Origin of the sequence: Arthrobacter gandavensis (assembly GCF_015355785.1) — a bacterium.
Taxonomy (GTDB): Bacteria; Actinomycetota; Actinomycetes; order Actinomycetales; family Micrococcaceae; genus Arthrobacter_B; species Arthrobacter_B gandavensis_A.
In genome coordinates, this window is the sequence record NZ_JADKYW010000006.1 from 434,903 (window position 1) to 491,684 (window position 56,782).

The 56,782-nt window shown below is 65.2% G+C and carries 56 protein-coding genes and 1 pseudogene (1 of these 57 only partly in view); 38 read left to right on the top strand and 19 right to left on the bottom strand.

Going from position 1 to position 56,782, the window contains the following annotated elements:
• Positions 1-1,287, top strand: coding sequence for a cysteine--1-D-myo-inosityl 2-amino-2-deoxy-alpha-D-glucopyranoside ligase (gene mshC / locus ITX31_RS13785; RefSeq protein ID WP_194783973.1), 1,287 nt, complete (start codon positions 1-3; stop codon positions 1,285-1,287).
• Positions 1,288-1,335: 48 nt separating this feature from the next.
• Here mshC and ITX31_RS13790 read toward each other — a convergent pair whose 3' ends face one another.
• Complete coding sequence (locus ITX31_RS13790) at positions 1,336-2,217, bottom strand: PAC2 family protein (protein WP_323745690.1); 882 nt, start codon at positions 2,215-2,217, stop codon at positions 1,336-1,338.
• A gap of 101 nt (positions 2,218-2,318) precedes the next feature.
• Here ITX31_RS13790 and ITX31_RS13795 point away from each other — a divergent pair, with 101 nt between their 5' ends.
• From ITX31_RS13795 to ITX31_RS13880, 18 genes and pseudogenes are all read left to right on the top strand, one after another.
• Positions 2,319-3,041, top strand: coding sequence for an HAD family hydrolase (locus ITX31_RS13795; RefSeq protein WP_194783975.1), 723 nt, complete (start codon positions 2,319-2,321; stop codon positions 3,039-3,041).
• Complete coding sequence (locus tag ITX31_RS13800; protein ID WP_194783976.1) at positions 3,038-4,192, top strand: site-2 protease family protein; 1,155 nt, start codon at positions 3,038-3,040, stop codon at positions 4,190-4,192. The genes ITX31_RS13795 and ITX31_RS13800 overlap by 4 nt, the downstream gene beginning before the upstream one ends.
• Positions 4,193-4,246: 54 nt before the next feature.
• Positions 4,247-5,308 (top strand): tRNA (adenine-N1)-methyltransferase, encoded by a 1,062-nt coding sequence (locus ITX31_RS13805; RefSeq protein ID WP_194783977.1) that lies wholly within the window; start codon positions 4,247-4,249, stop codon positions 5,306-5,308.
• A gap of 196 nt (positions 5,309-5,504) precedes the next feature.
• Positions 5,505-7,190 (top strand): annotated as a pseudogene (gene arc, locus ITX31_RS13810) (proteasome ATPase); the annotation flags it as partial.
• 14 nt (positions 7,191-7,204) lie between these two features.
• A complete protein-coding gene (gene dop, locus ITX31_RS13815; RefSeq protein ID WP_194784316.1) occupies positions 7,205-8,797 on the top strand; it encodes a depupylase/deamidase Dop in 1,593 nt (530 codons plus the stop codon).
• A 50-nt stretch (positions 8,798-8,847) separates the two neighbouring features.
• The gene (locus tag ITX31_RS13820) at positions 8,848-9,054 is read left to right on the top strand and encodes a ubiquitin-like protein Pup (RefSeq protein WP_194783979.1); all 207 of its coding nucleotides are present in this window, start codon (positions 8,848-8,850) and stop codon (positions 9,052-9,054) included.
• Positions 9,055-9,057: 3 nt separating this feature from the next.
• The gene (prcB, locus tag ITX31_RS13825) at positions 9,058-9,882 is read left to right on the top strand and encodes a proteasome subunit beta (protein WP_194783980.1); all 825 of its coding nucleotides are present in this window, start codon (positions 9,058-9,060) and stop codon (positions 9,880-9,882) included.
• A 3-nt stretch (positions 9,883-9,885) separates the two neighbouring features.
• A complete protein-coding gene (gene prcA, locus ITX31_RS13830) occupies positions 9,886-10,647 on the top strand; it encodes a proteasome subunit alpha (RefSeq protein ID WP_194783981.1) in 762 nt (253 codons plus the stop codon).
• Positions 10,647-12,008: a Pup--protein ligase gene (pafA, locus tag ITX31_RS13835; protein ID WP_194783982.1), complete on the top strand. Its 1,362-nt coding sequence runs from the start codon at positions 10,647-10,649 to the stop codon at positions 12,006-12,008. The genes prcA and pafA overlap by 1 nt, the downstream gene beginning before the upstream one ends.
• 146 nt (positions 12,009-12,154) lie before the next feature.
• Positions 12,155-13,036 (top strand): FKBP-type peptidyl-prolyl cis-trans isomerase, encoded by an 882-nt coding sequence (locus ITX31_RS16110; protein ID WP_194783983.1) that lies wholly within the window; start codon positions 12,155-12,157, stop codon positions 13,034-13,036.
• A gap of 48 nt (positions 13,037-13,084) precedes the next feature.
• On the top strand, positions 13,085-13,480 hold the full coding sequence (locus tag ITX31_RS13845) for an FKBP-type peptidyl-prolyl cis-trans isomerase (protein WP_194783984.1): 396 nt from the start codon (positions 13,085-13,087) through the stop codon (positions 13,478-13,480).
• 102 nt (positions 13,481-13,582) lie between these two features.
• Positions 13,583-15,580, top strand: coding sequence for a helix-turn-helix transcriptional regulator (locus ITX31_RS13850; RefSeq protein WP_194783985.1), 1,998 nt, complete (start codon positions 13,583-13,585; stop codon positions 15,578-15,580).
• 74 nt (positions 15,581-15,654) lie between these two features.
• Entirely contained in the window at positions 15,655-15,987 is a 333-nt protein-coding gene (locus ITX31_RS13855) for a hypothetical protein (RefSeq protein ID WP_194783986.1), read from the top strand.
• 32 nt (positions 15,988-16,019) lie between these two features.
• Positions 16,020-16,313, top strand: coding sequence for a Sec-independent protein translocase subunit TatA (gene tatA / locus ITX31_RS13860; protein ID WP_194783987.1), 294 nt, complete (start codon positions 16,020-16,022; stop codon positions 16,311-16,313).
• 47 nt (positions 16,314-16,360) lie between these two features.
• A complete protein-coding gene (tatC, locus tag ITX31_RS13865; RefSeq protein WP_194783988.1) occupies positions 16,361-17,146 on the top strand; it encodes a twin-arginine translocase subunit TatC in 786 nt (261 codons plus the stop codon).
• A 107-nt stretch (positions 17,147-17,253) separates the two neighbouring features.
• The gene (locus ITX31_RS13870) at positions 17,254-20,109 is read left to right on the top strand and encodes a DEAD/DEAH box helicase (RefSeq protein WP_194783989.1); all 2,856 of its coding nucleotides are present in this window, start codon (positions 17,254-17,256) and stop codon (positions 20,107-20,109) included.
• Between the two features lie 64 nt (positions 20,110-20,173).
• Positions 20,174-21,814, top strand: a complete 1,641-nt coding sequence (locus ITX31_RS13875; RefSeq protein WP_228529351.1) for an amidohydrolase — start codon at positions 20,174-20,176, stop codon at positions 21,812-21,814.
• A gap of 467 nt (positions 21,815-22,281) precedes the next feature.
• On the top strand, positions 22,282-23,019 hold the full coding sequence (locus ITX31_RS13880) for a polyprenol monophosphomannose synthase (protein ID WP_194783990.1): 738 nt from the start codon (positions 22,282-22,284) through the stop codon (positions 23,017-23,019).
• Positions 23,020-23,101: 82 nt separating this feature from the next.
• Here the strand turns inward: ITX31_RS13880 and ITX31_RS13885 are convergent, their stop codons facing one another.
• The 4 genes from ITX31_RS13885 to ITX31_RS13900 all read right to left on the bottom strand — a co-directional run bounded on the left by ITX31_RS13885 (position 23,102) and on the right by ITX31_RS13900 (position 26,349).
• Complete coding sequence (locus ITX31_RS13885; protein WP_152227916.1) at positions 23,102-23,449, bottom strand: RNA polymerase-binding protein RbpA; 348 nt, start codon at positions 23,447-23,449, stop codon at positions 23,102-23,104.
• A gap of 207 nt (positions 23,450-23,656) precedes the next feature.
• Entirely contained in the window at positions 23,657-24,664 is a 1,008-nt protein-coding gene (locus ITX31_RS13890; RefSeq protein WP_228529352.1) for an SPFH domain-containing protein, read from the bottom strand.
• A gap of 108 nt (positions 24,665-24,772) precedes the next feature.
• Positions 24,773-25,294 carry an NfeD family protein gene (locus ITX31_RS13895; RefSeq protein ID WP_323745691.1) on the bottom strand — a complete coding sequence of 174 codons (522 nt, stop codon included), beginning with the start codon at positions 25,292-25,294 and terminating at the stop codon, positions 24,773-24,775.
• A gap of 182 nt (positions 25,295-25,476) precedes the next feature.
• Complete coding sequence (locus ITX31_RS13900; protein WP_194783991.1) at positions 25,477-26,349, bottom strand: methyltransferase domain-containing protein; 873 nt, start codon at positions 26,347-26,349, stop codon at positions 25,477-25,479.
• 95 nt (positions 26,350-26,444) lie between these two features.
• Here ITX31_RS13900 and ITX31_RS13905 point away from each other — a divergent pair, with 95 nt between their 5' ends.
• Complete coding sequence (locus ITX31_RS13905) at positions 26,445-28,517, top strand: alpha/beta hydrolase family protein (RefSeq protein ID WP_194783992.1); 2,073 nt, start codon at positions 26,445-26,447, stop codon at positions 28,515-28,517.
• Between the two features lie 9 nt (positions 28,518-28,526).
• Here the strand turns inward: ITX31_RS13905 and ITX31_RS13910 are convergent, their stop codons facing one another.
• Positions 28,527-29,168, bottom strand: a complete 642-nt coding sequence (locus tag ITX31_RS13910; protein ID WP_194783993.1) for a peptide deformylase — start codon at positions 29,166-29,168, stop codon at positions 28,527-28,529.
• A 60-nt stretch (positions 29,169-29,228) separates the two neighbouring features.
• Here ITX31_RS13910 and ITX31_RS13915 point away from each other — a divergent pair, with 60 nt between their 5' ends.
• Complete coding sequence (locus tag ITX31_RS13915) at positions 29,229-29,741, top strand: SOUL family heme-binding protein (protein WP_194783994.1); 513 nt, start codon at positions 29,229-29,231, stop codon at positions 29,739-29,741.
• A gap of 51 nt (positions 29,742-29,792) precedes the next feature.
• Here the strand turns inward: ITX31_RS13915 and ITX31_RS13920 are convergent, their stop codons facing one another.
• Positions 29,793-30,095 (bottom strand): DUF4193 domain-containing protein, encoded by a 303-nt coding sequence (locus ITX31_RS13920; RefSeq protein WP_194783995.1) that lies wholly within the window; start codon positions 30,093-30,095, stop codon positions 29,793-29,795.
• Between the two features lie 654 nt (positions 30,096-30,749).
• Here ITX31_RS13920 and ITX31_RS13925 point away from each other — a divergent pair.
• Both ITX31_RS13925 and ITX31_RS13930 read left to right on the top strand, forming a co-directional pair.
• On the top strand, positions 30,750-31,394 hold the full coding sequence (locus ITX31_RS13925; protein WP_323745692.1) for a DUF1349 domain-containing protein: 645 nt from the start codon (positions 30,750-30,752) through the stop codon (positions 31,392-31,394).
• 80 nt (positions 31,395-31,474) lie between these two features.
• On the top strand, positions 31,475-32,266 hold the full coding sequence (locus ITX31_RS13930; RefSeq protein ID WP_194783996.1) for an SDR family oxidoreductase: 792 nt from the start codon (positions 31,475-31,477) through the stop codon (positions 32,264-32,266).
• Between the two features lie 67 nt (positions 32,267-32,333).
• Here ITX31_RS13930 and ITX31_RS13935 read toward each other — a convergent pair whose 3' ends face one another.
• A complete protein-coding gene (locus ITX31_RS13935) occupies positions 32,334-33,389 on the bottom strand; it encodes an alpha/beta hydrolase (RefSeq protein WP_194783997.1) in 1,056 nt (351 codons plus the stop codon).
• Positions 33,390-33,658: 269 nt separating this feature from the next.
• Between ITX31_RS13935 and ITX31_RS13940 the strand changes: the two genes are divergently transcribed.
• The 4 genes from ITX31_RS13940 to ITX31_RS13955 all read left to right on the top strand — a co-directional run bounded on the left by ITX31_RS13940 (position 33,659) and on the right by ITX31_RS13955 (position 36,473).
• Positions 33,659-33,805: a hypothetical protein gene (locus tag ITX31_RS13940; RefSeq protein WP_194783998.1), complete on the top strand. Its 147-nt coding sequence runs from the start codon at positions 33,659-33,661 to the stop codon at positions 33,803-33,805.
• A 204-nt stretch (positions 33,806-34,009) separates the two neighbouring features.
• Positions 34,010-35,428: a glycosyltransferase family 2 protein gene (locus ITX31_RS13945; protein WP_194783999.1), complete on the top strand. Its 1,419-nt coding sequence runs from the start codon at positions 34,010-34,012 to the stop codon at positions 35,426-35,428.
• On the top strand, positions 35,425-36,033 hold the full coding sequence (locus ITX31_RS13950) for a hypothetical protein (protein WP_194784000.1): 609 nt from the start codon (positions 35,425-35,427) through the stop codon (positions 36,031-36,033). The genes ITX31_RS13945 and ITX31_RS13950 overlap by 4 nt, the downstream gene beginning before the upstream one ends.
• 92 nt (positions 36,034-36,125) lie before the next feature.
• Positions 36,126-36,473 (top strand): UBP-type zinc finger domain-containing protein, encoded by a 348-nt coding sequence (locus ITX31_RS13955; protein ID WP_194784001.1) that lies wholly within the window; start codon positions 36,126-36,128, stop codon positions 36,471-36,473.
• Here ITX31_RS13955 and ITX31_RS13960 read toward each other — a convergent pair.
• Complete coding sequence (locus ITX31_RS13960) at positions 36,470-37,507, bottom strand: lysylphosphatidylglycerol synthase transmembrane domain-containing protein (protein ID WP_194784002.1); 1,038 nt, start codon at positions 37,505-37,507, stop codon at positions 36,470-36,472. The genes ITX31_RS13955 and ITX31_RS13960 overlap by 4 nt on opposite strands.
• A 196-nt stretch (positions 37,508-37,703) precedes the next feature.
• Between ITX31_RS13960 and ITX31_RS13965 the strand changes: the two genes are divergently transcribed.
• From ITX31_RS13965 to ITX31_RS13985, 5 genes are read left to right on the top strand one after another with little or no spacing between them, the layout of a single operon-like run.
• Complete coding sequence (locus ITX31_RS13965; protein WP_194784003.1) at positions 37,704-38,849, top strand: ABC transporter permease; 1,146 nt, start codon at positions 37,704-37,706, stop codon at positions 38,847-38,849.
• Positions 38,846-39,547 carry an ABC transporter ATP-binding protein gene (locus ITX31_RS13970; protein ID WP_194784004.1) on the top strand — a complete coding sequence of 234 codons (702 nt, stop codon included), beginning with the start codon at positions 38,846-38,848 and terminating at the stop codon, positions 39,545-39,547. The genes ITX31_RS13965 and ITX31_RS13970 overlap by 4 nt, the downstream gene beginning before the upstream one ends.
• Before the next feature lie 24 nt (positions 39,548-39,571).
• A complete protein-coding gene (locus ITX31_RS13975; protein WP_194784005.1) occupies positions 39,572-40,174 on the top strand; it encodes a TetR/AcrR family transcriptional regulator in 603 nt (200 codons plus the stop codon).
• Positions 40,171-40,575 carry a DUF3054 domain-containing protein gene (locus ITX31_RS13980; RefSeq protein ID WP_194784006.1) on the top strand — a complete coding sequence of 135 codons (405 nt, stop codon included), beginning with the start codon at positions 40,171-40,173 and terminating at the stop codon, positions 40,573-40,575. The genes ITX31_RS13975 and ITX31_RS13980 overlap by 4 nt, the downstream gene beginning before the upstream one ends.
• A 34-nt stretch (positions 40,576-40,609) precedes the next feature.
• Positions 40,610-40,891, top strand: a complete 282-nt coding sequence (locus ITX31_RS13985) for an Lrp/AsnC family transcriptional regulator (protein WP_194784007.1) — start codon at positions 40,610-40,612, stop codon at positions 40,889-40,891.
• Positions 40,892-41,060: 169 nt separating this feature from the next.
• Here the strand turns inward: ITX31_RS13985 and trpD are convergent, their stop codons facing one another.
• Positions 41,061-42,101 (bottom strand): anthranilate phosphoribosyltransferase, encoded by a 1,041-nt coding sequence (trpD, locus tag ITX31_RS13990; RefSeq protein WP_194784320.1) that lies wholly within the window; start codon positions 42,099-42,101, stop codon positions 41,061-41,063.
• Between the two features lie 165 nt (positions 42,102-42,266).
• On the opposite strand from trpD, the gene ITX31_RS13995 reads away from it, so the two are divergent.
• The 4 genes from ITX31_RS13995 to ITX31_RS14010 all read left to right on the top strand — a co-directional run bounded on the left by ITX31_RS13995 (position 42,267) and on the right by ITX31_RS14010 (position 46,575).
• Entirely contained in the window at positions 42,267-42,905 is a 639-nt protein-coding gene (locus tag ITX31_RS13995) for a cytochrome c oxidase subunit 3 (RefSeq protein ID WP_091604736.1), read from the top strand.
• Between the two features lie 76 nt (positions 42,906-42,981).
• Positions 42,982-43,767: a c-type cytochrome gene (locus ITX31_RS14000; protein WP_194784008.1), complete on the top strand. Its 786-nt coding sequence runs from the start codon at positions 42,982-42,984 to the stop codon at positions 43,765-43,767.
• A gap of 85 nt (positions 43,768-43,852) precedes the next feature.
• On the top strand, positions 43,853-44,878 hold the full coding sequence (locus ITX31_RS14005; protein WP_194784009.1) for a ubiquinol-cytochrome c reductase iron-sulfur subunit: 1,026 nt from the start codon (positions 43,853-43,855) through the stop codon (positions 44,876-44,878).
• Positions 44,879-44,880: 2 nt separating this feature from the next.
• Positions 44,881-46,575 carry a cytochrome b gene (locus ITX31_RS14010; RefSeq protein WP_194784010.1) on the top strand — a complete coding sequence of 565 codons (1,695 nt, stop codon included), beginning with the start codon at positions 44,881-44,883 and terminating at the stop codon, positions 46,573-46,575.
• Between the two features lie 96 nt (positions 46,576-46,671).
• Here the strand turns inward: ITX31_RS14010 and ITX31_RS14015 are convergent, their stop codons facing one another.
• From ITX31_RS14015 to ITX31_RS14045, 7 genes are all read right to left on the bottom strand, one after another.
• Complete coding sequence (locus ITX31_RS14015; RefSeq protein ID WP_194784011.1) at positions 46,672-47,229, bottom strand: hypothetical protein; 558 nt, start codon at positions 47,227-47,229, stop codon at positions 46,672-46,674.
• Positions 47,230-47,252: 23 nt separating this feature from the next.
• A complete protein-coding gene (locus tag ITX31_RS14020; protein ID WP_194784321.1) occupies positions 47,253-48,035 on the bottom strand; it encodes a GntR family transcriptional regulator in 783 nt (260 codons plus the stop codon).
• A gap of 236 nt (positions 48,036-48,271) precedes the next feature.
• Positions 48,272-48,673 (bottom strand): cytochrome c oxidase subunit 4, encoded by a 402-nt coding sequence (locus tag ITX31_RS14025; RefSeq protein ID WP_194784012.1) that lies wholly within the window; start codon positions 48,671-48,673, stop codon positions 48,272-48,274.
• Positions 48,670-50,397: a cytochrome c oxidase subunit I gene (ctaD, locus tag ITX31_RS14030; RefSeq protein ID WP_194784013.1), complete on the bottom strand. Its 1,728-nt coding sequence runs from the start codon at positions 50,395-50,397 to the stop codon at positions 48,670-48,672. Before ctaD ends, ITX31_RS14025 begins: the two co-directional genes overlap by 4 nt.
• Positions 50,398-50,415: 18 nt before the next feature.
• Positions 50,416-51,261 carry a cytochrome c oxidase subunit II gene (coxB, locus tag ITX31_RS14035; protein WP_194784014.1) on the bottom strand — a complete coding sequence of 282 codons (846 nt, stop codon included), beginning with the start codon at positions 51,259-51,261 and terminating at the stop codon, positions 50,416-50,418.
• Positions 51,262-51,445: 184 nt separating this feature from the next.
• Positions 51,446-51,835: a HesB/IscA family protein gene (locus ITX31_RS14040; protein ID WP_055241041.1), complete on the bottom strand. Its 390-nt coding sequence runs from the start codon at positions 51,833-51,835 to the stop codon at positions 51,446-51,448.
• A gap of 110 nt (positions 51,836-51,945) precedes the next feature.
• Positions 51,946-53,352, bottom strand: a complete 1,407-nt coding sequence (locus ITX31_RS14045) for a dipeptidase (protein WP_194784015.1) — start codon at positions 53,350-53,352, stop codon at positions 51,946-51,948.
• A gap of 129 nt (positions 53,353-53,481) precedes the next feature.
• On the opposite strand from ITX31_RS14045, the gene ITX31_RS14050 reads away from it, so the two are divergent.
• Positions 53,482-54,084, top strand: a complete 603-nt coding sequence (locus ITX31_RS14050; protein WP_194784016.1) for a DUF3043 domain-containing protein — start codon at positions 53,482-53,484, stop codon at positions 54,082-54,084.
• A gap of 143 nt (positions 54,085-54,227) precedes the next feature.
• Here ITX31_RS14050 and ITX31_RS14055 read toward each other — a convergent pair whose 3' ends face one another.
• Positions 54,228-55,301, bottom strand: a complete 1,074-nt coding sequence (locus ITX31_RS14055) for a quinone-dependent dihydroorotate dehydrogenase (protein ID WP_194784017.1) — start codon at positions 55,299-55,301, stop codon at positions 54,228-54,230.
• Between the two features lie 79 nt (positions 55,302-55,380).
• Here ITX31_RS14055 and ITX31_RS14060 point away from each other — a divergent pair, with 79 nt between their 5' ends.
• Positions 55,381-56,433 (top strand): alpha/beta hydrolase, encoded by a 1,053-nt coding sequence (locus ITX31_RS14060; protein ID WP_194784018.1) that lies wholly within the window; start codon positions 55,381-55,383, stop codon positions 56,431-56,433.
• Here ITX31_RS14060 and ITX31_RS14065 read toward each other — a convergent pair.
• Positions 56,430-56,782: the 3' end of an isoprenyl transferase gene (locus ITX31_RS14065; RefSeq protein ID WP_228529354.1), read on the bottom strand. Its footprint extends 445 nt past the window's final position; the window shows 353 of its 798 coding nt (coding positions 446-798); its start codon lies off the right edge, out of view; the stop codon is at positions 56,430-56,432. The genes ITX31_RS14060 and ITX31_RS14065 overlap by 4 nt on opposite strands.

Below are 56,782 nucleotides of genomic sequence, written 5' to 3' on the forward strand. Positions count from 1 at the left end.
GTGATCGCCTGGAATTCCCGTCCCCTTCCCGAACTGCCCGGACAATCCCCGGAACTGGTCCTCTTCGACACGGCACTGCGCCGAACCGTTCCCGTGACTCCCGGACCCGAAGCCGGCCTCTATGTCTGCGGTATCACCCCGTATGACGCCACCCACATGGGCCATGCGGCAACTTATGTGGCCTTCGACCTGCTGTACCGCCAGTGGCGGGATGCCGGACACACCGTGAACTACGTTCAGAACGTCACGGACATTGACGATCCGCTGCTGGAGCGTGCCAACGCCACGGGTGTCGACTGGACTGTCCTTGCAAAGGAACAAACCCAGCTCTTCCGCGAAGACATGGAAGCCCTGAACGTCCTTGCACCGCGCAGCTACATTGGCGCCGTGGAGTCGATCGAATGGATCGTGCCGGTGGTCGAAGACCTCCTGGAGCGGGGAATCGCCTACCGCGTCCCCGGCAGCGGCCAGGATCCCGACGGCGACGTGTACTTCTCCGTCGACGCCGCCGGAGCCATGCCCGGGGAAGGTACCGATGCCTGGTGGCTGGGGCAGGTTTCAAACCTGACTCCCGAGCAGATGATGCCCGTTTTCGCCGAACGCGGCGGAGACCCCGGGCGGGCCGGAAAGCGTAATCCCCTGGATGCCCTGCTGTGGCGGGTGGCGCGTCCGGGCGAACCGCGCTGGCCCGGAGGTTCGCTCAGTGACGGCCGCCCGGGCTGGCACATCGAATGTTCAGTTATTGCGCGCCGGTTCCTGCCCGCGCCGTTTACGGTTCAGGCCGGCGGATCAGACCTGGTCTTCCCGCACCATGAGATGAGTGCCGGGCATGCCTGGGCCTGCTCGGGTGAACCGCTGGCCGAGCACTATGCGCACGCGGGCATGGTGGGGCTGGACGGGGAGAAGATGAGCAAGTCCCTGGGCAACCTGGTCCTGGTGTCGAAACTGCGTGCCGAGGGGGTGGACCCGGCAGCGATCCGGACCACGCTGGCCGGGCACCACTACCGCTCCGACTGGTTCTGGACAGCCGAGGACCTGGCTCGTTCCGAGGAGCGGCTGAGCCATTACCGGCAGGCACTGGCCCTGACGGACAGCGCAGCAGCGGAAGAACTGCTTACCCGGTTCCGGCTCTGTCTGGCTGATGACCTGAACGCCCCGGCAGCTCTGGCCGCAGCGGATGAATGGGCCGCACGCCTCCTAAGCTCCGAACCTGCGGCATCAGCCGGATCCGGAGCAGCCCTGGCCGCAGCCGCATTTGACGCCCTGCTCGGCATCACCCTGCGCTAGCCAGGCGCGGGGCCGGTGGGCCACCGGGCCCCGCACCGGATCCCGGGGCTAGTCCCGCCGGCGTCGCTTCAGGTACCGCTCGAACTCCCTGGCAATCGATTCGCCGGTCGCCTCGGGAAGCTCCGCGGTGTCCTTCGCTTCCTCGAGCTGGCGGACGTAGGCGGCAATCTCAGGATCTTCGGTGGCGAGTTCGTCCACTCCGCGTTCCCAGGCCTCGGCCTCTTCGGTAAGCACCGAAGTGTCCACGGGGACCTGCAGGAGCTCTTCAATGCGGTGCAGAAGTGCCAGCTGGGCCTTTGGCGAGGGCGGCTGGCCTACGTAATGGGGCACTGCGGCCCAGAGAGAGAGTGTTGGGATGTCCGCGAGCGCAGCCACTTCGGCCAGGACTCCCACTATGCCGATGGGTCCTTCGTACTCTGACGGTTCCACATCAAGATGGGCGCGCAGGTCCTCTTCTTCGCAGGTCGCGGTGACGGGAATCGGCCGGGTGTGGGGCACGTCTGCCAGCAGGGCACCGGCCAGCACCAGGCAGTCGACGTCGAGTTCCTTGGCCAGGCCGATCAGCTCTGCCGTGTACGCGCGCCACTTGTAGGACGGTTCGACGCCGGTCACCAGGATGAGGTCCAGGTTCGACCCCGGCACTTCGGCGCGGGAGATCCGGGTGGTGGGCCACTTGATCCGCCGCTTGCCGGAGGAGGTGCGCTCGATGGCAGGCCGCGTGAACTGGAAGTCGTAGTACTCGTCCGCATCGATCCCGGCGATCTTCTCGCTGTCCCAGTAGCGCGACAGGAAGTCCAGGGCGTCTGAAGCCGCTTCACCGGCGTCATTCCAGCCTTCGAAGGCGGCGAGCATCACGGTCACCCGTTCGCCGGTTCCGCCGGCGAAGAAATCCTGTAGGCCGGCTGCCGGATTGTTTTCGGTATAACTCACCATTTCACCTTATGCCCCCGGCTGCGCACTGTCAGTCCCGCGTGCCGCCGAACCCCGGACCCTGCGCGAGGATCAGGCGCCCCGCCACGTAGACTGGCGTTATGCCCCTGCCTGGAACTCCCGTCCTCCCCGACGGACCCGCACCTGCACTGCAGGCCGTGTTCTGGGACCTGGACGGAACAATCGTGGACACAGAGCCTTACTGGATCCAGGCAGAAAAGGACCTGGTACGTGAACACGGCGGTATCTGGACCGACGAGGACGCCGTCGAGCTTGTGGGCCAGGCGCTTCCGTATTCTGCCCGGCGCCTCCAGCAGGCAGGTGTCAGCCTCGCCGTGGACGAGGTGATCAACGCGCTGACCGAACAAGTGGCTGCCCGCATAAGGCGTCAGGCGCCCTGGCGCCCCGGAGCGCGGAAACTCCTGGAGGAACTGGCGGCCAAGGGAATTCCGTGTGCCCTGGTCACAATGTCCCCCGGACCGCTGGCACGGCTCATTGCCGGACAGCTCCCGGAGGGGACCTTCCGGCTCCTCGTGACGGGGGAGATGGTGGACAGGGGCAAACCGCACCCGGATCCCTACCAGCTCGCCTTCAACCGGCTTGCGGCTCAGGAGCCGGGCCTGTCCAAGTCCCGCTGTGCCGCCCTCGAAGACTCCTATCCGGGGTACACCTCCGCTCTTGCGGCAGGACTGTGCGCAGTAGCCATCCCGCATATCACGCCGCTACCGGCGAATCCGCGGCGTATCCAGTGGGACACCCTGTCCGGCCGGACCGTCCGGGACCTTGAGGACCTGGTCGCGGCGTGGGAAGGAACCGCACGATGACGCAGGACCCGGCGCGGACACAGCGCAGCGAGGGCATTCCGCTGGGAAGGATCGGCGGAGTCCCGGTAACCCTTGCCTGGTCCTGGTTCATCATCGCTGCGGCTATCGTTTTCCTGTTTGGGCCCCGTGTCGCCGGGGCGGTTCCCGGCCTCGGCACCGCCGCCGCGTACGCCGTCGCGCTGGGCTATGCCCTGCTGCTGCTTTTTTCAGTCCTGGTGCATGAACTTGCCCATGCCCTGACAGCCAGGGCCTGGAACTGGCCCACGCCGCGCATTGTGCTGACGCTCTGGGGCGGGCACACCCAGTTCGGCGATGTCCGCGCCACCCCAGGGAAGTCGCTCGTCGTGGCACTGGCCGGCCCGGCGGCCAACTTCCTGCTGGCGCTCGGCGGACTCGGCCTGCTTGTGTTCCTGGAACCAGGGACGGTGGCGTGGCTGTTGGCGGACATCTTTGTCTGGGCGAATTTCCTGGTCGCCGTTTTCAATGTGCTCCCCGGACTGCCCCTGGACGGCGGCAGGATTGTCGAGACGATTGTCTGGAAGGCAACGGGCAGCCAGGACCGCGGGACACTCGCGGCGGGCTGGGCCGGACGCGTGATCGCCGCCGCGCTGGCAGCGGCCATCATTCTTCCTCCGTTCCTGCAGGGCAGGACTCCCGACTTCGGCCTGCTGCTGATCACTGCACTGGTGTCAGGGTTCCTGTGGATGGGGGCAGGCGCGTCCATCAGTAACGCACGGATGCGAATGCGCCTGCCCTCGGTGTCGGCCGCGGCTCTCATGGAACCGGCAGTCCAGGTCCCGGCGCCAACACCTGTCGCCGGACTCCGGGAGGCGGCGGCAGGCGGGCCGGAAACGCCAATAGTCCTCACCGCACCAACCGGGCAGCCCGAGGCCGTAGTTGACCCCGGAGCCCTCGTTGCCGTGCCGGAACATCTCGCCGCGCACACACCGGCCAGCGCCGTCGCCCGCGCACTTGCTCCCGGCGCATATATTCCCGATGCCGCCAGCGGGCAGGAACTCATTGCGTACCTCTCGAAACTCGAAGGCAGTGAGTACGCAGTCATCAACCGCGAAGGCGCTGTGGTGGGGCTTCTGCGCCAGGACACCGTTGTAGCCGCGATCACCGGCCGCACGCGGAACCGCCGCCCCTGACGGCCCAGCCAGACACATTAGACAAGCCCGTTAGCTACAAAAGGACAGCCACTCATGAACAACCCGGGTACCCCCGAATCCCCAGCTGCGCACGGCGCGGACATGCGCCGCGGACCGCTGCGGCCCGGTGAACGCGTCCAGCTCACCGACGAAAAAGGACGCCGGAACACCATCACCCTCACCGAGGGTGGTGCGTTCCATACCCACCGCGGCTACCTCCCGCATGAGGCGGTAATCGGCGTCCCCGAGGGCACCATCGTCACCAACACCACCGGGCACCAGTACCAGGTGCTTCGCCCGCTGCTCTCCGACTTCGTCCTTTCCATGCCGCGCGGAGCAGCCGTTGTCTATCCGAAGGATGCCGGCCAGATCGTCACGATGGCTGACATCTATCCAGGTGCCCGGGTGGTGGAGGCCGGCGTCGGCTCCGGCGCACTGAGCATCTCCCTGCTCCGCGCCGTGGGAGACAACGGCTCGCTGCACTCCTACGAGCGCCGGGAGGAATTCGCGGACATTGCCCGCGGCAATGTCGAGACGTTCTTCGGCGGCCCGCACCCGGCATGGGACATCACCCTCGGCGACTTCCAGGACGAGGTGGTCCGCACGCAGGAACCCGGCAGCGTTGACCGGGTTGTCCTGGACATGCTGGCGCCGTGGGAATGCACCGACGCGGTGGCAACCGTGCTGGCTCCGGGCGGCGTCTGGATTTCCTACGTCGCCACTGTCACGCAGCTCTCCCGCACTGCCGAAGCCATCCGGGCCGACGGCCGCTTCACGGAGCCGGAAGGGTGGGAGTCGATGGTCCGCGGCTGGCACCTTGAAGGCCTCGCCGTGCGCCCCGACCACCGCATGGTGGCCCACACCGGCTTCCTGCTTTCCGCCCGCCGCCTGGCCGAGGGAGCCACCGGCCTGATAGCCAAGCGCCGCGCCTCTAAGACCGATTTCAGCCAGGAAGACCTGAACGCCTGGACTCCGGCAGCGGTGGGCGAGCGGGAAGTCTCGGACAAGAAGCTGCGCCGCGCAGCCAAGGACGCCAGTTCGACCGTCCAGCGCGGTGCGCTGGCCAAGGCGGAACGCTTCCAGGAGGAGCACGGCAGCGAAGAAACCGAGCGCTAGACCGGCACCGGGACCGGCCCTTATCCGGGCCGCGGCTAAATACAAGACGCCGCGCCCGGTGTATTGCGTGCGTCACTGCGTTATCGTCAAACGAAGGGACCACAGCAATGAAGGCGGTCGAAAAATGGTTGATGCGGAAAACACCGGCGGGGCCCCGATAGGTAACGGAACGGACGGCGGATACGGTACTGGCGGCACGGAAGCGCGGCAGCTTAACGTCCTTCGGGACAAGCTGCGGAACCTGGACCGCCAGCTCGCAGCGCTGACCCATAACAACGCCCGCCTGGTGGCCATGCTGGAGACGGCCAGGGCGGAGATCGTGCGGCTGAAGGACGCCCTGGAGAAAGAGGGTGCCACACCGTTCAGTTTTGGAACGGTAATTGCCGTCAATCCGCGGACGGATGCCGCTCCCGGGGTGACCACCGCGGCCACCGTCCAGGAAAGCGTGGATATTATCCAGTCCGGCCGGAAACTGCGTGTAGCCGTTAGCCCCCTGCTGGACCTGGGCCAGCTGGTTCCGGGACAGGAAGTGCTGCTCAATGAGTCCCTCACCGTTGTGGCGGGGCTTGGGTTTGAGAAGGCGGGGGAACTCTTCACCGTCCAGGAACTGCTCGACGGCGACCGCGCCCTGGTGGTTGGACGGGCCGACGACGAGCGGGTGGTCCGGCTCAACGGCCCCCTGGTTCAGGAAAAGGTGCGGGTAGGGGACGCCCTCACGGTGGATACCCGAATCGGCTATGCACTGGAGAAGATCCCGCGCAGCGAAGTGGAGAACCTGGTCCTGGAAGAGGTTCCGGATATTTCCTATTCGGACATCGGCGGCCTCGGCCCGCAGATCGAACAGATCCGCGACGCTGTGGAACTTCCCTTCATGCATCCGGACCTGTACCGGGAGCACGGGCTCAAGGCACCAAAGGGCATCCTGCTCTACGGCCCTCCCGGGTGCGGCAAGACCCTGATCGCCAAGGCAGTGGCACATTCCCTGGCTGCCCGCGTCATGGAACAGACCGGCATGCCCGGCACGCGCAGCTACTTCCTGAACATCAAGGGTCCGGAGCTGCTGGACAAGTATGTGGGGGAGACCGAGCGGCACATCCGCCTCATCTTCTCCCGCGCCAGGGAGAAAGCCTCTGATGGAAGCCCCGTAGTCGTGTTCTTTGACGAGATGGATTCACTGTTCCGCACCCGCGGCACCGGTGTCTCATCCGACGTCGAAACCACGATCGTGCCTCAGCTGCTCAGCGAGATAGACGGCGTGGAGAAGCTCGAGAACGTCATTGTCATCGGCGCCTCGAACCGGGAGGACATGATCGACCCGGCCATCCTCCGTCCCGGGCGGCTGGACGTGAAGATCAAGATCATGCGCCCCGATGCGGAGGGTGCGGGGGAGATCTTTGCCAAGTACCTCACCCCGGACCTGCCGCTGCACCGTGACGACCTCGCGGAGCATGGCTACGACCCCGTCGCCACGGTCAAGGAGATGATCCGGCGGACCGTGGAGAAGATGTACGCCGAGGACAAATCCAACGAGTACCTGGAAGTCACCTACGCCAACGGTGATACCGAGATGCTCTACTTCAAGGACTTCAATTCCGGGGCAGTGATCCAGAACGTCGTTGACCGGGCCAAGAAGTACGCCATCAAGGACTTCCTGATGCTCCACCAGCGCGGGCTGCGCATCGAGCACCTGATGCGCGCCGTCGTTGACGAGTTCCGCGAACACGAAGACATGCCCAACACCACGAATCCGGACGACTGGGCACGCATCTCCGGGAAGAAGGGCGAGCGCATCACCTACATCCGCACCATAATCCAGGGCAAGGCCGGGCAGGAACCTGGCCGGACCATCGAAACTGCGGCCAATCCGGGACAGTATCTGTGACGGTCCGCAGGGTGATGGGCACGGAGACGGAGTATGGCGTACTCGCTCCCGCCCTGCCGAATGCGAACGCCACCGTGCTCTCCAGCCAGGTAGTCAACGCCTACGCCGCCAGCGTCCGTGCCGGATTGGGCAACCTTTCCGGCACACGCTGGGACTACACGGACGAAGCACCGCTGAACGACGCCCGCGGTTACACCGTGCCCCGAACTGCTGCCGACCCCACCCAGCTGACTGACGCCCCGCCGGTGCTGGACGCCGAGCAGATCGCGCTGGAGGGCGGTGGACCGTCGGCCCTGTACGGGGAGCAGCAGGACAACTCCGTGCTGATGAACATGGTGCTGGGAAACGGTGCCCGGCTGTACGTGGACCACGCGCACCCGGAGTACTCCTCGCCCGAAACCACCAATCCGCATGACGCGGTGCTGTGGGACAAGGCCGGCGACGCGGTGGTGCTGACCGCCATGCGGCATATCGCCAGGACCCCGGGTTTTGCGCCCGTCCACCTGTACAAGAACAACACGGACAATAAGGGTGTCTCCTACGGCGCCCATGAGAACTACCTCGTGCCGCGCAGCGTGCCGTTCACCCGGCTGGTGGCAGGGCTGCTGCCGTTCTTCGTCTCCCGGCAGGTGATCTGCGGCTCCGGACGCGTAGGCATCGGCACCAGCAACCAGCGCCCGGGCTATCAGCTGAGCCAGCGTGCCGACTTCTTCGAAACCGAGGTGGGCCTGGAAACCACTATCCGGCGGCCGATAATCAACACCCGGGATGAACCGCACGCCGTCGCGGAAAAGTACCGCCGCCTCCACGTGATCATCGGTGACGCCAACCTCAGCGAAGTTTCGGCACTGCTGAAAATGGGGACGGCGTCGGCCGTGCTGTCCATGATCGAGGACGCCGCAGCTCCGCAGATCGAACTCCGGGACCCGGTGGGTGCCCTGCAGGCCATCAGCCACGATCCAACCCTCACCGCGCTGGTGGAGCTAAACGACGGCAGGCACGTCACCGGACTGGACCTCCAGGAAATATACCTCGAAGCGGCGGCTGCCCACGCGCGCAGGGAGGGTGGTGCCGACGCCGCCACGGAGGACATCCTCAGCCGATGGACTTCGGTGGTGGGTACCCTCAAAAGGGATCCAATGGCCGCCTCCGCCCAGGTGGACTGGGTAGCGAAGCTCCGGCTGCTGCAGGCATACCGGGACCGCGACGGGCTGGCCTGGAACGATGCCAGGCTGAACCTGATTGATCTGCAGTATTCGGACATGCGCCCGGAGAAGGGTCTCTACTACCGCCTGGCGGCCCGCGGGCAGATGGAGCGGATCCTGACGGACGGGCAGATAGCGGCCGCGGTGGCAGAGCCTCCGGAAGACACCCGCGCTTATTTCCGCGGGCGCTGCATCACCCGTTTTCCCGCCGAGGTGATCGGGGCCAGCTGGGACTCGATCATTTTCGAACTCCCGTCCCGGCGCCGGCTGCAGCGCATCCCCACCCGGGAACCGCTGCGGGGGACAAGGGAACTCACGGGAGAACTGTTCGATGTTTCCGCTGATGCGGAAGATTTTGTGACCCGTCTCCTGACCGGTCCGGAACCTACCGTGGCACCATAGGACCTAGGACACATTCCGCAGCACGGCGTTAGCCGGAAAGGGCAGGGATCATGGCAACCCAGGACCGCAGGAATACCGGGGCACATCCGCAGGACGTTGAGGAGACTGAAGAGACTCCGCCCCCCGCCGCCGAACCGGCTGAGCAGTCTTCTGCGCAGACCGAAGGCGTTGATGACCTGCTGGACGAGATTGACGGCGTACTGGAGAACAACGCCGAGGAGTTCGTCCGCGGGTTCATCCAGAAGGGCGGTCAGTAGCGGATGGTGCCAACGGATCCTGCACACACGGTGGCCGCAGAGGCGGGGTCATCCTTCAGCGAACACCTTAGCCGCCACCATCCGGAGCTGCTGCCTTCGGCCCGCCGGCTCGGAACAGCCCCCGCAGGATCGGCATCAGCCGCAGCGCCCCAGGCCACCACCATCGTCTCCCTGACCTATGCCGGCGGCGTACTCATGGCAGGGGACCGGCGGGCCACCATGGGAAACATGATCGCCAGCCGGCACATCCGCAAGGTTTTCCCGGCGGACAGCTATTCAGTGCTGGGCATTGCCGGAACCGCCGGCCTCGCGCTGGACATGATCCGGCTTTTCCAGGTGGAGCTGGAGCACTACGAGAAAATCGAAGGCACCCCGATGAGCCTGGACGGCAAGTCCAACCGGCTCGCGGCCATGGTCCGCCAGAACCTTCCGCTGGCACTGCAGGGCCTGGCCGTCATACCGCTGTTTGCCGGCTTTGACCTCGAACGGCACGCCGGCCGCATGTTCTCCTATGACGTGACCGGCGGGCGGTATGAGGAATACGAGCACCACAGCGTGGGCTCCGGCTCGGTCTTCGCGCGGGGAGCCCTCAAAAAACTCTGGCGCCCCGGACTGGACCAGGACGAAGCGGTGCGGATCGCCGTCGAATCGCTGTATGACGCCGCCGACGACGACTCCGCAACGGGCGGACCGGACCTGGTCCGCCAGCTGTGGCCCGTGGTCTACGTGGTCAACGCAGCCGGTATCCGGGAGATCCCCGAACGCGAACTCCACCAGCTCGCCCAGGAGCTGGTCTCCCGCCGTTCAGCTGCCGGACGGGAGGCTTAGGAGATGACACAGCAGTTCTACGTCTCACCCGAGCAGCTGATGAAGGACCGGGCCGATTTCGCCCGGAAGGGAATCGCCCGTGGCCGCTCGGTAGTGGTGCTGACCTGCCGCGACGGGATCGCGTTTGTGGCCGAGAACCCCTCGCCGTCGCTCCACAAGCTCGGCGAGATCTACGACCGGATCGGCTTTGCCGCCGTCGGGAAGTACAACGAGTTCGAAAGCCTGCGCCAGGCCGGCGTGCGGTACGCGGACGTCCGCGGCTACTCCTATGCACGGGAGGACGTCTCCGCCCGGGGCCTTGCCAGCGTCTACGCCCAAAGCCTCGGTTCTGTGTTCACCGCCGAGGGCAAACCGTTCGAGGTTGAGCTCGCTGTGGCCGAAGTGGGGAAAGAGCCGTACGCAGACCATCTCTACCGCCTTACCTATGACGGCTCGATTGCGGATGAAAGCAATTACGTGGTGATGGGCGGCCAGGCCGAGGCAGTCAACGATTCACTGACGCGCACCTGGTCACCGGACACCACCTTCAGCGAAGCCATCCAGGTGGCCGTGCGGGCTCTGTCCGCCACCCGGCAGCCGCGGGAAGGGGCAGCGGGTGAGGCAGCACCGGATCCTGCGCAGGGAGCAGAAGTCCTCGGAGCCGGACTGCTGGAGGTCGCTGTGCTTGACCGTGATCCGCTGTCGACCAGGGGAACCGTCAGGGCTTTCCGCAGGATAGGAACCGTTGAGCTGGACCGCTTGTTGTCCAGCGCGGAAGGAGACTGATGGAACGCAGGATTTTCGGCGTCGAAACCGAATTCGGCATTGCGTACTCCGGACCGGATTCACGGCCGCTTTCGCCCGAGGAGGTGGCCCGTTACCTGTTCCGGAAGGTGGTCAGCTGGGGGCGTTCGTCGAACGTCTTCCTTACCAACGGGTCCCGGCTCTACCTCGATGTGGGGTCCCACCCTGAGTATGCGACCGCCGAGTGTGATGACCTGGCACAGCTCATCGCCCACGACCGGGCCGGTGAGCTGATCCTGAACGACCTGGTGGACGAGGCGGAGGAACGCCTGGCCGCGGAGGGGTTCAACGGCAGCGTCTATCTCTTCAAGAACAACACCGACTCGGCCGGTAACTCCTACGGCAGCCACGAGAACTACCTGATTCCGCGGCGGCTCGAGTTTTCCCGGCTGGCGGACATCCTGATTCCGTTTCTTGTTACCCGCCAGCTCCTGGTCGGTGCCGGGAAGGTGCTGCGCACCCAGTCTGGTTCCCTGTACGCGTTTTCCCAGCGGGCGGACCACATCTGGGAGGGCGTCTCATCCGCCACCACGCGGTCGCGGCCGATCATCAACACCCGGGACGAACCGCACGCCGACGCCGAACATTACCGGCGCCTGCACGTGATCGCCGGGGATTCGAACATGTCCGAGACCACCTCAATGCTCAAGGTCGGCTCCGTGGACCTCATGCTGCGGATGATCGAGGCCGGGGTCATCATGCGGGACCTGCGCCTTGAAAACCCGATCCGGAGTATCCGCGAAATCTCCCATGACCTCACCGGCTCGGCACCGCTGAAGCTGGCCAACGGCTCCACCATGACGGCGCTGGAGCTCCAGCACGTCTATCTGGACCGGGTGCAGGACTTTGTGCGGGACAACGGGCCCCACAACCGCCACGTGCCGAGGGTCTTGGATTTGTGGGAGCGGGCACTGGACGCCGTGGAGTCCGGGGACACCTCGGGCATCGACACGGAGATCGACTGGGCCATCAAGAAAAAGCTGGTGGACCGGTACGCGGAGCGGGGAGGGCTGGACATGGGATCACCCCGCCTGGCCCAGATCGACCTCACCTACCACGACATTTCCCGCCGGCGCGGGCTCTTCTACCTGCTGCAGTCACGCGGTGAAACAGCCCGGGTGGTCGACGACAGCGCGGTCAAGGAGGCCGTGGACGTGCCGCCGCAGAGCACGCGCGCCAAGCTGCGCGGTGACTTCGTGCGCCGGGCAAAGGCTGCCAACCGCGATTTCACGGTGGACTGGGTCCATCTCAAACTCAACGACCGGGCCCAGCAGACCGTCCTGTGCAAGGATCCGTTTGCCGCCGTAGACGAGAGGGTCGAGGCGCTGCTGTCCACGCTCTGAGCGGGCGGCGGGCTCCCCGGCAGCGGATCTAGGCTCCTTTCAGGTGGAGGCGTTAGGGTTAGTGTTGCTGCCCGGCAAGGGTGCGGGCATGTCCGTGCTCCCATGCTGCCGGCAGAAGACATTTGTCCGCCACTGAAAGAAGTACTGTGCGAAAAGTACTAGCCCTGCTCCTGCCCGCCCTCCTGCTGCTCACCGCGTGCTCCGGAGACGGCAGCAGCGATCCGCTCTCCTCCGTAAAAGTCACTTCGAACGGTGACGGTGCCGTCCCCACGGTGGAGTTCGATACCCCGCTGTCAGCAGACGAGCCGACGCTGGTCCGGGTGAACGACGGCGACGGTGCTGAACTGTCCGATGGCCAGACCGCTTCCGTGCGGCTTGTGGTCATGGACCCCGAAAGCGGCGAAGCGGGCCAGGAAACCTACACCGCGGAAACTGCTGAAGACATTGCGGTGGACGAGACCCTCAAGCAGGGCAACGAGCAGATGTACAGTGCCCTCGTGGGTGCTCCCGTCGGCTCCGACTTCGCCTACTACGTTCCCGGCAATGAAGAGGCAGGCACTGCTACGCAGTTCATCGTCTTCACGCTGACCGATGCCCGGGACGTTCCCACGCGCGCCTGGGGCACCGACGTCGACCCCGTTGAAGGCCAGCCCACCGTGACCCTGGATGACGACGGCAAGCCGACCATCACCGTTCCGGAGACCGAAGCACCCACCGAGCTCGTCGCCCAGGAGCTGAAGAAGGGCGACGGCGCCGTCGTGGAAGCCGACGACACCGTCACCGTCCAGTACCACGGCGTGAAGTGGTCCGACGGTTCAGTCTTCGACTCCAGCTGGGAACGGGGTGCCCCCGCGTCCTTCGGGCTGAACCAGGTCATCTCCGCCTGGACCGACGGCCTTGCCGGCAAGACTGTCGGATCCCAGGTCCTGATTGTGGCTCCTCCTGCCACCGCCTACGGATCGTCTGAAGGCAACGAACTGCAGAACGAAACCCTGGTCTTCGTCGTCGACATCCTCGAGGCCAAGTAGCCGGTAATCCGGATAGGATTGCTGGCAGTCCCCAAACAAAGGAGTCCCATGTCATTCGGAAAGCGCGAGTACGACCGCCAGAAGCCGGAGATCGATTTCCCGGAGCACGGTGCTCCGACGGATCTCATCATCGAAGACATCATCGTCGGAGACGGAGCCGAGGCCAAGGCCGGAGATACCGTCTCGACCCACTACGTGGGCGTGGCCTTCTCCACCGGCGAAGAGTTTGACGCGTCCTGGAACCGCGGTGCGCCGCTGGACTTCACGGTCGGCATCGGCCAGGTCATCCAGGGCTGGGATCAGGGCCTGCTAGGCATGAAGGTCGGCGGTCGGCGCCGGCTGGAGATCCCTTCCCACATGGCCTACGGAGACCGGGGAGCTGGCTCGGCCATCGCGCCGGGTGAGTCCCTCATCTTCGTCGTGGACCTGCTCGGGGTCCGCTAGCAGCGGTAACTGCCATCCATCCAAGGGCGGCCCGCCGGTCATCACTGCACCGGCGGGCCGCCCTTTGCACGGTTGGAGCACCAACGGCTGTAGATTAGCCGTGTGTCTCCGAAACCAGCCGAAAAGCGCACCGAACGCCTGCTCAACCTGGTCATAGCCCTGCTTTCCTCCCGGCGCGGCTTCACGAAGGCTGAACTGTTCGAGGAAATCGAGCTCTACTCCGAGGCAGCAACGCCTGAAGCCCGTGAGAAGCTCTTTGACCGGGATAAGGCGTTCCTGCGTGAACAGGGCATTCCGGTGGAGTCCTACAGCGAGGACCCGCTCTACGAACAGGACAACTCGCTGCAGCGCTACCGAATCCGGAGCGAGGAGTACCGGCTGCCCGAAGTGTCCTTCACTCCCGCCGAATCCGCTGTGCTGGCCCTCGCGGCCCAGATGTGGGAGCAGGCTGCCCTCGGGTCGGCCGCAGCACGGGCGCTGCGCAAGCTTCGGGCCCGCGGTGTCCTCGCCGAAGACGCAGCGGCCAGCCCGGTTCATCCGGCCATCCGAACGTCGGACCCCAATTTTTCAAAAGTGTTCCGGGCTGTCACGGACCGGACCCCCGTTTCCTTTGGCTACCGGGCTTCCTCCGGCCAGGAATCAGCACGCAGCGTCCAGCCCTGGGGCATGGGTTCCCGCTACGGCCACTGGTACCTCGTTGGCTGGGACACTGACCGGAACGCTGAACGGTGGTTCCGGCTGTCCCGCATGACCACAGAGGTTCGGACCGGCAGGGGCAGCTACCGGGTTCCGGAGGACTTCGACATCCGCGTGTCCCTGGCCTCCCTGGACTCCGTTTTTGCTTCCCGGTCCGCGGCAGTGGACGTCCAGGCCGGTGCGGGCGCAGAACTGCGACTCCGGGCAGGCGACCATGCGGATCCAGCCGCCGGGCTCGCCGGGCCGCCGTCCGGATGGGACCGCCTCTGGTTCGCCGTCACGGACCTAGACGCCCTGGCCGCCGACGCCGCTGCCCTGGGTACGGCTGCCCGGGCGGTCCATCCGCCCGAACTCAGGGACGCCGTTATTGCGGCGCTGGCCCGGGCACGTCGGTTCCAGGACGAACCGGTTCCGGACTACGCCCCTGCGGCGGCCGTTCGCGGAACGGCAGCCAAGACAGCCGGAGCACAGGAGCGGCTGAGCCGTCTTCTGGACCTGGTTCCCTACATCCTGGCCAACCAGGGGGCGGGCATGGCGGAAACTGCCGCCCGCTTCGGAGTCAGCCAGGAGCAGCTGGCCTCGGACCTCAACCTGCTGTTTGTCAGCGGGCCGCGGTACTACCCGAACGGCCTGATGGACGTGAACTTCGAGACCGGGGAAATCTATATAGACAATGCGGAGAACCTTTCCCAGCCGGTCCGGCTCTCGATGGACGAAGCCGCTGCCCTGGTCGTTGGCTTGGACACCCTCGCCGCCCTGCCCGGAGCCGCCCCCACCGACGCCGTGGCCTCCGCGCACGCTAAGCTCACCGAGGCTGCCGGAACCGCGGCGGGCGCCGGCACCTCGCTGGCAGCGGAACTCCGTCCGGCAGGCACGCCGGATCTCCTCGCTGAACTCCAGAAGGCCGTCACCGGCGCAAGAAGCCTGGCCATCCGCTACGTCGTGCCCAGCCGCGACGAAGTCTCCGAAAGGGTCATCGATCCGCGCCGCATCTTCTCCGACAACAACACGTGGTACCTGGACGCCTGGTGCCACCGGGCCCAGGCAGCACGGTTCTTCCGGGTGGACCGGATCCTTTCAGCCACTGACAGCGGTGAGGCCGCAACCGGCTTGCCCGACCCTGATCCCCGGTTCCCCTCGAGTCTCTTCACGCCGGGGGAGGCGGACGAGTTCGTCACAATCCGCCTTCTTCCGGACGCTTCCTGGGTGGCCGACGCCTATAGCGCCGAGCAGCGGGCCCAGCTGCCCGACGGCGGACAGGCAGTGGTGCTGCGAACGGCCAGTACCGGGTGGATTCCGGGTTTCATTGCACGCCTGTCCGGGTCAGCGGCCGTCCTGGCACCGGCCGGGTTGCGGGAGGAAACCTCTGCCTGGCTGTCGGCGGCAGCAGCAAACTACGCGTGAACAGCCGGTGAAGCCCTCTTTCGGCTCGCCGCCGCTGACACGGCTTTCCCAGAACCCTCCACTATGCTGGAAGCATGCCTTGGTGGTCGTGGATTCTGATATGGGTTGCCCTAACAGCGGTGGCCCTGCTGCTCTATGTCCTGATCGGCTACCGGCTCTTCCGCAAGTTCATGGCAGTGCTGCGAGAAGTCCAGTCAGCCGGGGCCAGGCTGTCCTTCGCTCCGGGACCCGTTCCACCGGATACTTCCACGGAGTTCCGGCCAGCGGTCTTCAAGGATCCGGCAGATGAACGGCGCCGGTATGACGAGGGTAAAGCGGCCAGGAAAGAGGCGCGGCGCGAACGCCGCGTCCAACTCCGCACCCTCCGCGGACAACCGCGGGCCTGGCGCGATATCCCCGGGCTCTGACCTAAAATGCACGTAAACGAAAGGACACCGGCATGCGCCTAGAAGGCTGGCACATTGTCATCATCATTGTTATCGCGATCCTGCTCTTCGGTGCGCCGAAGCTGCCGGGACTTGCGCGAAGCGTGGGGCAGTCGCTGCGCATCTTCAAGTCCGAGGTACGCCAGATGAAGGACGAGAACACCTCTTCCGCTGCTGACGGCGGCCCGGTCGAGGGCCGCGTGGTCAACAACCCCGGGCAGGCGACGAACCAGCCGGGACCGGCAGCGGGACCCAATCCGCCCGCCGGGCCACATACCGGCAGCGGTAACCCGCCCGCCAACCCGTAGCGGCTGTGGCGCTGAAACGAGGGCGCAAATCCAACCCTGAAGGGCGGATGGCCCTCAAGGAGCATCTGAAGGAATTCCGCAACCGGCTGTTCAAGGCTGCTATCGCAGTGGTCCTTGGCACCGTGGGCGGTTTCTTCCTGTACATGCCGGTCTTCAACGAACTGACGCGCCCTGTCCGGGAACTCTCCGAAGAACAGGGCCGGCTGGCCACTATCAACTTCGACGGAGTGGCTACCTCGTTCGACCAGATGATCCAGGTCTCCGTGTTTATCGGAGTGCTGGTTTCAAGTCCCTTCTGGCTCTACCAGCTCTGGGCCTTCATCACTCCGGGCCTGAAGACCAAGGAACGCCGCGCAGCCCTGGGCTTCCTCTCCGCCGCTGTTCCACTGTTCCTGGCGGGCGTGTACCTGGCCTGGCTGATCCTGCCCAACGCCGTCGGTGTCCTCACCGACTTCACCCCCGAGGGCGCGGCGAACGTCATTACGGCGTCGGTGTACCTGGCTTTCGTCCTTCGGCTCCTTCTCGCGTTCGGCATCGCCTTCCTGATCCCCGTTGTCATGGTCGGCCTGAACCTGCTGGGCCTGCTGAGCGGGAAGACGATCGTGAAGTACTGGCGGATCACCGTCTTCATCATCTGCCTCTTTGCGGCCATGGCTGCCCCGGGCGGAGACGCACTGAGCATGTTCTACCTTGCGGCTCCCCTGCTGGTGCTCTTCGCCGTGGCGGTGGGGCTGTGCTTCATCAATGACAAGCGGCGCGCCCGGCGCAGTGCAGCTCGTGAAGCGGCCGTCGAGGCTGAAGCGGACACCGCGTCGGCCATCCCGGACGCGTAGCCGGACCCGGTAGTTCAGGCCGCGGCTGCGGCTGCGCAGCACGTTCGGCGCACGCACCCCGCTAAAGGCAGGACGAAGACGCTCTGCCGAACGTCTAGGCTGGATATATGACTTCCCCGTCTGAACGGTATTTCGCCGCCAAGGAACGCATCGGCCACGCACGCACCCGCCTGGGAGTCTTCGAGCAGTCCCTGGGATTCGACCTCGATCCCTTCCAGCTCGAGGCCTGCCGCTCGGTGGAGGCAGGCCGCGGCGTCCTGGTGGCGGCACCAACGGGTGCCGGCAAGACCGTCGTGGGGGAGTTCGCCGTCTACATGGCCCTTGAACGTGGCCTGAAGGCGTTCTACACCACCCCGATCAAAGCCCTGAGCAACCAAAAGTACACGGAGCTCTCCGCGTCCTACGGCGCTGAAAACGTCGGCCTGCTCACCGGCGACACCAGTATCAACCCGGACGCGCCCGTCGTAGTGATGACCACCGAAGTGCTGCGCAACATGCTCTACGCGAATTCGGACACGCTGGATGACCTGGGCTACGTCGTCATGGACGAGGTGCATTACCTCGCTGACCGCTTCCGCGGAGCCGTCTGGGAAGAGGTCATCATCCACCTGGGCTCTGACGTGCAGCTCGTGTCGCTGAGCGCGACCGTGTCCAACGCAGAGGAGTTCGGCGCCTGGCTGGACACAGTGCGGGGTGACACCGACGTCGTAGTCACCGAACACAGACCGGTGCCGCTCTGGCAGCACGTAATGGTTGGCCGGGACATCCTGGACCTTTTCGCCGCCGACGTTTCATTCGACGAGACGGCCGGAGCCGAGACCGGGCCGTCCGGTTCCGGGGGCAAGGCCAAGGTCAAAGTCAATCCCGAACTCCAGGAGCTGGCCCGCAGCGAGTCGCGGCTGAACCAGCGCGGCCGCTGGTCCGGTCCGCGGTCCGGTCCCGGCGGCCGCAAACCGGCCAATGCACGCCGCGGGCCATCCGGCTCCAATGCCCTGACTCGCACGCCGCGGGCATCACGCCCGCAGGTGATCAGCCAGCTGGACAAACGCGGACTGCTGCCTGCCATCACCTTCATTTTCTCCCGCAACGGCTGCGACGGCGCTGTTCGGCAGTGCGTAGATGCGGGCCTGACCCTCACCAGTGAAGCCGAGCGAGCGGTCATCGCCAGGACCGTTGATGAAGCCGCCCGGGACATCCCCGAAGACGACCTGGAAGTACTGGGATTCTGGACCTGGCGTGAAGGGCTCATCCGCGGCTTCGCCGCCCACCATGCCGGCATGCTGCCGACCTTCAAGGAAGTGGTTGAAAAGCTCTTTGCCGCCGGGCTGGTCCGGGCGGTCTTCGCGACCGAAACCCTGGCCCTGGGCGTCAACATGCCCGCACGCTCAGTGGTCCTCGAGAAACTGGACAAGTTCAACGGCGAGGCGCACGTCGATGTCACGGCGGGGGAGTACACCCAGCTCACGGGCCGGGCCGGCCGCCGGGGAATCGACGTCGAAGGCCACGCCGTCGTGCTCTGGCAGCCGGGCACGGATCCGGCCGCCGTGGCCGGCCTCGCGTCCCGCCGGACCTATCCGCTGAACTCGTCCTTCCGTCCCACCTACAACATGAGCATCAACCTGATCGCCCAGTTCGGCCGAGAACGTGCACGGGAGATCCTCGAATCGTCCTTCGCCCAGTTCCAGGCCGACCGTTCGGTGGTTGGCCTGGCCCGCCAGGTCAGGTCACGCGAGGAGTCGCTTGCCGGCTATGAGAAGGCGATGACCTGCCACCTGGGGGACTTCACCGAGTATGCCGCGCTGCGGCGCCAGCTTTCCGACCTTGAGAGCAACGCATCGCGGTCCAAGGCCCGCACCCTGCGCAGTGCGGCTGCGGCATCCCTTGAAACCCTGCGTCCCGGCGACGTCGTGGACGTCCCGGGAGGCCGCAACCCGGGCCATGCTGTGGTGCTGTCCACCGACTCCGGGGCACGCGACCCGCGCCCGACCATCCTGACCGAGGACAAGCAGCTGCGCCGCCTGCACGTCCAGGACCTGGACGGAGCGGTGAATGTGGTCTCCCAAATCCGTATTCCAAAGTCCTTCAATGCCCGGACACCAAAGGACCGCCGGGACCTGGCCTCGTCCCTGCGCAACGCACTGCGGGAGCACCGGCCGCCGCGCCCGGCTGGATCCCGCGGCGCATCCCTCCACACCGGCGGAACCGAACGGCAGGAACAGGCCATAGCCGAGCTGCGCCGGAAGATGCGGGCGCACCCCTGCCACGGCTGCAGCGACCGGGAGGACCATGCCCGCTGGGCCGAGCGCTGGTGGAAGCTGCGCCGCGAGACGGACAACCTTGCCGCCCAGATCCGCGGCCGAACCAACACGATTGCGAAGGTTTTCGACCGCGTCAGTTCAGTGCTGGAGCACTACGGATACGTTGCGGCCGACGCCGACGGCTCCCTGCGGGTGACCTCCGCAGGCAGCAAGCTCCGCCGAATCTACGGCGAGAAGGACCTGCTGGCTGCGCTCGGGCTGGAGAACGGGGCATTCGACGATGTCGACGCCGTCGAACTTGCCTGCCTCGCCACTGCTCTCGTCTACCAGCCCAAACGGGAAGAACGCGGCCTGCGCCCGAAGATGCCCAGCGCCGTCCTGGACGGCGCGGTGGACATTCTCATCCGCCAGTGGTCGGAGCTGACGGATCTGGAAGAGGCGGAAAAGCTTCCCGTCACGGGCGAGCCGGAGCTGGGGCTGGTGTGGCCGATGTACAAGTGGGTCCGGGGCAAGCACCTGCAGGTGGCCCTCAACGGCACCGAGCTGGCCGCCGGGGACTTCGTGCGGTGGTCCAAGCAGGTCATCGACGTCATCGACCAGCTGGCCAAGGTGCCGGACATCTCCATTGATCTGCGCCGACGCTGCCGTGAAGCAATCGACCTGATCAAGCGCGGCGTCGTCGCCTACTCCGCCGTGAGTGAATAACTCCGGGCCCGGCAGCGTTTCCTTTCTACGAGAACTTCGAACAAACCACAGAACAGGTGAGTCCTTGAACAGCACGGCCTCGGCCCATGCCCTGACCCTTTACCGCAACGGTTCGGTCTACAGCTCAGCAGATCCCTTCGCCACCGCCATGCTGGTGGACGGGGGCACAGTCGCCTGGGTCGGTTCAGAGCAGGCAGCGACTTCCATCCAGGATGACAACATGCAGGTGGTGGACCTCCAGGGTGCGCTGGTGGCCCCCGGCTTCGTGGACTCTCATGTCCACCTGACGGAAACCGGCCTGGCTGCCGCATCAGTGGATCTCTCGGGTGTGCGCAGCCTCGCTGAAATGCTCGACGCCGTTGCCGCAGAGGCAGCCCGGACCACCGGCCTGATCATCGGGCACGGGTGGGACGAGTCCGGCTGGCCCGACCACCGGGTGCCGACTGCCGCAGAGCTGGACCGCGCATCAGGGAACCGCAGCGTCTACCTCGCCCGCGCGGATGTCCACTGTGCCGTGGTTTCAGGCTCCCTAGCCGCCGAGCTGGGGCTCGCAGCCCTGGACGGCTGGGAGGACGGCTTTGTCATCAGGGACGCACACGAAGCTGCGCGCACCGTCTCCCGCAGCCTCTCCCTCGTGGAACGTGCCCGGTACCAGCGCGCTGCCCTGCAGCTGGCGGCGTCACGGGGAATCGTTGCCGTAGCTGAGATGGCGGCCCCGCACATTGCCCCCGCCGGGGATCTCCGGCAGCTTCTGCGCCTGGAAGGCAGCCTGGGCGATGCCCCAGTACCGCAGATCCTGCCGTACTGGGGCCAGCTGGCCCAGAGCGAGTCCGAACTCGCTGAGATTGTTGCCTCCTTCGACGGCCGCCTCCTGGGGCTGGCCGGGGACCTGAACATTGACGGTTCCATCGGGGCGCGGACGGCCGCACTGCGGGCGCCGTATAGGGATGCCCCCGAGACGGAGGGCAGCCTGTACCTCAGCGCGGAGCAGGCGGCACGGCACCTCGAACTCGCAACCCGCGCGGGACTGCAGGCAGGTTTCCACGTTATTGGCGACGCCGGACTGGACACTGTCATCCAGGCGCTGGACCTGGCGGCAGCTTCCGTAGGGGAACCGGCCCTGCGTGCCGCCCACCACCGCCTGGAGCACCTTGAACTCAGCGACGACGCGGCCGTGGCCCAACTGGTGCGGTTCGGAGTCACGGCAAGCATGCAGCCGGCCTTCGACGCCCTCTGGGGCGCGAAGGACGGTATGTACTCCCAGCGGCTCGGGGAACGCAGTACGGCGATGAACCGGTTCGCTTCCCTGTTCTCAGCGGGTGTACCCGTCGTCTTTGGATCCGACGCCCCCGTGACGGCACTGGACCCGTGGCGCGCAGTTCAGGCGGCGGTGATGCACAACAACCCCGCGCAGCGGATCTCCGCACGAGCGGCGTTCATTGCCCACACACGATCCGGATGGCGTGCTGCGGGGACCGGCGATCCGATGCTCGGACAGCTCGCCCCCGGGACGCCGGCTTCCTTCGCAGTGTGGGAAGCAGATGAGCTGATGGTTCAAACCCCGGACGCTTCAGTCGCCTCCTGGAGCACGGACCCCCGGGCGGGAACCCCGCTGCTGCCCGCGCTGGATACTGAACAGCTGCCGCGCTGCCTGCAGACCGTCCACCTGGGAACGGAGCTTTACCGGGCCGCTGATTTTAGCTAGGGACCCGAAAAAAACAGTACGTTTACTTACCGTTGGATTATCGCCCTGACCTGCGCCGATATACATCAGGTCCTAGTCAGGAAACATGTTGACACAACACGCTCAGGACGTAGGCTAGACAAACCGCGGCACGGACCGGCTCAGGCCGGAAACCAGCTGCCTCGGCCCGGGCACGTATGTGTGGGGGTGATGGTCCGTCCACCCGGACGCGGTGCAGGGCCATCTGCGGCAACCTTGGTTGCGCACATGGGGACAGGTTCAACCGTCAGTAGAAAACAGGTCCGGAGCCTCCGGAACTGGCCCGAAGACGGCAGTGCCTGTCCCTTTGTGCGCCCGGGCTCCGGACCCGCCAGGCATGCGCCGGACGGGTGCAGGGGACCGTCCCATATACTGGTACTTCTGCCGCCGTCCGCAGACCCCTTCCGAGCCGCGATCAGCGCGGCTCGTGTTCGTTGAAAGGCCTTTGAGTGCGCGTCCTCACCATCATCCCCACCTACAACGAGATTGAGTCCCTGCCAAAAACGCTCCAACGGCTCCGCGCGGCCGTACCGGACTCGGATGTACTCATTGCCGATGACAACAGCCCGGATGGCACCGGTGCCTACGCCGACGAACGGGCCGCGCTGGATCCTGCGGTGCATGTCCTGCACCGCAAGGGCAAGGAAGGCCTGGGTGCTGCCTATATTGCAGGGTTCCGGTGGGGCCTTGAGCACGGCTACGACGTCCTGGTGGAAATGGACGCTGACGGTTCACACAAGCCCGAACAGCTGCCGCTGCTGCTCGAGGCCTCCGCCGCAGGCGCAGACCTCGTCATCGGCTCGCGCTGGGTTCCCGGCGGATCGGTTGTCAACTGGCCGCTGCACCGCAAGCTGCTCTCGCGCGCCGGCAGCACCTATTCCCGGCTGATGCTGGGAATCCCGGTACGGGACATCACGGCCGGATACCGGGCCTTCAGGCGCAGCACCCTGGAGAAGCTGGATCTCTCGGCCGTTGAGTCCGTGGGCTACGGTTTCCAGGTTGATATGACGTTCCGGGTGGCGCGGCTTGGCCTGAAAATTACCGAGGTGCCCATCACCTTCGTGGAGCGCGAGTTCGGCGCCTCAAAGATGAGCGGGAACATTGTCTTCGAAGCCATTGCCAACGTTACCAAGTGGGGCATGGCAGCACGCTGGGCGAAGCTGACCAGGCGCGGCCAGGTGTCCTGAACCAGACCGCACAGACTAACGGCGAAGGCCGGCAGCCACGGCTGCCGGCCTTCGCCGTTTGGTGCTGCCTTGCGGCAGCTGCCTAGGAAGCGGCGCGCTCTCCGCGGCGTTCACGGAGCTTGTCCAGCCGATCCTGGAGGATCACTTCGAGCTCTTCGATGCTGCGGCGTTCAAGCAGCATGTCCCAGTGCGTGCGCACCGGCTTCTCGTTGCTGGTGTCCGGCTTCTCGCCGTCGACCAGCAGGGCTTCCTTGCCGGTCTTGGATACCCAGACCGGGGGAACCTCTGCCTCGGCGGCGAAGGTCACGAACACGCGTTCGCCGTCCTCGCAGCGGTACTCGACACGCTGGCGGGGAGCCGGCTCAACGCCGGATTCCGTCTCCATGCTCTGCGCACCAAGTCGCATACCCCGCAGGCTACGATCGCTCATCTTTTCTCCCTCATCAGTTTCGAAAGGCCCAGCGGCCCATCAGTAATGCCTGCTGCCCGTTAGGACAGCCGCCAAAGTCTATGCCGGCTGCACGCCGGCTTTCTCTTCCGGTTCAACGCCACAGCCGCGGATCCTGTTCCCGTCAGACACCGGGACCCCGGCAAACAGTCAATTATAGCCGGACCCGGGCACTGCGGCGACTGCAGCCTAGGAAACGTTGTCCGCCGAGCCTGCACGGAGGGTGGCGGGGGATTCAGCGGGGAAGCCGGGAGCAGCGGTTCCTGCGTCCGCTCCAGCGGGTTTACCGCTGCCGGGAGCAGCGGCCGGGCGTGCGTCAGGCAGGAAGTCACCTAAAGCGGAGCCGACACCCCGAAGGGCTTCACCCAGTTCGCTGGGGATGATCCACAGCTTGTTGGAGTCTCCTTCGGCGAGTTTGGGCAGGGTCTGCAGGTACTGGTAGGCCAAGAGCTTCTGGTCCGGATTGCCCTTATGGATCGCCTCGAAAACTTTCTGGATGGCCTGGGATTCACCGTCAGCGCGAAGGATCGCAGCCTTGGCATCACCCTCTGCGGCCAGGATGGCTGCCTGCCGCCGGCCTTCGGCGGTAAGGATCTGTGACTGCTTCGTGCCCTCGGCGGTGAGGATGGTAGCCCGGCGCTCACGCTCGGCACGCATCTGCTTCTCCATCGAATCCTGGATGGACAGTGGCGGCTCAATAGCCTTGAGCTCCACCCGGGAAACGCGAATGCCCCAGCGGCCCGTGGCCTCATCGAGCACGCCGCGCAGCTGGCCGTTGATCCGGTCGCGGGAGGTCAGTGCCTCTTCGAGATTCAGCCCGCCGACGACGTTGCGCAGCGTCGTCGTCGTCAGCTGTTCCACGGCGTGGATGTAGTTGGCGATCTCGTAGGTTGCGGCACGGGCATCGGTGACCTGGAAGTAGACAACGGTGTCGATGGAGACCACAAGGCTGTCCTCGGTGATCACCTGCTGCGGAGGGAAGGAGACAACCTGCTCGCGAAGGTCCAGCAGCGGGAGCAGCCGGTCCACGAACGGGATGAGGATGTTCAGTCCGGGATTGAGCGTGCGCAGGTACTTGCCGAGGCGTTCGACGACGCCTGCCCGGGCCTGCGGAATGATCCGGATGGATTTGACCAGGACGACCAGGACAAAAATGACCAGGACAGCCAGGATGACTAACAGGACGGTGGTTTCCATATTCCCCCTTGCATTGAGGCCGAACCGCGTTGATGTCCGGCCTGGTTCCTGCCCCTTGCCAGGGGGCTTGTGGGGCCCGGCCGACTGGCAGGGCTCCCGTGGTGGTAGTTACCGGCGGCCGTTCACGCCGCCGTCGTCTTCAGGGTGCCCTTCCATGGACCGGGTGTCCTCGGGGCGCAGCGGCTCCACGACGGCGGTGGCTCCTTCGATCCGGGTCACCGCGACCTGCTCCCCGGCAGGCAGCAGGGACCCGTCTCCGCTGCGGGCAGTCCAGGTGTCACCGGCGAGTTTGACCGTTCCGGAGCGCGAACCAACCGGTTCGAGGGTTACCGCCGTGTCACCGATGAGCCGCTCGATGTTTGAGCGCTGTTCCTTGGTTCCCGCCTTCAGGTGTTTCAGGGCAGCGGGCCGGACCAAGACGATCATCAGCAGGGCAACTATGCAGAAGACAACAACCTGCAGGAAGACGGGCGCGGACAGGATTGCCGCGAGCATGGCAGCCAGGGCACCCACTGACAGCATGGCGAAAAAGAGGTCCAGAGTGAGGGTTTCGATGGCAGCGAAACCCAGGAAGAGCACCAGCCAGAGGACCCAGCCGTAGTCGACAAGCCAGTTGTACAGTTCCTGCATGATTTTCCCTCCGGCTCCGTCCACCCCGGAGCCGGGTGCTGCAGAGCCGTCCAGCGCCGGGCGGAGTGGGTTAGTAACGGGCTTTGAGGCTCATTCTGCCTGATAAACGCGGGTTTACCTAGGCTCACCCGGTTACGGGTGTGGCACGATTCATCGCTTCGGGTATGGCCGCAGTGCGGGGATCAGTGTCCGTGACGGTCCGCAGCCCGGAACTGCTGGAGTGAAAACGCAGCGCTCACCGGGAGGGGAAACTCGGTGCGGTTCAGTGTGTCTGCGAGGGCGTCCGCATCGACGTGATGCGCGGACGGACCCATCAGGACCACGTTCTCCACGTCGGTCCGGCCCAGTGCCATGCGGTACTCGAGACGCTCCGCCGGCCCCGCTTCGAATTCCGGACCCAGTGACTGGGCCACCCGTGCTTCCTTTTCGCCGCCGATCTCCAGCATGCCGGCCAATCCCCGTATTTCCTGCAGATGGCCGGGCAGGGGAGTGACAACCAGGAGCCGTCCGCCCGGCGCGAGCACCCGGCGGAATTCAGCCGCGTTCCGGGGAGCGAAGACGTTGAGCAGGACATCGGCCGCCGCATCAGCCAGCGGCAGCGGGCGCCATACGTCCCAAACCAGTGCGTAACCCTGCGGCAGCACCCGGGCGGCCCGGCGGAGGGCGAACTTGGAGATGTCCAGTGCAACGGCTGCAGCGGCGCCTGCCTCACGTGCAACTTCACGCAGGTAGTAGCCGGTGCCGGCTCCGGCATCGAGGATGACCGGCCCCGCTTCAGGCCCGGTGTGGGAACCGGCACCGGATGCCAGGGCGGCAAGCCTGCGGGCCAGCGGCTCGTAATGCCCGGCTCCAAGGAAGGCCGTCCGCGCCTGGACCATCTGCGGGGTGTCCGCCTGGAACTTGGTGCCTGCACCGGTGAGCAGGTTGAAGTAGCCCTGTTTGGCGGCATCGAACCGGTGTCCGGAGGGGCAGCTGAGCCGTGTGCGTGCCGCATCCGGCTGCAGGTCACCGCCGCAGTTTGGGCAAGTGAGCAGGCGGCGTTCTCCGGTGGGCATACCCCAATCCTAGGCCGTTCCGGGACACTGGAACCGCCCGCCCCCGTGCCGGGGCGCCGTCTGGACCGGACGTTGGTGTTGCTAGGCTCGGTTCCATGAAACCCAGTGATTTGGATCTCCTCAACTCCGTCTCCGAACCCTCACTCAGCCCCGACGGCACCCGGGCCGTGGTCTCCGTCCAGCGGCCGGACTTCGCGGCCGACTCCTACGTGGGCCAGCTGTGGAGCGTCGGCCTGGACGGATCTGCTCCGCGCCGCCTGACCCGCGGGTTCAGCGACTCCGCACCCCGGTTCTCCCCGGACGGATCGGTGATCGTCTTCCTGCGCTCGGCGCCGGGCGGGCGGCCGCAGCTGTACGCGGTTCCCGCTGGGGGCGGGGAACCGGTCCAGCTCACCGACAGGCATCTGGGCGTGTCCTGGTTCCGTTTCTCGCCGGATTCTGCGCAGCTTGTCTTCTCCTCACGCGTTCCCGAACAGGGAAGGTACGGAACACTGGACGGTGTCCCGGCCGGTGCAGAGGATCCCCGCCTGATCACCACCTTGAACTACCGGATGAACGGTGCCGGGTACACCCGGGACAAGTTTGTCCAGGCATTCGTCCTGACGCTGCCCGATCTTGGTGCCGAACCGTTCGTCGCGCCTGTGGGCCGCGCGGCAGGGCATGCTCCGGAAGGGGAGCAGGCGCCCGCGGGCCTTCCGGAGGCGGTCCAGCTGACCAGCTGGGATGCCGACGTCCAGAATCCGGTCTTCAGCGCCAACGGCGCCTCGGTCCTGTTCACCGCGGCCCTTCACGAGCAGGCAGATACAGACCTGGTGACAGACGTCTACGAGCTGCGTGCCGACGGCACGGGGGAGCCGCGGCGGCTGACGAACCTCGCCGGCGCCCGGCTGACCGTGTCCCACCCGCTGCAAAGCAGCGACGGCAACTGGCTGTACTACCTGGGCCAGGACGTTTCCGGCTCCGGACTCGATTTCGTTGCGCGCAACACCGCACTGTATGCGGCACCAATGGCGGATCCGGCAGCTGCGGTGCGGCTGACGGACCCTGAGGGCATGGATCTTGCCGGCGGTGGAATCGTCGCTGCGGGCGGAGACCGGGTGCTGGTCTTCAACCTCAGCCGCGGCGCCTGCGAACTGCTGCGGGCAGACCGCAGCGGAGCACTCAGCACGCTGGTGTCCGGTCCGCGCGTGGTGACCGGTGCTGCCGAGGCTGCCGGCGCCGTCGTGGTCACCTTCACCGACCAGCAGACCAGCGGAGACGCCGCACTGGTGGATCCTTCAGTGCCGGGCGGACTGCGGGTCCTGACGGACTTTTCTGCCGGTTTCCGGCGAACGGCGGGCCTGCTGCCGCTGCGGGAGGAGACCCATCCGTCCGCGGATGGATACCCGGTGCACGGCTGGGTTGTCCTCCCGGAGGGCGAAGGCCCGCATCCGGTGCTGCTGAACATCCACGGCGGACCCTTCTCGCAGTACGGCTGGGGCCTCTTCGACGAGGCTCAGGCCTACGCGGCGGCCGGCTATGCAGTGCTGATGTGCAATCCGCGTGGTTCATCCGGATACGGCCAGGAACACGGGCGCGCCATCAAGGAAGCCATGGGAACACTCGACCTCCAGGATGTGCTCGGATTCCTCGAAGGCGTCCTTGCCTCGCATCCGGAGCTCGACGGCGCCCGGCTGGGGGTGATGGGAGGTTCCTACGGCGGTTACCTGACCGCCTGGACCATTTCCCAGGACCACCGGTTCACCGCTGCAGTGGTTGAACGGGGTTTCCTGGACCCGCTGTCCTTTGTCGGCTCCGCTGATATCGGCTGGTTCTTCTCCGAGGCGTACACGGGCTCTGATCCGGCCAAGGTCGCTGCGCAGAGTCCGTTTGCCCAGGTGGACAAGGTCCGCACGCCGGCGTTTATCCTGCATTCCGAAGAGGACCTGCGCTGCCCGGTTGAGCAGGCCCAGCGGTACTACACGGCCTTGAAACTGCGGGGCGTACCGACGGAGCTGCTGCTCTTCCCCGGGGAAAACCATGAGCTCTCCCGGGCCGGCACGCCCTGGCACCGCCGCCAGCGCTTTGAGCACATCCTGAACTGGTGGGCCAAGTGGCTGCCGACGCCGGCCAATCCAGCACCGGAAACATCTGCCCGGGACAAAGAGGCCGCCCCCGCAGGCGTCTAGCCGGACTTCCTAGAATCCCAGCCCGCGCCGGGCCTCTCCGAGGTCAGGGGAGGCCCAGCGCGGGAACTCGGCGTTCGAGCTCAGCGACCTGGTGATGGCCTTATCCACATAGACGGTCCCGTTCAGGTGGTCTGTTTCGTGCTGCACAATCCGCGCCGGCCAGCCGGTGAAGGTGCGGCGCTGGGACGTGCCGTGCTCGTCGTCGTAATCCAGGCGGACCGAGCGGTGCCGCTCCACCACCGCCTGGTAGCCCTCGAAGGAGAGGCAGCCCTCGTAGAACGCAGCTGTTTCGCCGTCCAGGGCCTCGTAGCGCGGGTTGATGATGGTGAAGAATTCGAGCGGGGTGCGTTCGCGCACTTCGGCTGTCTCCGGGTCAGGGGCGTAGGCGTCTTCCAGCACTGCGATGCGCAGCGGGATGCCTATCTGCGGCGCGGCCAGGCCAACCCCGGGGGCATGGTGCATAACCCGGCGCATCAGTTCGATGAGCGCCTGGAGTTCGTCGCGGTGCAGCTGACCGGTGTAGGGCACGGCAGACTGCCTCAATACCGGGTGGCCCAGCTGGACGATGGGAACCAGGTCCAGTTCCAGCAGGGGAAGGACAAGGGAGCGGATGTCCGCGGAGGAGTCCGCGGCGCCGGGTTCGTAGATCACGCCTCCATCCTAGTCAGCACCCGTTTCCCTGGGCGTGCCGCAGGTCTAGAATGGCTGGCCATGACGGCCGAACAGACGTATCAGCTGATCAGTTCTTATCCGGACTTTGAACTTCGGGACTATGCAGGCTGCGTGATGGCAAGAGTGAACGTCAGCGGTCCGTTTGAAGCCGCGGGAAACAACGCGTTCCGGCCGCTTTTCAGGTACATCAGCGGTACGGGCCAGGCTATGACGGCTCCGGTGCTGCTGCAGCCCGGCCAGGTTCCCGGCACTTTCGATGTCTCGTTCGTCCTGCCGCCCGGAACCCGGCTGGACTCGGCACCCGTGCCAGAGGTGCCGGGGGTAGCCTTGCTGGAGGTTCCGCAGGCGCTGCAGGCCGCCTCCTCCTATTCCGGAAGATGGACGCAGTCGAGCTACGAAACCCACGCCACAGCGCTGGAGGTCGCCGTCCGCCAAGCCGGATTCGAACCCGCGGGATCGCCCGCCTTTGCGCGCTACGATCCGCCGTATAAGCCATGGTTCATGCGGCGGAACGAGGTTGTACTGCCGGTAGTGCATACGAACAGGGCCTGAAGCATCGCTGCCCCAGGCCCTGTTCGGTCGATTTGCTGCGGGGGAGAGCTGTTAGCCCTCGCAGTCCACGCAGTACTTTTCGCCGTTCTTCTCCAGCGCAATCTGGGAACGGTGGCGGACCAGGAAGCAGGACATGCAGGTGAACTCGTCAGCCTGTGCCGGAACAACCTTGATCAGCAGTTCTTCACCGGAAAGGTCCGCACCCGGAAGGTCGAACCCGTCGATGGCGTCGGATTCCTCGACGTCGATAACCGCCGTCATCGCTCCGCCGCGCTGCTGGGCCTTCAGCCCCTCCAAAGAGTCCGTGGGCTGGTCTTCTTCCTTGACGCGCGGTGCATCGTAATCGGTAGCCATGTGTAGTGCTTATCTCCTGAATTTGTGGGGGGTTCGAGCGTAGATCATATAGGCGAAGCCGCATAACACACCAAACGGCTTCTGAATAGGTCCTTCTGTGGCTAAACCGCGGAGCACTGCAGATCCCTGACGGCTGCCCGGCGCTGGCCCGGAAACTTCCCGTACTGCAGTCTGCCGGCCGTAGGGGCGGCCGGATACCCGGACGTTCCGCGCATTCTCAGCCTTCCTGCAGGTCAACGCCCGGTACAACGCCACGCCCTGCGCAAATGTTCCCTGAGCGGGAAGGGCGCATTATGTAAAGCTGTACCGCAAGGGCGGACAGCTCTCGGGGGAGATTATGTCAACCCAAAACCGGCCTGGCGTGCGCCCGGAACATGAGCAAGAACACGTGAGGTACCTTTCCCAAGAATGGCTCCCGCGCTGCACCCCCGCGGACCAGCAGCTTTGCGCACCGGCCGAACTGTGCACGGAAAGCGGGCCTCGGCCGGGCTTCGCAGAGTGGATATGAGTGGCGGCGGAAGCTTGGTACAAAACGGCAAAGGGGGGACCTCCCCGGGATGTTGTCCCTGAGCCGATAATCTACATTATGTCAACTAGCGGTTCGAGAACGGTCCCCCCGGTGAAGCTTCGGGGTATATTGCGGAGAGCCACACGGTGCCGGAGACCAGCGGCGCGGACGGCCACCATGAGCAGCCAAACCCCGGGGGAATCATGAATCAGGAACGCACGCTGGACTGGAACGCCGGGAGCTGGACGAACCGACCCGCAGGTACCCGTCAGGTGGGCGCGAACCTGCAGGTTACGGCGTCCGAGGGCAGCGACGCCTGGCGTGAAACCGCGTACGGCTTCACGTTTGCGTCGGAGAACGCCCTGCTCGCGCCGTTTCCTCCGGATTCAGCCATGGAGGTCGAGTTCACTGCCCAGGCCTTCGAGCAGTTCGACCAGGCTGGAATCTTCCTTCGCGCGGCAACGGATTCATGGGTCAAGGCCGGCATCGAGTTCGCGGACGGACGCCTGCAGGCAGGTGCAGTCGTCACTGCCCCCAAATCGGACTGGTCTTCCTCGCCGCACCACGAGTGGCTGGGCAAACGGACCGTGGTGCGTGCCAGCTGGAAAGGTGATGCCCTCACCATCCGCGCCGGCCTGGCAGGCAACCCGTTGGAGCTGCTGCGCGTGGCGCCCTTCTCCCCCGCCGGCCCCGTCAGCGCGGGACCGTATGTGGCTTCACCCTCCTCGGCCCGCTTCGAAGCGGTGTTCCACTCCTGGCGGGTCACTGCCGCGGACGCCTCGCTGCACTGACTGCCCCGGTTCGCATCCCCGGCAGCCCGCCTCGGCGCAAGGCCCACATACCACATCCGGAGCGGGAGTAATCTCGAAGTATGACTACGCGTACTTATATCGTCACAGGATCCGCCTCCGGCATTGGTGCAGCGACAGCACAGCTGCTCAAGGAACGGGGCAACACCGTCATCGGTGTTGACCTGCGCAATGCCGAGGTGGAAGCGGACCTCAGCACCCCTGAAGGACGCCAGGCTGCTGCCGACCGCGCAGTTGAACTGGCAGGCGGCACTGTAGACGCTGTCATTGCGTGCGCCGGCATATCCGCACCGGTTCCGCTCACGGTCTCCGTGAACTTCTTCGGAGTCACTGAGTTCCTGAACCGGCTCGCCCCGGTACTGGCACGCAGCGAGGCCCCCCGTGCCGTCGTCGTCAGCTCCATGGCGTCGCTGCAGCCGAACTCCCCCGAGCTGGTCGAGGCCATGCTCGCCGGGGACGAACCCCTTGCCCGCCAGATAGGACAGAAGCTCGCCGACCAGGGCCCGCAGATCGGGTACCTGAACTACCCGTCTTCCAAACGCGCCCTCAGCCGGTGGGTCCGCCGCGCATCCATCAGCGAGCTCTACGCGGGCAACGGCATCCCGCTGAATGCCGTCGCTCCGGGTACCGTCCTGACCGCTATGACCAAGGAACTCCTGGCCACCCCCGAAGGCGTCCAGATGGTCGACGAGAACGTTCCGATGCCGCTGAACGGCCACTCCGAGCCGGTTGTCATCGCCCGGATCCTGGCCTGGCTTGCCAGCGAGGAGAACTCACATCTGGCCGGCCAGACCATCTACTGCGACGGCGGCGCTGACGCCTCCCTGCGCGGGGACGACATCTGGCAGTCCTAGCCCACAGCGCAGTGCCGGCCCGCTCCTCTGCCGGAGCGGGCCGGCACTCTCCTGCGGCTTGATGAGGCTAGGCCGTGGCCTGGAAGTCCGAGCGCACCGGCACCGATCCTGACCCGGTTACCGCGTCCAGGAAGTTCAGGGTGTCCGCCAGGACCATCCGGGCGTCCTTGAGCTGCAGCTTGAACTGGAACTCGTGCCCCAGCGCGGGCTTGTGCTTCTTCGGCCAGAACCGCTGGACAACCGGCACGCCGAGTTCCTCCAGCCGGTCCGCCAGCGGCCTGGACTGCTGGTCGGTGAGGTAATCGGCATTGCCGCCGGAAATGAACGTCGGCGGGAAGTTCTCTCCCACATGCTCAAGGATGGACATGTGTTCAGCAGCCGGGGTGGAGGCCCAGTCCTTGGACCCGGTGTAGGCCCAGAGCGCCGTGCGGAATCCCCAGCCCAGCGGTCCCGTCAGCTTGGCCATGGTCTTGAGGTCATAGACACCGCAGAAAAGAAGTGTTCCGCGCAGGTCTTCCGGTGCGGCCGCCGGGGTCACACCCATGCCGGCAGCGTACCGGGGGTCGGTAATGATCAGCGCCAGCTGGGCAGCCAGCTGCGCTCCGGCCGAATCACCGGCGAGGATGATCCGGTGCGGGTCGATGCCGTACTCCCCCGCATGTTCCCGGAGGTACCCCAGGGCATGGTTCAGCTCTGTCACAGCCTGCGGATAACTGGCCTCGGGCGAGATCGAGTACCCGACGCCTGCCACCGCATAACCGTGCCCGGCCAGGATTTCCAGATACGGAGCGACATTCTCCTTGGACCCGGAGATCCAGGCGCCGCCATGCACCCACACCACTACTGGATGCGGGCCGTCCCCGGAGTCGGTTGGCAGGAATACGTCCATGGACTGGCGTGCCGATTTTTTCAGGTAGGGCAGGGAACGGTGGGACCGGACGCCCCCGGATGGTACGTGTTTACGCAGTGTGCGCAGCTGCACCTTTCCCCCGCTGGAGAACACACCTCGGATAAGGAGGGCCGAAGGTCTTGGATCTTTGTGGATGGCAGTTGCGGCCAGTGTTCCGGCTGCGGCTACGGCTGAAGCCATGAACCCTGCTGCCGCCAGGGGCAGAATCTTCATTTTTTTAGGATAGGACTCGTCCCTGAGAGGTTACCGGCTAAGCCCCGCGGCGTCCCGGGCTCTCCAAGGAGCCGCCGTGCGCAGATTCACGCCCTTCTGTGCAGCGGCAGACACCCCTCCGCACCTGCGCGGCACGCCGGGTTAGCCTCCCCACACCGGCGGGCAGTGAATATCACCGCCCGCGGGCTGGCTTCGCGGCGCTGGAAAGAAGCAGACTAAAACTACTCACGGCACGTTGTAGATCCGGCCGGACGAAAGGACAAACCACCATGCGCAAGATCAACGCCCGCCGCAACTGGCTGATGCACCAGGTGCCGGGCGGAGTGCTGGGACGAACTGCCCGGCTCACCAAACCCGTACAGGGCACCCTGCTGGGACTGCTGGCCGCAGCGGCAGTCCTGGCGCAGCTGCTTTGACCCCACGCAGCCGTCCTCCGTCCCCGTAAGAGAGCCGCCTGAACCGGCTCCCCCGGCCCTGGCCGCCCAAGCTGCGGTGCAGGAAAACTGGACTGGGTCCAAATTTGAGCAATTCCTGTGGGAAACTTTCGAATACTCGAGTACTTCCGCTGTAAAAATGGCGACTGCAAGCGGTGAGGCTACAGACGCCGGGAGGAAGGCTCCATGATCACGGACCGGGAAATACCCAACGCCGGCTACTTGAAAGTAGTCCAGCGGAAAACAGCAGAAAAACCGGCGGAACGGGCTTCCATCGCCTGCATCATTCCGGCCTACAACGAAGAAGACACCATAGTGGAGGTCCTCAACGCACTCCTGAAGCAGACCCGGCTTCCGGACGTGATCCACGTGGTCATCAACAACACGGACGATGAGACGTTCTACCTTGCCAGGGAGTTCGCCGGGCCCCACGAACACACCTACCAGGACCTCACCTTCCAGACTGAGGTTTTTGTCCACGACATCGGTGCCAACTCAGACAAGAAGGTCGGAGCGCTCAATTACGGCTTCAGCCAGGTCTGCAATGACTACGACTATTTCCTTGGGGTGGACGGGGACACCATCCTGGACAAACACGCCGTAGAACACCTAGAAAAGGAAATCCTCAGCGATCCCCGGGTCGGCGGCGTTTCGGCGATTTACACTGTCGCGGAGCCTAAAAAGGGGCTGATCGCCAAGTACCTCACAACAGGCCAGAGGGCGCAGTTTGCCGCCTTCAACATGGACAATCTGCTCCGGGGCCGCAACATGGCAGTCCTGGGCGGCCAGTGCTCCATTCTCTCGATGGAGGCTCTGAAGAATGTCATGGTGGACAACCGCCAGGCCACGCCGTGGGTCAAGGACTCTGAGGTTGAGGACTCGCTGCTCTCGCTGCAAATCAAGAGCGTTGGCTACGCCACCAAGATCTCCGCCCGCGCGCGGGCATCAGTGGGCGGGATGGAGACGCTGCGGGCCCTGGACGGCCAGCAGGTGAAGTGGAACTACGGCGCAATCGATCTGATGTGGCCGGGGCAGCGGAGCAATACACCGGGCCAGCCGCTGCACCCTAACCTGCGGCTGCGCTGGAGCGAAAACGTCTCCATGCTGTTCAACATCGTCACCCGGATGGGTTTCATCCTGCTGCTCACCGCAGCGCTCAGCATAGGTGCCTACGTGTTTTACTGGTTCTGGCTTATCCCGCCGCTGGTTGCCGTGATCCTTAATCTCCGCATCGCGCTGTCCATCAGGGACCGGAGCGCAAGGGACATTGCCTTCGCGCTGTTTGCCGTCCCCGCCGAGCTCTATCTCTGGCTGCGGATCGGACATTTCGTCCGGGCGTGGGCGAAGTTCTTTTCAAGGCAGCAGACCGACAACTGGGCCGCTCAGGCCCGGGCGGAGCGGGGCGCGGGCTACGGGTTCCTGATGCCCGCCCTCGTGGCCCTGGTCATCGTTGCCGGGCTAACGTTCGCGTGGCTCAACCTTCCCGGCGGACTGCAGTCCGCCGTACTGGCCATCGGGTGGCCGATCCTCTACATCACCACTCTTGTCCAGACCCTTTTCATGCTGCGCAAGGCACTGCGCCGGCACCGGGGATTCAAAGTATGACCGGCAGAAGCCGGCGGGAGTCCGGGGCACGCCGCCTCATTGGCATTGCGGCCGCCCTGGCCCTGCTGCCGGGGCTCCAGGCGTGTTCAGTCCCCGGTTTCCCCGGCAGCAGCGAAGGCCCGGAAAGCTCCGCTGCGTCCATGGTTCCGGGGCCCGCGGTTGACAACGACCTGGCTGACGGTTCAACCAGCCACCGTCTTGGGGCCGCCTCCCACACTCTTGTGCTGGACTACTGGACCAGTGAGGACCCGGCCGGCTGGACGCCTGAATCCTCTCCGATCATCAACGTCAGCGTGAAGATCGACGGCGCTCCGGGTCCGGGAGCCGTCCGGGTCACCCGCTTCAACGCCCGGGTGGATGCCATGGGCGTCGAACTCACGAACGACCAGGGCAGCTTCGCGCTGGAACCCCCGTATGCCTACACGTCCGGCTTTTCGCTCCCCGCCAACCCGTCTGCGACGAGCACTACGGTCCTGTTCACCATCGATCTGCTGACGGAAACAGAACCCGGCAGCGGGGTGTTCACCCGGCAGACGGTCCTGGACACACTCACAGTTGGCTATCCCGGCGGGGAGCCCGACGCCGGGGCCGCACCCAAAGGGTAGGCCGCCCGCCCATTTGCCGCCCGCCTTCTTCTGGGTGCCGCCGGAAACGGCTAGCGTGGTGGGACTCCCACAGTGCGCCAGAGGAGGCCGCCATGGAATCCGTACCGGGAATCAATCCCGCTGTTCCGCCCACGGGGCCCGGGTGCGTGGAGTGCACGGAGGCAGGAGGGTGGTGGTTCCACTTGAGGCGGTGCGCCGAGTGCGGCCACGTAGGCTGCTGCGACTCCTCTCCCGCGCAGCACGCCACCGCACATGAGAGGCTCACCGGACACCCAGTGATCCGCAGCTACGAACCGGGTGAGGACTGGTTCTACAGCTATACCGACGAGACGGTGTTCGAAGGCCCGGAACTGGCTCCGCCCCAGGCGCACCCGGTGTCGCAGCCTGCGCCGGGGCCCGCCGGGCGGGTCCCCGCAAACTGGATGGAACGGTTGCACTAACCGCCGGAGGGGCCCTGCCGGATACCGCTTCCCTGCGCAGGAGCCTTTCGCAGAACGCCGAGGCGAAGCGAGAGCCATGCCAGCCCGCCCACGGGAATGGGCAGCCAGAAGTTCAGGATCCGCCAGGACAGCACCGCCAGCACCGCGTCTGGGCTCGGGGTTCCAAAGCCCGCCAGGGTGGGAACCAGGACGCCTTCCACAAGTCCCACCCCGCCGGGTGTCAGCGGCGCCAGTGCTACGAGGTTCGCCAGGCAGTACGCAATGAGCAGCTCACCGGGCCCCAGCGTGTGCCCAAAGGCGGCAACGAAGGTCCACAGGCAGGCGGCATCGAACCCCCAATAGCAGACGGCCAGGACCAGTGCCAGGACCAGGCGCCTTGGATCCCTGCGGAACATCGCGGTTTCTGCCGCCATGGTCCGAACGAACCTTTCCGCCGATTCAGGTTTGATGATCCTCACCAGCCGGGCCGTCCTGCGGGCCACCCGCACCGCCGCACCCAAGTGCCGGTCCAGTACGGAGAGCACCGCCAGGCTCAGGCCCAGGAGCACCAGCACCATGACGCCGGCAGTGATGAAGTACCGGTTGACCCGCACCTCACCAAGAGCGGTGAGCACCCCTGCCCCGAACAGGACCCCGAGCAGAACGTTGGCCCCGACGACCTGGACCATTGCTGCGCTCAGGGCGTTCTGCGGCCGCACACCCGATCGGGTCAGCAGGCCGTACCGCAGCGCGGCGGAAGTTGTCCCGCCGCCCGGCACAATATGGTTGACGGCCAGGTCGCTCAGGTCGATACGCAGCAGCGTAAAGAAGCCGGGTTTAACCGAGCCGGGGAGCACTACCGACGTCAGTGCGCTGTAGCAGCACAGCGAAAGCGCCTCCAGGGCTGCCGCCGCGAGCAGGACGACCGGCGGAAGGCGCTGCAGGGCATTGAGTACGTTTTCCGACCCCAGGATCTGCGGAAGCACTACATACTCGAACACCAGCAGCATCACAACGGCAACGGTGATCCACCGCACGGCCCTGGAATGCCGCACGCGGTGCCAGGCCTCCCGCGCTGTCGTCACCTTCCCAGCAGAGCAGAGGCATGCGGCCCGCCGATACCCGGGCGGGTGCTTCCGGGCAGGTTGGCCCGGCGCCCGTTTGGCGACGGGACATCATGGTGACATGATGTTGGTATGTTACTGACTAAGTGTCAGCAACGTACGTACCCAAACGATCAAGGGGTTTTCAATGTTCCTAGCGCTGCGCGAACTGCGTTTCGCTCGGGCCCGGTTCGGCCTGATGGGCGGCGTCATCGCCCTCATTGCCGTACTGATGGTCCTTCTCTCCGGACTGTCGTCCGGACTTGTCAATGACGGCGTGTCCGGCCTCAAGGCCATGCCGGCGACGGCGATCGCCTTCAACGAGGGCACCAAGACCGACAATGCCTTCTCCCGCAGCGTCGTCGATCCCTCACAGGCCGAAGCCTGGCGCACCCAGGACGGTGTTGAGGATGTCACCATGCTGGGTTCAACTATCGTCAACGGCACCACCGGAAACGGCACGCAGGTTGACCTGTCTCTCTTCGGCATCGAACCGGATTCGTTCCTGGCCCCCGCCGTCGGCGCAGGACGCGAAGCCCGGGCCCCCAATGAGATGGTGGTCTCTTCGACCGCGGAAGAGGCAGGCATCGAACTCGGTTCGGTGGTCACGCTGGACCGGCTGGACGTCGAACTGACCGTTGTCGGGTTTACTGACGGCCAGGCAACCTTCGGCCATGTCGACATGGCCTACCTGCCGCTGGGAACCTGGCAGTACATCGCCAGCGGACAGTCCCAGCCGGGCGCACCGGCCGAGGCTGAAATTGCCGCGGTCGACTTCGACACCGCCAGCGCCCTCGCCGTCAAGGCCGAAGACGGCGCCGGGCTTGACTTCGCTGCGGGTGACGCCGCGGCAGGCACCGTCACCTCCACCCTCGAGGAATCCTTCGACGCGTCCCCGGGTTACACCGCCGAGACCATGACGCTCGAAATGATCCAGGTCTTCCTCTACGCCATCTGCGCCCTGGTTGTCGGCGCCTTCTTCACCGTGTGGACGATCCAGCGCAAGCACGAGCTGGCAGTACTCCGCGCCGTGGGCGCTTCGACCGGCTACCTGCTGCGCGACGGCCTCTTCCAGGCCGTAGTCATCCTGGCCCTGTCCACCGCGGCCGGCGTAGCAGCAGGCCTCGGCATGGGCGCATGGCTCTCTGGGAGCGCCATGCCGTTCGCCCTCGAAGCCGGTCCCATCTCAACCGCCACCGCGGTGACGATCCTGATGGGCGTCCTCGGTGCGGCGATCGCCATTGTCCGTATTTCCCGGGTTGATCCCCTGGCTGCCCTGGGAGGACAGCGATGAGCACACAAACCAGCACCTCCGGCACCAAGACCGCCACCCGCGGCCTGCGCATCGAGAGCGCCGGCATGGCCCTGGGTGACGGAGAAAGCACCGTCCAGGCACTGGACAACGTGTCCCTGGCCGTAGAACCGGGCGAACTCGTTGCCGTCGTTGGCCCTTCAGGCGCCGGCAAATCCTCCCTGCTGGCAGTCGCCGGTGCGCTCGCCACACCGGACACCGGACTGGTCAGTGTCAACGGCACCGACCTCGCCACCCTCAGCAAGTCCGCCGCGGCACGGTTCCGGCTGGAGAACATCGGGTTTGTGTTCCAGTCCGGCAACCTGATCCCGGCATTGACCGCCGCGGAACAGCTTGAGCTCATCCACCGGATGGCCAAGATGAAGGGGAAGTTCAACCCCAAGCTGCTCCTCGACGCCGTCGGCATGGGCCATAGGCAGCACAGCCGCCCCGACCAGCTCTCCGGCGGGGAACGCCAGCGCGTCGGCATCGCCCGTGCGCTGGTGACAAAGCCGTCGCTGCTGCTGGTCGATGAGCCCACCGCGGCACTGGACCGCAAGCGCAGCCAGGATGTCGTGGAGCTGCTCGCCCGGGAAACCCATGAGTTCGGGGTTGCTACTGTTATGGTTACCCACGACCACGACGTCCTCCACCACTGCGACCGCGTCGTAGAGATGGTCGACGGACGGCTCGCAAGCTAGACACTGCACGAACAGGAGGGCTCTTTGCCCCGCATTACCGCGCCGACGGTGGCCGAACACCGTGCCGCACAGCAAAGGGCCCTCCTGGATGCGGCAAGAACGCTCCTGGCCCGCACGGGCGAAGCACCCAGTATGGCCGAGGTGGCCGCCCTGGCCGGGCTCGCCAGGCCAAGCGCCTACCAGTACTACAAGTCCCGCACCGACCTGCTCAATGCACTCGTCATGGACGTCTTTCCGCGCTGGGCACGCCGCGTGGAAGAAGCCATGAACGCCCAGAAGGAGCCGGCAGACCGTATCCTCGCTTATGTGCTCACGAATATCGCCCTGGTGGATGAGGGCGAGCACGCCGTTGGCAGCGCCCTGGCATCCCTGGCGCCCAGCGAGGAACTCGACGCGCAGAGTGCCCGCATGCACCAGGCGATCCTGGACCCGCTGGTGGGGGCTTTGAAAGACCTCGGCACTGAAGACCCCATCAGCACTGCCGAACTCATCAATGCCATTGTGCACACCGGAACCCGCCTCCTTGAATCCGGCAAGGACCTGGAGCAGGTCGGACGCCTCGTCCGCGAACTCATCGGACCATTTATCCGCGAACACGGAGGCGTCACGGCAGGAGCCGGCCAGTGAACGGCCCAAACCGGCACTGGCCCGTCCAGCTGGCCGCCGACGTCGTACTCATTCTTGTCTTTGCGGCGCTGGGCCGGGACACCCACGCCCATGGAGTGGATCCCGCCGGCGTCCTTCTTACCGCGTCTCCCTTTGTGGCTGCCGCGCTGTCGGGCTGGGCCCTGCTCCGCCTCCGGCACCGCCCGGCCTCCCTCTGGCCGCACGGCATCCTCCTGTGGCTCATTACCGCCGGAGGCGGACTGGCCGTGCGCGCCCTGGCCGGCGCCGGCACAGCGTTCAGCTTCCAGCTGGTCACCTTCAGCGTGCTGGGCGCCTTCCTGCTCCTTCCGCGCCTTGCATCTTCCCTTGTCATGCGGAGGCGCACCCGCAACGATTCAACTAGGCTCATAGACAGCGCCTGACACCGGCGCCCAGCAGGAGAAGGAAAGGCAAGCCATGATCACCGCTTTCGTACTCATCCAGACCGACTCGGCCCGGATTCCGGAGTGCGCGGAGGAAATCTCCGAAATTGAAGGTATCAGCGAGGTCTACTCGGTCACCGGTGAGTGGGACCTGATTGCGATCGCCCGCGTCCGTCGCCACGAAGACCTGGCCGACGCCATTGCCAACCGTCTTTCCAAGGTCCCCGGTGTGATCGGGACCACCACGCAGATCGCCTTCCGGGCTTACTCGAAGCACGATCTTGACGCCGCGTTCTCCCTGGGCGTCGACGGGTAGTTAGGCCCGTAAAACACCGGATTTTACAGGGATCGCGGGCTATTTGGGCAAGGTTCGGGTAGCGAATTTCCCTCGTAAGCAGCGTCATTCAGCCACCTAAATACCGCACGAGGCGGACCATACGGTCCGCCTCCTGCGATTCTGCGAGGGCTCCAATTTCCGCCCGGAATTACCGGGTGGCCTGTACCCAGCGGTCAAGGGCCTTGCGGGCCTGCCCGCTGTCCACGGACTCCTCGGCCCGGCGCAGGCCCTGCCGCAGCCGGTCAGTCAGCGTTCCGTCAGCGGAGGAATCCAGCGCCACCAGCGCGGCAGCGGCATTCAGCAGCACGGCGTCCCGGACGGGCCCCCGCTCCCCCGCCAGCACGCCGAGGACGACGGCGGCATTCGCAGCGGCGTCTCCGCCCCGCAGATCGTCCAGGGTGGCCCTGGCTATCCCGAGATCCAGGGGATCCACCGTTGACCGCTCCACAGCCCCGTTCCGGACCTCCCAGACGGTTGAGCTGCCCGTCGTCGTCAGTTCATCCAGCCCGTCTCCGCCCCTGAACACCAGGGCACGGACGCCGCGGGCCGCCAGGACGCCGGCGATCAGCGGCGCGAGCCGCTCATCAGCCACGCCGATCGCCGAAGCAGAGGGACGTGAGGGGTTGGTCAGGGGACCCATGAAGTTAAACGCGGTGGCTACGCCCATATCCCTGCGGGCAACGGCTGCGTACCGCATGGATGGATGGAAGACCTGGGCAAAGCAGAAGGTGATGCCTGCATCCACGGCCGTCCGGGCAACCCGATCCACCGGCAGGTCCAGCCGTACGCCTAGGGCCTCAATGACGTCGGCGGACCCCGAGGAGGACGACGCAGCCCGGTTGCCGTGCTTGACCACCTTCGCTCCGGCGCCGGCACACACGAGCGCAGCCATCGTGGAGATGTTGACCGTGTTGTGCCGGTCACCGCCGGTTCCCACGATGTCCAGGGTCTCTCCGGGAATGTCGATGGGCCTGGCGTTGGCCAGCATGGCCTCCACCAGGCCGGTGAGTTCTTCGACACTCTCTCCCTTGGCGCGCAGGGCGACCAGGAAGCCCGCGATCTGGGCGTCGGATGCGTCGCCTGCCATGATCGTGTTCATCGCCCACCAGGTCTGCTCGGAACTCAGGTCCTGCCTCGCAATAAGCGCGGTAATAAGCGACGGCCAGGTGTGCTCGGAACTCGAAAACATACTCACAGGCTCTAGGTTATCTACGAATCGTAGAAAATGCTGATTTGTTTACGGACGGTAAGTTCCGCGCCGTTGCTGGGAAGTGGGCGGTTTGGGAACGAACGGGACGCGCCGTTCGTCTGGTTCTGTTGGTGAACTGGGCAGTTTTACGGCCATAATGTCTATGTGACAACAGCGACCCATGCCCCCAGTACCCCGGCTCACCCCACGCTGAACCGCCCCAATATGGTCTCCGTAGGGACCGTGGTGTGGCTCTCCAGCGAACTCATGTTCTTTGCTGCGCTCTTCGCGATGTACTTCACGCTCCGCTCCACCTCGGGCGAGATGTGGGAGATCGAGACGGCCAAGCTGAATGTGCCTTTCGCCTTCGTGAACACGGTGATTCTTGTTTCCAGCTCCTTCACCTGCCAGTTCGGCGTCTTCGCCGCTGAGCGGCTCCAGCCGCGCCGCACCGGCGGGCTCTTCCAGATTGCCCGTTGGGGAATGGTCGAGTGGTTCTACCTGACCTTCTTCCTCGGTGCCATCTTCGTTGCCGTCCAGGCTTTCGAGTACACGGAACTCGTGCACCACGGGATCTCGCTCTCCTCCAACGCCTACGGATCGTCGTTCTACATCACCACCGGCTTCCACGGCCTGCACGTGGCCGGCGGCCTGATCGCATTCCTGTTCATCATCGGACGTGCCTACGCCGCAAAGCGGTTCGGACACTTCGAGGCGACCTCCGCGATCGTGACGTCCTACTACTGGCACTTCGTCGACGTGGTCTGGATTGCCCTCTTCGTCATCATCTACTTCCTCAAGTAGTCCGTCAGGGCAGCACCACAGCAATGTTCAAAGTGGCACGAGTAACCAAAAGACCACACAAGTTAGGAACCACCAAGTGAAGGCACTATCGCAAAGGCGACGTCACCCCCTCGCAGCAGTAGTACTGCTGCTGCTGGGCCTCATCGTTACCGGCGGCATCTATGCAGCTGCTTCCGGAGCGAACGAAGCCCAGGCCGCCACTACCTACACTGCCGATGACGTGCAGCAGGGCGAGAAGCTCTTCATTGCGAACTGCGCCACCTGCCACGGCATGGAGGCCAGCGGAACCGAGAACGGCCCCTCCCTCGTAGGCGTAGGCGCAGCATCCGTCGACTTCCAGGTTGGCACCGGGCGCATGCCGATGGCCATGCAGGGCCCGCAGGCCCAGCAGAAGCCCCAGCAGTTCAACGAAGAACAGACCGCACAGATGGCCGCTTACGTAGCCTCGCTCGGGGCCGGTCCTTCCGTTCCGGAAGAGGAGTACATCGAGGCCAACGGCGACGCTGCCGCGGGCGGCGAGCTGTTCCGAGTCAACTGCGCCATGTGCCACAACGCTGCCGGCGCAGGAGGCGCCCTGACCCGCGGCAAGTTCGCTCCTGCCCTGGAGGGCGTCACCGAGAAGCACATCTACGAGGCCATGGTCACAGGCCCGCAGAACATGCCCGTCTTCTCCGACGCGAACCTCTCCCCCGAGGAGAAGCAGGACATCATCACCTTCCTGAAGAACATCGAAGCCAACGGTTCCCCGGGGGGAGCCGAGCTCGGTTCACTTGGTCCGGTCTCTGAAGGCCTGTTCATCTGGACAGCCGGCCTGGGCCTGATCATCGCTTTCACCATCTGGTTGACCTCCCGGTCATCCTAGTCACCGCCGCGCTCACCCCCCGGGGTGACATCACAGTTACACATAGGTCTACTAATGCAGTTTGAACAGAAGGATGAGGGGGATCATGGGCGACCATAGTCACGGCAGTCCGAACACCTCGGGCACCGTTGCTACGGCTGGCCAGGGCGAAGAAGGAGAATTCCAGAATCCTGGACTTCCCCCGCACCGCCCTCGCCTGGCCGACACGGATCCCCGGGCTGAGAAGCGGTCCGAGAAGCAGGTGGCGATCCTCTTCGCCATCTCCGTTCTCGGTACGCTCCTGTTTTTCTACGGGTATTTCTTTATCCGCCTGGATGAGAGCATCGGGACGCTCCGCATCCAGAACCTGTTCCTGGGCCTCGGCACCGCCTTCGCGATGCTCGGCATCGGCGTCGGTATCGTCCACTGGGCCAAAACGCTCATGCCGGACCACGAGGTCATCGAGGAACGCCACGAAATCCGTCCGGAAGAAGACCGCGTTGTCGCCGAGAAGATGATCGGCGACATCATCGAGGAAACCGGAATCAAGCGCCGCCCGCTGATCCGCAACACCCTGCTGGGTGCCATGGCACTGGCTCCGCTTCCCGCGATCGTCCTGTTCCGCGACCTGGGCCCGCTGCCCGGAGACGTCCTGCGCCACACCATGTGGGACAACGGCGTCCGCCTGACTAGGGACCCGAGCGGCACCCCGATCAAGGCCTCGGACGTCACGCTGGGCTCCGCGTTCCACGTGATTCCCGAAGGCTTGAACGACGCCGAGCACAAGCTCGAGGAAAAGGCCAAGGCTGTTGTCCTGCTCATGCGCCTGGATCCCTCCGAGCTGAACCCCTCCCCCGGACGCGAAGACTGGTCCGTGGACGGCATCGTTGCCTACTCCAAGATCTGCACCCACGTTGGCTGCCCGGTGGCACTGTACGAACAGCACACGCACCACCTGCTGTGCCCGTGCCACCAGTCCACCTTCGACCTGACCCAGGAATGCGCTGTCATCTTTGGTCCGGCCGTCCGTCCACTGCCGCAGCTGCCGATTGCTGTTGACGACGAGGGCTACCTCATTGCCACCAGCGACTTCACTGAACCCGTTGGACCGAGCTACTGGGAGCGTGGCTGATCATGAGTGCTACCTCTGTATCCGGCACCTACGAGCCGAAGACCAAGCTCGGGCGCATCACCAACTTCGTCGACTCCCGCGTGAGCGGCTCGATGATGGTCAAAGAGTTCGGCCGCAAGGTCTTTCCTGACCACTGGTCCTTCATGTTTGGTGAAGTGGCGCTCTACAGCTTCGTCATCCTGCTCCTCTCCGGAACGTTCCTGACCTTCTTCTTTGATCCGTCCATGGCGGAGACCCACTACGAAGGCAGCTACGTTCCGCTCAAGGGCGTGGAAATGTCCGTCGCCTACGCTTCGTCGCTGGATATCTCCTTCGACGTCCGCGGCGGTCTGTTCATGCGCCAGGTCCACCACTGGTCGGCCCTGCTGTTCGTTGCCTCTGTTTCGGTGCACATGCTGCGCGTGTTCTTTACCGGCGCGTTCCGCAAGCCCCGCGAACTGAACTGGGTTGTGGGCGGCGTGCTGCTCATCCTGGCCCTGGCTGCCGGCTTCACCGGCTACTCGCTCCCCGATGATCTGCTCTCCGGCAACGGCCTGCGCATCATCGACGGCGTCATCAAGGCTGTCCCGGTTGTTGGAACCTACATCAGCTTCTTCCTCTTCGGCGGCGAGTTCCCCGGCACCGCCGTGATTGGACGCCTGTACGTCCTGCACATCCTGCTGGTACCTGCCCTGATCCTGCTGATGATCGGCATCCACCTGTTCATGGTCGTCATCCACAAGCACACCCAGTGGCGCGGCCCGGGACGGACCAACAACAACGTTGTCGGTTTCCCGGTTGGTCCGGTCTACGCAGCGAAGGCCGGCGGGTTCTTCTTCATCGTCTTCGGTATCATCGCGTTCATCTCCGCCGTGTTCACCATCAACCCGATCTGGAACTACGGCCCGTACGACCCCTCCCCCGTGTCCGCAGGCACCCAGCCTGACTGGTACATCGGCTGGGTTGACGGTGCCCTGCGCCTGATGCCGGGCTGGCTGTTCGGCTTCCCCTTCGAATGGAACATTCCGTTCCCCTGGGGAGTGAACACGCTCTCCCTCAACGTCCTGCTGCCGGCCCTGGTGCCCGCAGGCATCGTCTTCACGCTGCTGTTCACCTGGCCGTGGATCGAAGCCTGGGTCACCAAGGACAAGCGGATCCACAACCTTCTGGACCGTCCGCGCAACGCTCCGACCCGCACCGGCATCGGTGTGGCCGGCGTCATCTTCTACTGTGTCATGTGGGCTGCTGCCAGCTCCGACCTCATCGCCACGCACTTCCTGGTGTCGCTGAACGATGTGACGTACTGGCTCCGCTTCCTGTTCTTCTTCGGACCGGTTATCGGATTCATCGTGGCCCGCCGCATCGCCCTGGCCCTCCAGCGCAAGGACCGCGAGATCGTTCTCCATGGCGTCGAGAGCGGACGCATCGTCCGTCTCCCGCACGGTGAGTACATCGAGGTCCACGAACCGCTGGACGAGTTCAAGCGCTACAAGCTGGTTGCGTTCGACTCCCCCGAGGTCACCCCGGCCCAGCCGGATGCCAAGGGCAGGATCAGCCGCAGCGAGAAGCGCCGCGGAGCGCTTTCCCGGTTCTTCTTCGAAGACCGCGTGGCTCCGGTGACTCCTGCCGAGCTTGAAGCCGCGCACCACCACGAGCCGCATGCCGAGGTTGAGGCAAGCGAAGTGGATGAGGCTCCGGCTTCAATCGAGAAGCACTAGCACGCCAAGACAAGAAGCCCCCGTCCTGAAGGACGGGGGCTTCTTCGCGTTCTTACGGCTTGGCTTTCCGCGGATCAGCGGGCCCCCAGGCGAGGCCTACAGCTCGAAGGGCACCTTCGACGGCAGCGGATACCGGCGCACGGGGTGGTCCAGATCCGAGAACGGTGCAGAACCAATACCCAGCTTGGTGAAGTCCAGCCGGGATTCCCTCAGGACCACCTGGATGCCTTTGACTGCCAGCTTTACGTCAGGGACGAGGCAGAGAATGTTGAGCTTGTACGGGCTGAAGCCGGTCTCTTCAACCGATCCGAGCCCCCGCCAGGAGAAGTAGGTGCCTATGGCAGTGGCAGCCTTGTGTTCAAGGTACCGGTCGCGCTCGGTCCCGTCCCTGGATTTGAGCGCGTATTGGGCTATGACCCAGTGCTGCTCCTCCTCCGGAATTTCGGCGTACCCCTCCCCAGCGGCGGACACGCCAAACTCCCGCATCAGCTCCTGAGCCTGGCCGGGTTCGATGCCTTCCTGCACGGAGACGGAACCTTCGTGTCCTACCCTGCCCTTGGTGGTCATGAGCGAGCGGTCCTCAGGCTCATAGACGACTTCCTTGAAAAGCATCCCGCGCGGCGGGTCCTGCCTGTACATCCTCAGGATCTCCATTCGGCGACCCCTCCGTTCTTGGTTCAGGTCGCCTGATGGCGTCCGGGGTGGTAGGTGCGCGGCGTACGGATTCCCGGCCGCTGGAGCGGCACCCAGAGCTTGTAGCGGTCGGCACGGTAGTAGGACACGGAATAGTCCACCATCGACCGGGAGACGTACGCGTGGCGCTGGATCTTGAGGAGCGGCGCGCCAAGGTCCACGTTCAGCAGCCTCGCTGTCGACGCAGTGGCTGCCGTGGCCTCGATGGTGTCCTCGCCCCACTCAATGACCATGCCGTACCGCTCACTGAGGACCCGGTACAGCGAGGTGGGGGGCTCTTCCTCCAACATGCCGGGAACGTGCCAGGCGGGGATGAAGTTTTCGTCCACGCTCATGGGTTCACCGTCGGCCAGCAGCTGCCGGCGGAACCGCACCACGGGCTGTCCGGGGTCGATCTGCAGTTCCCGGGCGACAAGGTGGGATGCAGGCACCTGTTCGAATGTCAGCACGCGCGCATCCGGCACCATGCCGCGGCGGTGCATTTCCTCGCTGTAGGAGGTTAGTTTGATCTGCAGGTCCATCTTGGGCCTGGCCACGAAGGTGCCGACGCCAACGACGCGTTCCAGCACCTCGTCCGCCACCAGGGCGTCAATGGCCTGGCGGACGGTCATCCGGGCAACCTTGAAGTGTTCGGACAGTTCCCGTTCCGAGGGCACAGCTGTTCCGGGAGGGGCATGCTGTTCGACGAACCGCCGCAGGATCTCTTCCAGCTGCCGGTGCTTCGGCACCCCGGCTGCCGAGTCGATTCCTTCCGGGAAGGATTTCAGGGCACGCCTGATCACGGCGCGGGGACCGTCAGGCCAGGCGATGCTTCGGACATGGGAGGGCGGGACCTTCCTTTGGGTGGAGTGCTTATCCAAGGATACCGGGACGGATGCCGGCTACGGACGTCCACTCCTGCAGGCAGGGCACTGTTCCGGTGCGGGTGCACGCAGAAACGGAGGGCCCGCAGTCTTACCTGCGGACCCTCCGGCCAACTGATCTTTAGTTGTGGCTGCTAAGCCTAGTGAGCGTGGTTACCGCGGCTGTATTCGTATACCCAGCCGATCAGCCCGACCACGGCCAGACCGGCGCTGATGTACAGCACCCACCAACCCACGGCGAGGCCAAGGAACGCTCCGGCGCAGGCGGTCGCCAGGACCAGCGGCCACCAGCTCCAGGGGCTGAAGAAGCCCTGTTCGCCGGATCCTTCGTGGATTTCAGCATCGAGCCGGTCTTCCGGGCGCATGCCGACGCGGCGGGCCGTGAACATCAGGTAGTACCCGATCATCAGGGACATGCCGGCGGTCAGGAACAGCGCCAGGAAGCCCACCGGCTCCATCCACTCAACGAGGTAACCGTAGACGACGCCAACCGCTGCGAAGAAGGGCGCCATCAGGAGGAAGAGCTTTGCCTCGATTTTCACTTGACGCTCTCCTTGCGGTCAGCCGAACCATAGACCTGGCCGGGTGCGGACTCGTTGGTGACGGTCTGCTGCAGTTCCGGGTGGTGCAGGTCCAGGGCCGGACGCTCCGAACGGATTCGGGGCAGCGACGTGAAGTTGTGGCGCGGCGGCGGGCAGGACGTAGCCCACTCCAGCGAGGCACCAAAGCCCCACGGGTCGTCAACTTCAACCTTCTTGCCGTGGCGCCAGGTGATGTACACGTTCCAGAAGAACGGAATCAGGGAGGCACCCAGGACGAAGGAGGCGATCGTGGAGAACTGGTTCATTGCGGTGAAGTTGTCCTCGACCAGGTAGTCCGCGTAGCGGCGCGGCATGCCGATGACGCCCAGCCAGTGCTGGATCATGAACGTGCCGTGGAAGCCCAGGAACAGCAGCCAGAAGTGGATCTTGCCGAGGCGTTCGTTGAGCATCTTGCCGGTCCACTTGGGCCACCAGAAGTAGAATCCTGCGAACATCGCGAACACCACTGTGCCGAAGACCACGTAGTGGAAGTGGGCAACCACGAAGTAGGTGTCCGAGACGTGGAAGTCCAGCGGCGGAGCCGAGAGGATGATGCCGGTCAGGCCACCGAAGAGGAAGGTGATCAGGAAGCCGATGCTCCAGAGCATCGGAGTCTCAAAGGTGATCGATCCGCGCCACATGGTGCCGATCCAGTTGAAGAACTTCACGCCGGTCGGTACCGCGATAAGCATGGTCATGAAAGCGAAGAACGGCAGCATGACGGCGCCGGTCACGTACATGTGGTGGGCCCACACGGTCACGGACAGGGCAGCAATGGCGATCGTTGCGTAGACCAGGCCCTTGTAGCCAAAGATCGGCTTGCGGCTGAAGACCGGGAAGATCTCCGACACGATGCCGAAGAACGGCAGGGCGATAATGTACACCTCGGGGTGGCCGAAGAACCAGAAGAGGTGCTGCCACAGGACTGCGCCGCCGTTTTCCGGATCGAAGATGTGCGCCCCGAATCGGCGGTCCGCACCAAGTGCGAACAGCGCAGCAGCCAGCGGCGGGAAGGCCATCAGGATCAGGATGGCGGTCACCAGCGTGTTCCAGGTGAAGATCGGCATCCGCCACATGGTCATGCCGGGGGCGCGCATGCAGATGATCGTGGTGATGAAGTTGACCGCACCGAGGATCGTGCCGAATCCGGAGAGGGCAAGGCCGAAGACCCAGAGGTCACCGCCAACGCCCGGCGAGAATGTCGTATTCGACAATGGCGCATAGGCGAACCAGCCAAAGGAAGCGGCGCCCTGCGGGGTGATGAACCCGGAGACCGCGATGGTGCTGCCAAAGAGGAAGAACCAGAAAGCCAGTGCGTTCAGCCGGGGGAAGGCGACGTCGGGTGCGCCGATCTGCAGCGGCATCATCACGTTCGCGAAGCCGGCGAAGAGCGGGGTGGCGAACATCAGCAGCATGACGGTGCCGTGCATGGTGAACAGCTGGTTGTACTGTTCCTTGGTCTGCAGGATCTGCATACCGGGTTCAAACAGCTCGGCACGGATGACCAGGGCCATCACGCCGCCGAGGCAGAAGAAAATGAATGACGCGATCAGGTACATGTACCCGATGGTCTTGTGGTCAGTGGAGGTGATCCAGTTGACGACGATGCGTCCCTTGGAGACCGGCACGACGCGCGGGGCGACCCGGGTGCCTGATTCCTCCGAAGTGTATTCCAGGGTAGTCATAGCTTTCCTCCTACCTCCTTACTTCGTCGGATTCAGGTTGGTGTTGCGGTCGTACTCTGCACCCAGCTGACCATCGTCCAGCGTGGCCAGGTAGGCGTTGTACTCGGCCTCGGAGACGACCTTCACGTTGAAGAGCATCTCGGAGTGGTACTCGCCGCAGAGTTCGGCACACTTGCCTTCGAAGGTGCCTTCCTGCTGCGGGGTGAGGGTGATGTAGTTGGTGCGGCCGGGAATCATGTCCCGCTTCTGCAGGAACGCGGGCACCCAGAAGGAGTGGATGACGTCGCGGGAGTTCAGCTGCAGTTCAACGGACTTGTTGACCGGCAGGTACAGGGTTGGGAACTCGTCCTGGGTCTTTTCCTCGCCGTCCAGGTTCACCTGGACGCCGCTGTAGTACTTGTCTTCCTTGACGTAGTTGAAGTCCCAGGCCCACTGCTTGCCGCGGACGTCCACAATGACGTCCGGATCGTCCACGCGGGCGTCGAGCGCCCGGATGTCGCGGTCGGTGAAGAAGAAGAGCACCAGGACCATGAACAGCGGGATGGCCGTGTAGAAGATTTCCAGCGGCAGGTTGTAGCTGAGCTGGCGGGGGTAGCCGGTCTCGTTCTTACGGCGACGGTAGGCGATGATGCACCACAGGATCAGTCCCCAGGTGAGGATACCTACGGCCAGCGCAGCAATCCATGAATTGACCCAGAGGTCCATGATGCGGCCGGTGTGGTTGGTCGTGTCCCGTTCCGTGGGCAGCCAGCCCTTTTGGACATCTGATGAACAACCCGATAAAAACAACGCGCCGGCCGACGTTACGGCTGAGATCTTTAAGATCCTGGCGCGTCGGCTGCTGGTTCGGTCCTGCGAACTCACAGACGGCCCTTCCTCTTGTTACGTGCAAGTGCGGCACAGCGGACAGAAAATCCCCCAGCTGCGCACGATCAGTTTTACTACTACGTGTAGAGCTTACCCCGGACGCGGTGCAGTCCAGTGACAGACCGCACCGCGTGCCGGGCAGAATACCCTCTGTTACGGCCCGCAAGCCGCGGTTTCAGGCCTAGTGGAAGGAGTCTCCACAGGCGCAGGAGCCGCCGGCATTGGGATTGTCGATGGTGAAACCCTGCTTGGAAATCGTGTCTTCGAAGTCAATCGAGGCTCCGGCGAGGTAGGGCACGCTCATCTTGTCGACGATCACCTCTACGCCGTCGAAGTCGCGCACGGCATCCCCGTCGAGCACCCGCTCGTCGAAGTAAAGCTGGTAGATCAGGCCCGAGCAGCCTCCGGGCTGAACGGCGACCCGCAGCCGCAGGTCGGTGCGGCCCTCCTGCTCAAGGAGGGAGCGGACTTTGCCGGCAGCTACCTCGGAGAGCATCACGTCATGCGTGGGCAGTTCTTCGGCGGCTTCGGTTCCAACCAGGCCAGCGTTCTCACTCGTGGAAGTGCTCATTGCTTCTCTCTTTCCGTCCGGGCGGCCGGACCCCTCAGCAGCTTGCCGCTGGGCGGTCCGGTGCCAGTTCACTCAATGGTACGTCGGCGCACCCCTCCAGCAGTAACGGCCTAGGGGGTTTCCTGCATTCCCAGGCGGGCCAAAAGAAGGGCCTCGGCGAGAATCGCTTTCTCGAAGTCACCCAGGTGCAGGGACTCATTCGCCGAGTGCGCCCGGGAATCCGGATCCTCGACGCCGGTGATCAGGATCGATGCCTGCGGGAAGACCTCAACGAGGTCCGCAATGAACGGGATCGAGCCGCCTACGCCCATTTCGACGGGCGTTGTGGCCCACGCCGTTTCCAGCGCCCAGAGCGCAGTCCGGGCAGCGGGGGCGGAAGTGTCAGTGGCGAAGGCGTTGCCCCGCTCCCCCGGCATGAAGGTCACTTCTGCGCCGAGGGGGGCGTTGGCGGCCAGGTGGCGGGCCATGGCGTCCATCGCCGCTTCGGGGTCCTGCCCCGGGGCCAGGCGCATGGAGAACTTTGCCCGGGCCGAGGGCTGGATGGTGTTGGAGGACATCGCCACGGAAGGCACGTCGATACCAATGATCGACAGTGCCGGTTTGGTCCACAGGCGGGACGCAATGGACCCCTCCCCCGCGAGCTGCACCGAATCCAGGACCGATGAATCCTGCCGGAAGTCCTCCTCCGGGTAGTCCACCTCGGCGTCGTCGTATCCTTCCAGTCCAGCGATCGCGAGGTTGCCGCGTTCGTCGTGGAAAGTGGCGATCAGCCGGGCCAGCAGCGTCGGCGCGTCAAGCACCGGTCCACCGAACATGCCCGAATGCACGGCATGGCCAAGCACCCGAACCTCGAAGGTGCCGTCGACCAGGCCCCGCAGGCTGGTGGTCAGGGCCGGTGTTCCAACCTTCCAGTTGCCGGAGTCCGCGACCACGATCACATCGGCGCGGAGCAGGTCCCGGTGCGTTTCGAGGAACGAGCGGAAGGTTGGTGAGCCTGCTTCTTCCTCGCCTTCGATGAAGAACGTGATGCCCACGCCCGGCTCGTCCCCGAGCACGTCGTTAAGGGCGCGCAGGGCCGCGGCATGCACCATGATTCCCGCTTTGTCATCCGCGGCGCCGCGGCCGTAGAGCCGGCCGTTGCGTTCAGTCGCGGTAAACGGTTCGGTCTCCCAGAGTGCCGGATCGCCCGGCGGCTGGACGTCGTGGTGGGCGTAGAGGAGGACAGTCGGCTTGCCGGGTGCGGCAGGACGGCGGGCGACGACGGCGGGGCCGCCGGGCTTGCCGTTGTTGTCCACCCGCAGGATCTGCACGTCATCCAGGCCGGCGCCGCGGAGCAGCTCGGCCACGGCGTCCGCTGAGCGGTCCAGGTTCTTGGGGTCGAAGGAATCCCAGGCAATTCCGGGAATGGCTACCAGCCTGGTCAGGTCCTCGAGCGTGCGGGGAAATGCCGCAGCAACGCTGGCGCGCAGCGCCGCCTCGTCCGGGACCGTGCTGGAGGTGTGGGTAGAGGAAGTCATAGGCCACACCCTACAACTGCGTACCCTGCCGGTTCGAGGCGCGGGCCTGCGGCAACGCCTGAAACGTGCGGGGTGCAGGCGTGCCGTAACCGCCGCGCAGGGAACGTGGTGTTCAGGTATCCTTGATGAGTGTTCGGACGAAAGAAAGAAGCGCCCACCGCGCAGGAAACTGTGGATCAGGCAGCTGCAGACCAGGCCGCCTCACCGAAGCAGGGCAGCTCCGCCGGGAAGGGTGCGCCCACTCCGCGGCGCAAGGATCAGGTTGCTGCGCGCCAGCGCCCGCTGGTTCCCAATGACCGCAAAGCTGCCCGCGAGGCCAGCCGTGCCGCCATGCGCGAGGAACGCCTCAAGACGCGTGCCGCCCTGGATACCGGCGACGAACGCTATCTGCCCCTGCGTGACAAGGGCCCCAACCGGCGCTTCGTGCGCGATGTGGTGGACGCACGCTGGAACGTTGGCGAATTCGTGATGATCGCCGCTGCCGTCTTTGTGGTGGCCAGCTTCATCCAAAACCTCACCATACAGAGCTTCATCCTCATGGCCTTCTGGGCACTGATTGTGCTGGTGATAGTGGACAGCATCCGTATCCGCTTCCTCCTGCGCCGCCGGCTCACCAAAAAGTTTGGGTCTCCCAACCAGGGCGACGTCTGGTACGGAATCTCCCGTGCCCTGCAGCTGCGCCGTTTCCGTCTGCCCAAGCCGCAGGTGCGCCGCGGCGAGAAGGTCAGCTAGCGGACCTCGGCCCTGCACGGCACTGACGTGTCCATGGAAACCAGATGATGACATAAAAGAAGGGACCGGTTCAGCCGGTCCCTTCTTTTATGTCCCGCATGTTCCTGCCAGATGTCCCGTTCGGGTCTACCGCTTACCGGATCCTAGCCCCGGCGCTGCAGCTTCCGCAGCCTGCGGTTGATCCGCGCGGCCCAGAACGGTCCTTCATACAGGAACGCCGTGTAGCCCTGAACCAGGTTCGCCCCCGCATCGAGGCGCTCCTGAACATCATCGCCGCTTTCAACGCCGCCCACCGAGATGATCACCGGCTCCGGGCCCAGGGCCGCGCGCAGCCGGCGCAGGACCTGCAGTGAACGCTGTTTCAGCGGCGCTCCGCTGAGCCCGCCGACACCGGCGGCAATAACGGTTTCCGGATCCGTGGCCAGCCCTTGCCGTCCGACAGTTGTGTTGGTGGCGACGACTCCGTCGAGCTTCAGGTCCAGCGCCAGGCGGGCGACGTCGTCGATGTCCTCGTCAGTGAGGTCCGGCGCGATCTTCACCAGCAGCGGCACATGGCGTCCCGCGGTCTCGTCAGCCGTCCGGCCTACTGCGGTGAGCAGCGGACGAAGCGAGTCGATGCCCTGCAGCTGCCGCAGGCCCGGAGTATTCGGGGAGCTCACGTTGACCACCAGGTAGTCGGCATCGGCTGCGAGCAGCCGCGTGCTGGCCAGGTAGTCTTCGACGGCGTCCTCAAGCCCGACTTTTTTGGTCTTGCCAATGTTGACCCCAACGATGGGGCGGTTGCTGCCCCAGCGGCGGAACAGGCCGTCCACGGCCTTCCGCACCCGGGGCGCGACCGCGGCAGCGCCGTCGTTGTTGAAGCCCATGCGGTTGATGACGGCACGGTCCTCCACCAGCCGGAACAGCCGGGGCTTGGCGTTCCCGGGCTGGGCGTGCGCCGTGACGGTTCCAAGTTCTATGTGTCCGAAGCCAAGGTTCGCCAATGCCACGACGGCGGCGCCCTCCTTGTCGAAGCCGGCTGCCAGGCCGAACGGTGAGGGGAACCGCAGACCCAGTGCGTCGACGGCCTGGTCAGGGCCAGGACGGGTCAGGGCACGCAGCACCGGCGCCGCAGGCGTCAGGGCCGCGGCACGGATTACTTCGTAGCCGATCTTGTGGGCTTTCTCGGGGTCCATGCCGGAGAACACAATCCGGAAGAACGTGGGATAGACGCGCATGGTTTTAATGCTTCCACCCGCGGTGTCCTGCACCAAATCGCCGTCCGGAGGCACTGACTCGTTCGTGTATTTTCGATACATGGGGCAGAACTGGCAGCCTGACAGGCTGGGCGACGGATACCGGGCACTGACACTGGATCTCGGCGAGGACGACGAAGGACCGGTTACGGCAACCCTGGTGTCCTACACGCCGGAGCCTCCGCCGCCGTCGTTCGCGGGGCGGGTGCGGGAGCGGATTGCCGGGCTCCGCGGGCCGGTGGAGCCGGCGCCCGTCAACGCAGTGGTGTACATCCACGGGTGGGCTGACTACTTCTTCCACACTGAGCTGGCGGCCTTCTGGGCTGAGCGCGGCGTTGCGTTCTACGCCGTTGACCTGCGGAAGTACGGCAGGAGCCTTCGTACTGGACAGTCCGAAGGGTTCATTACCGACCTTTCCGACTACGACGCGGACATCGAAGCGGCCCTGGCCGCAGCCGAGGCCGACATCCGCGAGAGCCGCGGGGCCCGAACCCCGGTGCGGCTGACACTGATGGCACATTCAACCGGCGGTCTCGTTGCATCACTCTGGGCGCACCGGAACCCGGGCCGGATTTGCGCGCTGATCCTGAACAGCCCCTGGCTTGAACTGCGCGGCAGTTCCCTGGCGCGCAATGCGGCGGCGGGACTGCTGGAACCGCTGGCACGCACCCGGCCGAAAACACGGCTGAAGATCCCCGAGCTGGATTTCTACTGGCGGTCACTCAGCGCCCAAGCGGACGGCGAGTGGGAACTTGACCCGGTCTGGAAGCCGCCGGGCAGCTGGCCTGTCCGTGCCGGGTGGATCACGGCAGTACTGGCAGGCCATGCCCGGGTGGCACGCGGACTGGACATCACCTGCCCGGTCCTGGTGCTGGCCTCCGCACGGTCAACGATCGGCGCCACCTGGAACGAGTCAATGAAAAGCACGGACAGCGTGCTGGACGTCAACCTGATGGTCCAGCGGGCGCTGCTCCTGGGCCCCGTAGTGACGGTCCTGCGCTTTGACGGAGCCCTGCATGACGTGATGCTCTCAGCAAAGCCGGTCCGCACACTGGCTTATGACCGGCTGGGCAGGTGGGCATCGGCCTACGTTGACGGGCAGGCCGGAAGCTAAGCGCCGGCCGCCGCCCGGTCCACGGCTCCGCCGTACCGGCGGTCCCGGCGCGCATAGATTTCCACTGCTTCCCACAGGGTCCGCCTGTCGACGTCGGGCCAGAGCGTGTCCATGAAGACCATCTCTGCGTACGCAGACTGCCACAGCATGAAGTTGGAGATCCGCTGCTCCCCCGAGGTGCGCAGGAACAGGTCGACGTCGGGAAGGTCCGGCTCGTCGAGGTAGCGCTGGATCGTCTTCTCGGAAATGCTCCCGGGACGCAGCCTGCCGGCCTTCACGTCTTCGGCGATCGCACTGACGGCGTCGGTAATCTCCGCCCTGCCGCCATAGTTCACGCACATGTTCAGGG

Excerpts from the sequence above, each read along its gene's own strand:
- ITX31_RS13795 (WP_194783975.1), top strand. The coding sequence starts at position 2,319 with ATGCCCCTGCCTGGAACTCCCGTCCTCCCCGACGGACCCGCACCTGCA.
- ITX31_RS13800 (WP_194783976.1), top strand. The coding sequence starts at position 3,038 with ATGACGCAGGACCCGGCGCGGACACAGCGCAGCGAGGGCATTCCGCTG.
- ITX31_RS13805 (WP_194783977.1), top strand. The coding sequence starts at position 4,247 with ATGAACAACCCGGGTACCCCCGAATCCCCAGCTGCGCACGGCGCGGAC.
- dop (WP_194784316.1), top strand. The coding sequence starts at position 7,205 with ATGGGCACGGAGACGGAGTATGGCGTACTCGCTCCCGCCCTGCCGAAT.
- ITX31_RS13820 (WP_194783979.1), top strand. The coding sequence starts at position 8,848 with ATGGCAACCCAGGACCGCAGGAATACCGGGGCACATCCGCAGGACGTT.
- prcB (WP_194783980.1), top strand. The coding sequence starts at position 9,058 with ATGGTGCCAACGGATCCTGCACACACGGTGGCCGCAGAGGCGGGGTCA.
- prcA (WP_194783981.1), top strand. The coding sequence starts at position 9,886 with ATGACACAGCAGTTCTACGTCTCACCCGAGCAGCTGATGAAGGACCGG.
- pafA (WP_194783982.1), top strand. The coding sequence starts at position 10,647 with ATGGAACGCAGGATTTTCGGCGTCGAAACCGAATTCGGCATTGCGTAC.
- ITX31_RS13845 (WP_194783984.1), top strand. The coding sequence starts at position 13,085 with ATGTCATTCGGAAAGCGCGAGTACGACCGCCAGAAGCCGGAGATCGAT.
- ITX31_RS13855 (WP_194783986.1), top strand. The coding sequence starts at position 15,655 with ATGCCTTGGTGGTCGTGGATTCTGATATGGGTTGCCCTAACAGCGGTG.
- tatA (WP_194783987.1), top strand. The coding sequence starts at position 16,020 with ATGCGCCTAGAAGGCTGGCACATTGTCATCATCATTGTTATCGCGATC.
- tatC (WP_194783988.1), top strand. The coding sequence starts at position 16,361 with ATGGCCCTCAAGGAGCATCTGAAGGAATTCCGCAACCGGCTGTTCAAG.
- ITX31_RS13870 (WP_194783989.1), top strand. The coding sequence starts at position 17,254 with ATGACTTCCCCGTCTGAACGGTATTTCGCCGCCAAGGAACGCATCGGC.
- ITX31_RS13885 (WP_152227916.1), bottom strand. The coding sequence starts at position 23,449 with ATGAGCGATCGTAGCCTGCGGGGTATGCGACTTGGTGCGCAGAGCATG.
- ITX31_RS13890 (WP_228529352.1), bottom strand. The coding sequence starts at position 24,664 with ATGGAAACCACCGTCCTGTTAGTCATCCTGGCTGTCCTGGTCATTTTT.
- ITX31_RS13895 (WP_323745691.1), bottom strand. The coding sequence starts at position 25,294 with ATGCAGGAACTGTACAACTGGCTTGTCGACTACGGCTGGGTCCTCTGG.
- ITX31_RS13900 (WP_194783991.1), bottom strand. The coding sequence starts at position 26,349 with ATGCCCACCGGAGAACGCCGCCTGCTCACTTGCCCAAACTGCGGCGGT.
- ITX31_RS13905 (WP_194783992.1), top strand. The coding sequence starts at position 26,445 with ATGAAACCCAGTGATTTGGATCTCCTCAACTCCGTCTCCGAACCCTCA.
- ITX31_RS13915 (WP_194783994.1), top strand. The coding sequence starts at position 29,229 with ATGACGGCCGAACAGACGTATCAGCTGATCAGTTCTTATCCGGACTTT.
- ITX31_RS13920 (WP_194783995.1), bottom strand. The coding sequence starts at position 30,095 with ATGGCTACCGATTACGATGCACCGCGCGTCAAGGAAGAAGACCAGCCC.
- ITX31_RS13930 (WP_194783996.1), top strand. The coding sequence starts at position 31,475 with ATGACTACGCGTACTTATATCGTCACAGGATCCGCCTCCGGCATTGGT.
- ITX31_RS13935 (WP_194783997.1), bottom strand. The coding sequence starts at position 33,389 with ATGAAGATTCTGCCCCTGGCGGCAGCAGGGTTCATGGCTTCAGCCGTA.
- ITX31_RS13940 (WP_194783998.1), top strand. The coding sequence starts at position 33,659 with ATGCGCAAGATCAACGCCCGCCGCAACTGGCTGATGCACCAGGTGCCG.
- ITX31_RS13945 (WP_194783999.1), top strand. The coding sequence starts at position 34,010 with ATGATCACGGACCGGGAAATACCCAACGCCGGCTACTTGAAAGTAGTC.
- ITX31_RS13950 (WP_194784000.1), top strand. The coding sequence starts at position 35,425 with ATGACCGGCAGAAGCCGGCGGGAGTCCGGGGCACGCCGCCTCATTGGC.
- ITX31_RS13955 (WP_194784001.1), top strand. The coding sequence starts at position 36,126 with ATGGAATCCGTACCGGGAATCAATCCCGCTGTTCCGCCCACGGGGCCC.
- ITX31_RS13965 (WP_194784003.1), top strand. The coding sequence starts at position 37,704 with ATGTTCCTAGCGCTGCGCGAACTGCGTTTCGCTCGGGCCCGGTTCGGC.
- ITX31_RS13970 (WP_194784004.1), top strand. The coding sequence starts at position 38,846 with ATGAGCACACAAACCAGCACCTCCGGCACCAAGACCGCCACCCGCGGC.
- ITX31_RS13985 (WP_194784007.1), top strand. The coding sequence starts at position 40,610 with ATGATCACCGCTTTCGTACTCATCCAGACCGACTCGGCCCGGATTCCG.
- trpD (WP_194784320.1), bottom strand. The coding sequence starts at position 42,101 with ATGTTTTCGAGTTCCGAGCACACCTGGCCGTCGCTTATTACCGCGCTT.
- ITX31_RS14005 (WP_194784009.1), top strand. The coding sequence starts at position 43,853 with ATGGGCGACCATAGTCACGGCAGTCCGAACACCTCGGGCACCGTTGCT.
- ITX31_RS14010 (WP_194784010.1), top strand. The coding sequence starts at position 44,881 with ATGAGTGCTACCTCTGTATCCGGCACCTACGAGCCGAAGACCAAGCTC.
- ITX31_RS14015 (WP_194784011.1), bottom strand. The coding sequence starts at position 47,229 with ATGGAGATCCTGAGGATGTACAGGCAGGACCCGCCGCGCGGGATGCTT.
- ctaD (WP_194784013.1), bottom strand. The coding sequence starts at position 50,397 with ATGACTACCCTGGAATACACTTCGGAGGAATCAGGCACCCGGGTCGCC.
- ITX31_RS14040 (WP_055241041.1), bottom strand. The coding sequence starts at position 51,835 with ATGAGCACTTCCACGAGTGAGAACGCTGGCCTGGTTGGAACCGAAGCC.
- ITX31_RS14045 (WP_194784015.1), bottom strand. The coding sequence starts at position 53,352 with ATGACTTCCTCTACCCACACCTCCAGCACGGTCCCGGACGAGGCGGCG.
- ITX31_RS14055 (WP_194784017.1), bottom strand. The coding sequence starts at position 55,301 with ATGCGCGTCTATCCCACGTTCTTCCGGATTGTGTTCTCCGGCATGGAC.
- ITX31_RS14060 (WP_194784018.1), top strand. The coding sequence starts at position 55,381 with ATGGGGCAGAACTGGCAGCCTGACAGGCTGGGCGACGGATACCGGGCA.